The sequence below is a fragment of the Parabacteroides sp. AF39-10AC genome (genome assembly GCF_003635405.1).
Classification (GTDB): domain Bacteria; phylum Bacteroidota; class Bacteroidia; order Bacteroidales; family Tannerellaceae; genus Parabacteroides; species Parabacteroides distasonis.
Map to the genome: position 1 here is coordinate 1 of NZ_QTLP01000005.1, position 57,671 is coordinate 57,671.

General features: G+C 42.7%; 43 protein-coding genes and 1 pseudogene (1 of these 44 running past the window's edge). 16 read left to right on the plus strand and 28 right to left on the minus strand.

What is annotated here, in order from left to right:
• Positions 1 to 653 precede the first annotated feature (653 nt).
• The 12 genes from DW033_RS05790 to DW033_RS05845 all read left to right on the plus strand — a co-directional run bounded on the left by DW033_RS05790 (position 654) and on the right by DW033_RS05845 (position 15,531).
• Entirely contained in the window at positions 654 to 1,190 is a 537-nt protein-coding gene (locus tag DW033_RS05790; RefSeq protein ID WP_022191828.1) for a DUF4255 domain-containing protein, read from the plus strand.
• 90 nt (positions 1,191 to 1,280) lie between these two features.
• The gene (locus tag DW033_RS05795; RefSeq protein WP_005867037.1) at positions 1,281 to 2,036 is read left to right on the plus strand and encodes a hypothetical protein; all 756 of its coding nucleotides are present in this window, start codon (positions 1,281 to 1,283) and stop codon (positions 2,034 to 2,036) included.
• Between the two features lie 19 nt (positions 2,037 to 2,055).
• Positions 2,056 to 3,564 carry a phage tail sheath C-terminal domain-containing protein gene (locus DW033_RS05800; RefSeq protein WP_005867035.1) on the plus strand — a complete coding sequence of 503 codons (1,509 nt, stop codon included), beginning with the start codon at positions 2,056 to 2,058 and terminating at the stop codon, positions 3,562 to 3,564.
• A gap of 37 nt (positions 3,565 to 3,601) precedes the next feature.
• Positions 3,602 to 4,054: a phage tail protein gene (locus DW033_RS05805; RefSeq protein ID WP_005861441.1), complete on the plus strand. Its 453-nt coding sequence runs from the start codon at positions 3,602 to 3,604 to the stop codon at positions 4,052 to 4,054.
• A complete protein-coding gene (locus DW033_RS05810) occupies positions 4,054 to 4,557 on the plus strand; it encodes a phage tail protein (protein ID WP_005861439.1) in 504 nt (167 codons plus the stop codon). The genes DW033_RS05805 and DW033_RS05810 overlap by 1 nt, the downstream gene beginning before the upstream one ends.
• A gap of 161 nt (positions 4,558 to 4,718) precedes the next feature.
• Positions 4,719 to 5,375: a hypothetical protein gene (locus DW033_RS05815; protein ID WP_005867031.1), complete on the plus strand. Its 657-nt coding sequence runs from the start codon at positions 4,719 to 4,721 to the stop codon at positions 5,373 to 5,375.
• Positions 5,376 to 5,380: 5 nt separating this feature from the next.
• Positions 5,381 to 7,138 (plus strand): type VI secretion system tip protein VgrG, encoded by a 1,758-nt coding sequence (gene vgrG, locus DW033_RS05820; RefSeq protein ID WP_005867030.1) that lies wholly within the window; start codon positions 5,381 to 5,383, stop codon positions 7,136 to 7,138.
• Positions 7,139 to 7,228: 90 nt separating this feature from the next.
• Positions 7,229 to 7,555 carry a GPW/gp25 family protein gene (locus tag DW033_RS05825; RefSeq protein ID WP_228002619.1) on the plus strand — a complete coding sequence of 109 codons (327 nt, stop codon included), beginning with the start codon at positions 7,229 to 7,231 and terminating at the stop codon, positions 7,553 to 7,555.
• A complete protein-coding gene (locus tag DW033_RS05830) occupies positions 7,552 to 10,923 on the plus strand; it encodes a hypothetical protein (protein ID WP_048927986.1) in 3,372 nt (1,123 codons plus the stop codon). Before DW033_RS05825 ends, DW033_RS05830 begins: the two co-directional genes overlap by 4 nt.
• A gap of 63 nt (positions 10,924 to 10,986) precedes the next feature.
• Positions 10,987 to 11,676 (plus strand): hypothetical protein, encoded by a 690-nt coding sequence (locus tag DW033_RS05835; RefSeq protein WP_226766670.1) that lies wholly within the window; start codon positions 10,987 to 10,989, stop codon positions 11,674 to 11,676.
• A gap of 2 nt (positions 11,677 to 11,678) precedes the next feature.
• Positions 11,679 to 13,397 carry a hypothetical protein gene (locus DW033_RS05840; RefSeq protein ID WP_048927985.1) on the plus strand — a complete coding sequence of 573 codons (1,719 nt, stop codon included), beginning with the start codon at positions 11,679 to 11,681 and terminating at the stop codon, positions 13,395 to 13,397.
• A gap of 10 nt (positions 13,398 to 13,407) precedes the next feature.
• Positions 13,408 to 15,531, plus strand: a complete 2,124-nt coding sequence (locus DW033_RS05845; protein WP_121961342.1) for a hypothetical protein — start codon at positions 13,408 to 13,410, stop codon at positions 15,529 to 15,531.
• A gap of 1 nt (position 15,532) precedes the next feature.
• Here DW033_RS05845 and DW033_RS05850 read toward each other — a convergent pair whose 3' ends face one another.
• From DW033_RS05850 to DW033_RS05885, 8 genes and pseudogenes are all read right to left on the minus strand, one after another.
• The gene (locus DW033_RS05850; RefSeq protein ID WP_048927984.1) at positions 15,533 to 16,840 is read right to left on the minus strand and encodes an ATP-binding protein; all 1,308 of its coding nucleotides are present in this window, start codon (positions 16,838 to 16,840) and stop codon (positions 15,533 to 15,535) included.
• Positions 16,837 to 17,424 (minus strand): DUF4157 domain-containing protein, encoded by a 588-nt coding sequence (locus DW033_RS05855; protein WP_005867018.1) that lies wholly within the window; start codon positions 17,422 to 17,424, stop codon positions 16,837 to 16,839. Before DW033_RS05855 ends, DW033_RS05850 begins: the two co-directional genes overlap by 4 nt.
• A 21-nt stretch (positions 17,425 to 17,445) precedes the next feature.
• Positions 17,446 to 20,574, minus strand: coding sequence for a contractile injection system tape measure protein (locus DW033_RS05860; RefSeq protein ID WP_048927983.1), 3,129 nt, complete (start codon positions 20,572 to 20,574; stop codon positions 17,446 to 17,448).
• 620 nt (positions 20,575 to 21,194) lie between these two features.
• Positions 21,195 to 22,517, minus strand: coding sequence for a sigma-54 dependent transcriptional regulator (locus tag DW033_RS05865; RefSeq protein ID WP_117682155.1), 1,323 nt, complete (start codon positions 22,515 to 22,517; stop codon positions 21,195 to 21,197).
• Positions 22,510 to 23,871: pseudogene (locus tag DW033_RS05870) on the minus strand (hybrid sensor histidine kinase/response regulator); the annotation flags it as partial. The gene DW033_RS05865 and the pseudogene DW033_RS05870, both read right to left, overlap by 8 nt.
• Positions 23,872 to 24,747: a radical SAM mobile pair protein B gene (locus tag DW033_RS05875; RefSeq protein WP_004329298.1), complete on the minus strand. Its 876-nt coding sequence runs from the start codon at positions 24,745 to 24,747 to the stop codon at positions 23,872 to 23,874.
• Positions 24,744 to 25,412, minus strand: coding sequence for a radical SAM mobile pair protein A (locus DW033_RS05880; protein WP_004329299.1), 669 nt, complete (start codon positions 25,410 to 25,412; stop codon positions 24,744 to 24,746). Before DW033_RS05880 ends, DW033_RS05875 begins: the two co-directional genes overlap by 4 nt.
• A complete protein-coding gene (locus DW033_RS05885) occupies positions 25,409 to 26,185 on the minus strand; it encodes an MBL fold metallo-hydrolase (RefSeq protein ID WP_004329300.1) in 777 nt (258 codons plus the stop codon). The genes DW033_RS05880 and DW033_RS05885 overlap by 4 nt, the downstream gene beginning before the upstream one ends.
• Positions 26,186 to 26,315: 130 nt before the next feature.
• On the opposite strand from DW033_RS05885, the gene DW033_RS05890 reads away from it, so the two are divergent.
• A complete protein-coding gene (locus tag DW033_RS05890; protein ID WP_004329302.1) occupies positions 26,316 to 27,215 on the plus strand; it encodes an AraC family transcriptional regulator in 900 nt (299 codons plus the stop codon).
• A gap of 47 nt (positions 27,216 to 27,262) precedes the next feature.
• On the opposite strand, the gene DW033_RS24360 is transcribed toward DW033_RS05890, so the two are convergent.
• Entirely contained in the window at positions 27,263 to 27,451 is a 189-nt protein-coding gene (locus DW033_RS24360; protein ID WP_005775886.1) for a hypothetical protein, read from the minus strand.
• Between the two features lie 23 nt (positions 27,452 to 27,474).
• Between DW033_RS24360 and DW033_RS05895 the strand changes: the two genes are divergently transcribed.
• Positions 27,475 to 28,134, plus strand: coding sequence for an AraC family transcriptional regulator (locus tag DW033_RS05895; RefSeq protein ID WP_004329304.1), 660 nt, complete (start codon positions 27,475 to 27,477; stop codon positions 28,132 to 28,134).
• A gap of 21 nt (positions 28,135 to 28,155) precedes the next feature.
• Here DW033_RS05895 and DW033_RS05900 read toward each other — a convergent pair whose 3' ends face one another.
• The 6 genes from DW033_RS05900 to DW033_RS05925 all read right to left on the minus strand — a co-directional run bounded on the left by DW033_RS05900 (position 28,156) and on the right by DW033_RS05925 (position 33,930).
• Positions 28,156 to 29,103, minus strand: a complete 948-nt coding sequence (locus DW033_RS05900; RefSeq protein ID WP_117817625.1) for a relaxase/mobilization nuclease domain-containing protein — start codon at positions 29,101 to 29,103, stop codon at positions 28,156 to 28,158.
• Complete coding sequence (locus DW033_RS05905) at positions 29,100 to 29,465, minus strand: MobC family plasmid mobilization relaxosome protein (protein ID WP_004329306.1); 366 nt, start codon at positions 29,463 to 29,465, stop codon at positions 29,100 to 29,102. Before DW033_RS05905 ends, DW033_RS05900 begins: the two co-directional genes overlap by 4 nt.
• A gap of 176 nt (positions 29,466 to 29,641) precedes the next feature.
• Entirely contained in the window at positions 29,642 to 30,580 is a 939-nt protein-coding gene (locus tag DW033_RS05910; protein ID WP_005775883.1) for a toprim domain-containing protein, read from the minus strand.
• Between the two features lie 257 nt (positions 30,581 to 30,837).
• On the minus strand, positions 30,838 to 32,043 hold the full coding sequence (locus DW033_RS05915) for a primase-helicase family protein (RefSeq protein ID WP_004328112.1): 1,206 nt from the start codon (positions 32,041 to 32,043) through the stop codon (positions 30,838 to 30,840).
• A 277-nt stretch (positions 32,044 to 32,320) separates the two neighbouring features.
• Entirely contained in the window at positions 32,321 to 32,710 is a 390-nt protein-coding gene (locus tag DW033_RS05920) for a hypothetical protein (RefSeq protein WP_004328110.1), read from the minus strand.
• A complete protein-coding gene (locus DW033_RS05925) occupies positions 32,707 to 33,930 on the minus strand; it encodes a site-specific integrase (RefSeq protein ID WP_117682351.1) in 1,224 nt (407 codons plus the stop codon). The genes DW033_RS05920 and DW033_RS05925 overlap by 4 nt, the downstream gene beginning before the upstream one ends.
• Before the next feature lie 313 nt (positions 33,931 to 34,243).
• Between DW033_RS05925 and DW033_RS05930 the strand changes: the two genes are divergently transcribed.
• Both DW033_RS05930 and DW033_RS05935 read left to right on the plus strand, forming a co-directional pair.
• On the plus strand, positions 34,244 to 35,536 hold the full coding sequence (locus DW033_RS05930) for a DUF1080 domain-containing protein (protein WP_048927982.1): 1,293 nt from the start codon (positions 34,244 to 34,246) through the stop codon (positions 35,534 to 35,536).
• 104 nt (positions 35,537 to 35,640) lie between these two features.
• Positions 35,641 to 38,457: an NPCBM/NEW2 domain-containing protein gene (locus DW033_RS05935; RefSeq protein ID WP_048927981.1), complete on the plus strand. Its 2,817-nt coding sequence runs from the start codon at positions 35,641 to 35,643 to the stop codon at positions 38,455 to 38,457.
• 57 nt (positions 38,458 to 38,514) lie between these two features.
• Here the strand turns inward: DW033_RS05935 and DW033_RS05940 are convergent, their stop codons facing one another.
• From DW033_RS05940 to DW033_RS06000, 13 genes are all read right to left on the minus strand, one after another.
• A complete protein-coding gene (locus DW033_RS05940) occupies positions 38,515 to 38,898 on the minus strand; it encodes a hypothetical protein (RefSeq protein WP_005861419.1) in 384 nt (127 codons plus the stop codon).
• A gap of 121 nt (positions 38,899 to 39,019) precedes the next feature.
• Complete coding sequence (locus tag DW033_RS05945; RefSeq protein WP_048927980.1) at positions 39,020 to 40,198, minus strand: glycoside hydrolase family 172 protein; 1,179 nt, start codon at positions 40,196 to 40,198, stop codon at positions 39,020 to 39,022.
• Between the two features lie 33 nt (positions 40,199 to 40,231).
• Positions 40,232 to 41,647 (minus strand): glycoside hydrolase family 140 protein, encoded by a 1,416-nt coding sequence (locus tag DW033_RS05950; protein WP_048927979.1) that lies wholly within the window; start codon positions 41,645 to 41,647, stop codon positions 40,232 to 40,234.
• Positions 41,648 to 41,664: 17 nt separating this feature from the next.
• Positions 41,665 to 43,005, minus strand: a complete 1,341-nt coding sequence (locus DW033_RS05955; RefSeq protein ID WP_005861413.1) for a glycoside hydrolase family 28 protein — start codon at positions 43,003 to 43,005, stop codon at positions 41,665 to 41,667.
• A gap of 111 nt (positions 43,006 to 43,116) precedes the next feature.
• Complete coding sequence (locus tag DW033_RS05960; RefSeq protein WP_044546750.1) at positions 43,117 to 44,706, minus strand: RagB/SusD family nutrient uptake outer membrane protein; 1,590 nt, start codon at positions 44,704 to 44,706, stop codon at positions 43,117 to 43,119.
• Between the two features lie 12 nt (positions 44,707 to 44,718).
• Positions 44,719 to 47,895, minus strand: a complete 3,177-nt coding sequence (locus DW033_RS05965; RefSeq protein ID WP_233554135.1) for a TonB-dependent receptor — start codon at positions 47,893 to 47,895, stop codon at positions 44,719 to 44,721.
• Between the two features lie 281 nt (positions 47,896 to 48,176).
• A complete protein-coding gene (locus DW033_RS05970) occupies positions 48,177 to 49,187 on the minus strand; it encodes a FecR family protein (protein WP_009018300.1) in 1,011 nt (336 codons plus the stop codon).
• Between the two features lie 68 nt (positions 49,188 to 49,255).
• Positions 49,256 to 49,828, minus strand: coding sequence for an RNA polymerase sigma factor (locus DW033_RS05975; RefSeq protein WP_008773822.1), 573 nt, complete (start codon positions 49,826 to 49,828; stop codon positions 49,256 to 49,258).
• Positions 49,829 to 49,973: 145 nt separating this feature from the next.
• Positions 49,974 to 51,485 (minus strand): Gfo/Idh/MocA family oxidoreductase, encoded by a 1,512-nt coding sequence (locus tag DW033_RS05980; RefSeq protein WP_009018301.1) that lies wholly within the window; start codon positions 51,483 to 51,485, stop codon positions 49,974 to 49,976.
• A gap of 13 nt (positions 51,486 to 51,498) precedes the next feature.
• Positions 51,499 to 52,170 (minus strand): DUF1080 domain-containing protein, encoded by a 672-nt coding sequence (locus DW033_RS05985; RefSeq protein ID WP_009018302.1) that lies wholly within the window; start codon positions 52,168 to 52,170, stop codon positions 51,499 to 51,501.
• 16 nt (positions 52,171 to 52,186) lie between these two features.
• The gene (locus DW033_RS05990; protein WP_009018303.1) at positions 52,187 to 53,875 is read right to left on the minus strand and encodes a RagB/SusD family nutrient uptake outer membrane protein; all 1,689 of its coding nucleotides are present in this window, start codon (positions 53,873 to 53,875) and stop codon (positions 52,187 to 52,189) included.
• 17 nt (positions 53,876 to 53,892) lie between these two features.
• Positions 53,893 to 57,153, minus strand: a complete 3,261-nt coding sequence (locus tag DW033_RS05995) for a SusC/RagA family TonB-linked outer membrane protein (RefSeq protein WP_122382530.1) — start codon at positions 57,151 to 57,153, stop codon at positions 53,893 to 53,895.
• Positions 57,154 to 57,337: 184 nt separating this feature from the next.
• A protein-coding gene (locus DW033_RS06000) for a FecR family protein (protein WP_036613589.1) crosses the window boundary here: on the minus strand, positions 57,338 to 57,671 show its 3' portion. Its footprint extends 725 nt past the window's final position; the window shows 334 of its 1,059 coding nt (coding positions 726-1,059); its start codon lies off the right edge, out of view — the gene reads right to left on this strand; its stop codon occupies positions 57,338 to 57,340.

A 57,671-nucleotide genomic window follows, 5' to 3' on the forward strand; every position in this document is an offset into this window, starting at 1 on the left:
GTTTCATCATTTTGGACCGGCGTTCTCTCTCGAATGCGGGTGCAAAAGTAGTGCTATAAAACATAACTACCAAACATTTTCAGTATTATTTTTCAAGTTTTTTTTCAAGACTTAACAAGTTATATAATGTACGTGTGATAAAGCCATACTACTCGATTCTCACCCTATTGGAGACATCCTGTTATAGAGACATAGCATGCCGCACTTCTACATGGAGGTATATTATGATTTATTGAGTGGCGATGTGATAATTTTCCATACAATAAGTGCGTGAATGATACAAAAATATAAATCACTGAACATTAACAGTTTAAAAATACGATTATGTTTTACCGGAAAGTCGTACATGTTTATGAGAAAAGTCGTACGTGTTTTCGAAAAAAGTCGTACGTGTTTTTCCGAAGTCACATAATAGAAAATAAGAGTAGATAAAAAATACACAATAAGCATAGCCCAATCTCAGGATCAACATTTCTTTCAATCTTTTTCAGGAAACCGCCAAGACGTAATTATCTATGATAATCAAAAAACGATTTTAATTCTTATCACGAATCGAAACGAAGGTAATTTGCTAGAAAGAATTCAGACAATGAAATTATAAAGCTGAAAAACAAATTTATTCCTTACCTTTAGCACAAATAAAGCAAAAGACCATGATACACGTATTAATAAACACACTCGCAGAGAAAATGAACGAATTTCTTTCCAGCTATTATGAACGGGCAGAAATTATAGTGGAAGCCGGAAGTATTGATGCGACTCCAAATGAGGATCAATCGGATAAAATCATACTTTCTATCGTGAATATAGAGCGAGAGACAGCAATGGGAATCTCTGCCCCCTATAGGAACACAAAAAATAACACATTCCAACAAACATCTCCACCATGGTACTTGAATATATATATTATGGTTGCCGCTGTTTTTTCATCTAAAAGATACTTAGAATCTATACAAATATTATCGGATTCAATCTCCTTCTTACAACAAAATTCCATTCTTAAATTACCAGACCAAGGTACCATAACGCTCGAACCCGTAACAATTAGTATGCAAGAGCTCAGCAATATATGGAGTATATTAGGAGGGCATTATTATCCATCAATCCTATGTAAAGCACGAATCATATCTTTTGACGGAACAGAAATCAAGGATATAAAACAACGAATATCAAGTCAAAAAATAAATTAGAAATAATGTTATCAAACATATAGCATTTAATATCATGCCATATTCTTTTTATCTACTTTTGGAATATTATAACTATAAAACAAACCAATGATGAAATTTGACTTTTTAATTAACATTATATTTAGCCATGAATATTATAATGAATGTATTCCTTCTGAAATCTTCGAGATAGAACCCAGGAGAACGAATAGAGTCGTATTAGGAGGACCTAAATATCCTTTTAGGCAAACGGGTCGAAATCAATATGCACTAATTGGAGATCGAGAAGAGCTTCTTGATCACCTTTCAACCTCCCCGGATGGTCTCAACCTTGAGTTTCAAGCACATTCAAAAGATCCGAATTTTTTACTGTATACACAATCCCTGCTACCGGAAGAGCTAAATGATTCAGATATACAATTAAGTGTTATCGATAACCGACTGAATCGGCTCAATGTGATCATTCATGTTACCAAAGAATTATTAAAAACGAAATGCCCAATACAGAAAGAAATCCATTATCACACAAAAGAAGCCTATTGGGATTTTATCTTGATACCTCGTAATCCAGAAAATGCGTCAATGGATATTTTTATGGAGGATAATGGACCGGAAAATATTAGCTTCAAGAATCCCGAGCAAATCCGTTTCATGGATAAGGACGTTTTTCGTATCAGCACAGAATATCCGATAAAGATTAAGGAAGAGTCTTATTACCAAAGAAGATCAGATATCACGATTTACGAGAAAAGAGAATATGCTAAAAGAATGCTATTAAGGCATGTTCCTGTTCCCTCTTTGGGACGTTTTCTTATAAAGGAATTACAATCTACCGAGAATTCTATTATACAAATTCTTTATATCTAAATCCTTAAAAAAATAACGTATGGCACAAATGAAAACCCCTGGCGTTTATATCATAGAGAAAAACGCTTTTCCTAATTCAGTCGTAGAAGTCGCTACCGCCATCCCTGCCTTTATCGGGCATACCCAATTCGCACGGGACGGTAACAAGGATTTGACCGGTATCCCTTTCCGTATATCTTCTATGGCTGAGTTCCATTCGTTCTTCGGTTTCGCTCCCACCTTGCGATTCGGAATTCGTCCGGAAGATTCCGAGAGTGAGGACACCACCAATGACATAAACGTATTATTCCCCGACGGAAGTTGCCAGCTTACTTTGCCAAAAACGTTCTATGCTTTATATTATAATATGTTGTTGTTCTACGCTAACGGTGGAGGACCGTGCTATATCGTCTCCGTAGGAGATTATGAGCATGACTTTAAAAGCATAGACTTTACAAATGCGCTCTTAGCCTTAAAAAAAGAACAGGAGCCCACGTTGGTCGTCGTTCCGGAAGCCGTATATATGGAGGAAGGCGATTGTTACAAAGTTCAAACTGCCGCTTTGATGCACTGTGGTAACGATATGAAAAATCGCTTTGCCATATTAGATGTTTTCAACGGATACAAAGATGAAAACGGTGCGGTTATCAAAAGTTTCCGAGAAAATATAGGTAGCAATTTCCTTGCGTACTGTGCCTCCTATTATCCATGGATAAATACATCTATCGTCACCGAGAAAGATATCACTTTTTATAATATAGAAAAGGATAGTTTAGAGAAATTGGAGGAACTGATCTTGAACGAATTCTCAAAGAAGTCCGGTGTAACGAATGAGGCTGTCAATGAACTTATGGACAAGTTCAAGCTTTTGCTTACCATGAAAGAGGACGAGGCGGAACGTTTCCATACCTTATTATACCAAGTCAGTTCCGTATACCGCTCCATTTTGAGAGAGATTCGCTTGAGGATCAATTTACTTCCGCCTTCAGCTTCGATGGCCGGTCTTTATACTATGGTAGATAACACCCGGGGAGTATGGAAAGCCCCTGCGAATATTTCCATCAATAACGTAGTCACACCCGCACTCTCGATCACAAATGCCGAGCAAGAAGATCTGAACGTACCGATGAACGGAAAAGCCGTAAACGCAATCCGTAGCTTCCCCGGTGAAGGAATCAAGGTTTGGGGTGCCCGCACGATGGATGGTAACTCGTTAGACTGGCGTTATATTAACGTAAGGCGTACGATGATCTTCCTAGAGGAATCGATCAAGAACGCCGCCCGTGCCTATGTATTCGAACCGAATGTAGCAAATACATGGGTAAATATGCGTAGTATGATAGACGGATTCTTACGGGGCGTATGGAAACGAGGTGGATTAGCAGGAACTTCCCCCGAAGACGCATATAGCATTCATATCGGATTGGGAGACACGATGACTCCCGAGGATATTCTGGAAGGTATCCTCAGGATATCCGTATTCGTGGCTATTACCAGACCTGCGGAATTTATCGAGATCACATTCCAACAACAAATGCAAAAAAGCTGATAATTTAAGAATTAAAACCTATTAAAGAAATACGAATATGGCAGGAGAAGCACAAGATAATGTATGGCCGTTACCCAGTTTTTATTTTAAGGTAGAATTAGGTAGCCTCGGGGAAATCGCTTTTAAAGAGGTATCTGGTCTGGATATGGAAGCCCAAGTAATTGAGTACCGACATGGTAATAGCCCGGTTTTCTCAAATATCAAGATGCCGGGACTGAAGAAGACGAGCAATGTCAGTCTAAAGAAAGGGGTTTTCAAAGCGGATAACAAATTATTTGATTGGTTTAACAAGATAAAAATGAACACAATACAGCGAGAAGATGTAACAATCAGCTTACTGGATGAAGCAGGAAGCCCTACAATGGTTTGGAAATTATCGAACGCATGGCCGACTAAGGTTACCGGTGTCAGCTTAAAATCCGATGGAAACGAGGCTGCCATCGAAACCTTAGATTTAGCGCATGAAGGATTGACCATAGAAAACGCTTAATGCTAAGGTTTGATCATATTGTCCCTCCTCCGGTAGCGTTTTATTTCAACGTGACTTTCGAAGGATTGATCGAGACCTCTTTCCAAGAGGTCTCGGGACTACAACTTGAAATGGAGACGGAAACGATTAAAGAAGGGGGAGAAAACAGTTTCAGCTATCAGGTGCCTACCCGACGAAAGCACGGTAACCTTGTGTTGAAACGTTCTTTAATGCCTTTGCCTCATGTGCTAGAGACATATGTGGTTAAAGTATTGGAAAATAATGGAAGTGCCCAGATCGTTCCCGTCAATTTAACTATATCATTGCTGGATGCCGGGCATTTTCCCCTAAATAATTGGTCTGTGCTCAATGCTTACCCTGTAAAATGGGACATTAGCGCATTGAATTCCCAAAAGAATGAGTTGGTGATTGAAACATTGGAGATGGCTTATACTAATTTGATCCGTATGTCGATAAGAGATACAGAAGATACGAAAAAAGAACAATTTAAGCAATGGCTATAACTATAAAAGAAATCCAAGTGTCCGCAAAAGTGACACAACAGAAAAAGGAACCCGACCTCCCTCTCTCCCGTGATTTGATACAACAAATCAAAGAGGAGATAATTCGTGAGGCCAAGAAAGATTTGTCTAACCTTTTTTCTTGTAGAAAGGAGCGGTAAAACATGAACCAAAAGTTGATCATCGAGGCATATAAATCAATTGAATACAAAGGTGGCGAGAAATTGGGTAATATCACCGTCCAAATCAATCCGGATAGCTATAAGTTAAGCAAATCTACCTCCTATAAGAAAGACGAAAGCATAAAAGAGGATAAGCAACTACCGGAGTATAAACACACCAACCCCTCCACTCTCTCTTTTGATATACACTTCGATGGTACCGGTATTATCCCGACGGGGAAAAAAACCGTGACAGAAAGGATCAAGGATTTGGAGAATATCATTTTTCTACCTAGCGCAGAGATCGATCCACCCAGCCCTTGCTTCCTTAAAGTAATTTGGGGGAGTCTCATTTTCAAGGGGAGATTAACCAGCCTAAATTGGGATTACACCTTATTCTCGCCCAATGGCAATCCTTTACGAGCTAAAGGCTCCTTGTCACTAACAGAGGCGATTAGTAGTAGAGAGACACAAGCAAAAAAGAAAAATCAAAAAGCTGAGGGTAAATTCGTTACTTTTAAACAAGGAGACAGTCTAATCGGGTTATGCGCAAAAGAATATAAAAATTCTGGTTACGCTCCAATGATTGCCTCCATTAATAACCTAATCAGCTTTAGAGATATAAAACCCGGAACTCAATTATGGTTCCCTAAAATATAATGAATATGGATAATTCATTTATAATCAAACTATTCCTAAATGGTAAAGATGTAACGGAGCAATACTCCGTAATCAATGCAAAAATATACAGAGCATGTAATAAGATCGATAAAGCAACGATCTCCATCAGCGCTGATATTATCGACAACAGCCAATTTGAAATACCAGACAACAAAATATTCAATCCGGGTACGGAGCTTAAGTTTCAAGCGGGTCCAACAGATAAGGTCAGCACCTTATTTGAGGGATGCGTTACAACCCATCAGTTAAAAATCAATAGCGAACAACAAACTCTATTTGTTTTAGAATGTAGGGGGTTCGCATATCCTGCAACCTTTGGACGTAAAAATAATGTATATGAAAATAGTAAAGATGATGCCGTTATCAAGAAGATTCTGGGACAATACGGGCTTTCTGCCAAAGTAGATAGTACCGGTATAGAAATTCCACAACTGGTACAATATTATTGTACAGATTGGGATTTTGTACTCACACGAGCACAAAATAACGGATTAGTCGTTATCACTGACGGTAAACAAGTCAAGGTATGTAAACCGAATGTATCTGCCTCCCCGGTCTTAACCATCACCTATGGAGATAATTTAATCGCTTTCGATGGTTCTATATCCGCTTCCGAGCAATACACAGATACAAAAGCCTGCGCTTGGGACGTGAGCCGTCAACAAATTATCAAAGCCACCGCCAGCAAACCTTCTCTCAATGCCCAAGGCGATATCGCCGCAAAGGATCTATCCGGTCTGGCAAATGAAGTGATGCTTTATCAAACCAACGCTCCCATCGGCGACGCTTCTTTACATGCTTGGGCCGATGCGCAAGCTTTATGGAGCGGTCTGGCACGTTTTCAAGGCTCCATCACAATTTACGGGAATGCGTCTATTATTCCGGGCTGTATTATCAAATTAGAAGGATTAAGCAAACATTATAGTGGAAACGCATTTGTTCAATCAGTAGAACATACACTACAAGGAGGCGAATGGAAGACACAAGTCTATATGGGTTTCAATCCGGTAGTCATTACCGAAGAGCCCGATGTAGTGGCTCCCGCAGCTAGTGGTTTCTTGCCCGGCATACGAGGATTACAAATAGGGATCGTTAAAAAGATCGGAGATAATAAAGATTTCGAGAATTTTATATTAGTCGATATACCCTTGTTACAATGTGAGAAGACGGAGATATGGGCTCGGCCGGTCAGTCCGTACGCAAGCAATGGGGTCGGCATGTTATTTCTACCGGAAGTCGATGATGAGGTAGTCCTGCAATTCATCAATGAGGACCCCTGCCACCCTGTGATTATCGGAAGTTTGTACAGTCGCAAACGAAAAACGCCGGTTTCTTTAGATCCAAAAAATAATTTAAAGACAATTGTTACAAAAAACCAGTTGAAAATTACTTTGGACGATGATAAAAAGATTATCACAATAGGGACTCCCGGAGAGAACACGCTCATATTGGATGATGACAAAAAGCAAATTCTGTTATCCGATGCTAATAAGAACAAGGTCTGTATGGATAAAAACGGAATTATGGTAGAATCCGGCAAAGATCTCATATTTAAGGCAAGAGGGAATGTCAAGACAGAAGGAATGGGTATCGAATCCAAGTCTAAGCAAGATACCAAGATAAATGGCTTGAATATCGAGGTTTCCGCACAAATGGGAGTTAAAGTAAAAGGGTCTGCCACCGCCGAAATATCCGCATCCGGCCAAACCGTTGTAAAAGGAGGCGTTGTAATGATTAATTAAATCGAATGATTTATGCAGAACAAAAATAGTTTTTTAGGTAAAGGATGGGCATTCCCCCCAGAATTCAGCCATAATGATAATCCCACCCGCATGTCTAATTATGAAGAAGACATCCGGCAAAGCTTGATCATCCTTCTCTCCACTCGCACAGGGGAGCGAATACATCGTCCGGATTACGGTACGGAACTATATCGTTATCAGTTTGAACAATTAGATCTTACCATGGAGACCATGATTAAAAGCGCTATCGAGAAAGCTGTTCTCTTATACGAGCCTAGAGTCTCGCTTGATCGCATAGAAATTAATAAGGCTTCGATTCAAGATGGCATTCTGATTATCGAACTTTATTATACGATACGTATGAATAATGTCCAACAAGAATTGACCTATCCTATCTATTTTGATTCTAACCGATGAATAAACAATGGAATAAAGATGGATTGACAAGAAAAAAATTGGAGAATGATTTCCGGATACATGAGCCTTTTCAAGTACTCGAGAAAAATCTCTCCAATTTATTGGCTCGTGCCTTTTCGAAATCATCCTTTTTATATCATTACCAATCCTTAGCCATACTCAATGAGATCAAGCAAACAGATACAATCGGGATCGAACAGAGTTTCATTTTGTGGCAAAATGAGAACTCACCGGAAAGTAACAGAGAAATCACCTATCTAAGAAACGCTCTATACCATAAGTTCTCTGATTGGTATCAAAGATTGAATCATCGGATCTTTAGAGATTCCATGTCCGATTTATTTCTGGATATGGAGAAATATAACCAGAGACTTCAGCTAATAACCCTATCCAATCCTAAAACGGTTCGTAGAAGTCTCTACCTATTATTACGTATCCTCCGTAATTTACAAAACAAACGAGAGATTTACATCCAAGAAATCGCTAAAAGCGGAGAGACCGATCCCTCATTAGCTGTTTTAATCGCTTTCTTGAAAAACTATCAATATCTGGTAGATCAGTTCAATAAACGCTGGGAAGCTTATCCGTTATTTTATGTCAACCAAATATTGAAGGAATCTCCCCAAAAAGCGATTATTCCTTCCGCTTGGTTTATCGCCGTGAAGAATAATACCGCACAGCAAGCCCAGTTACCCAAAGGTACAGGTATTATAACACAGGTACCATTTCCTGCGCAAGATATCCAATTTTGTTATCGTACGGACGAAGATTATTCGGTCAATGACATGAAAATAACGAGTATACATTCGTTACTATTGGAAAAAGATCCGAAAAAATATCCAGCGAGCCGATTAGGCTTCGTTACGTCCATCTGGCAAAAACAGTTGAATGACAGGATCGGAAACGTTCCTTCTAAGAAGCCCAATCTGGACTCAGAGCTAATCTTTGAGAACCAATCCTCTATACAAGCTGGACTGATGATCGAATCTCCCATGTTATTACTTCGGGAAGGACATCGGGATATACATATCACATTCGGATTAGAAGAAGACTCCATATCATATTTCAAAGAATTAATCGCTACCACGGAACAATCTTCCCACGAAACCGGGCGTGTATTAAACGACGCTTTCCTATTGGAGTTAAGCACAGAGAAAGGTTGGGCCCCGATATACGCCTACACCTTGACATTCATCAACGAAAACTCCTTTTATCTGAAATTCGTCCTTAATGAGAAATTCGACCCTACAACACCTTGCTCTGAAGCTCATGGTTGCCAAACACGGAACCCAGCGCTCCGTATATTGATGAACACGGATGCTTGGTTATTCCCCTACTCTTGGGTACACCGTATTTTTATTACTAGCTTAAAGATAAAGGTACATGTATCCGGCATGTCATCCTTGAAAATCTATAATCCTCTGGGAGAAGTAGACGCAAGCGTACATTTCCCTTTATTCGGGTTAGAAGCTCAAAAAGGCTCATGGTTCGCATTCGGTAATTATGAGATAGCGATCAAGCCTATCCAATCCATGGGTATTACTTTGCAATGGGCGGATCTACCTTATTCGGAAGGAGGTTTCTATGATTTGTATCAAGCATATAAGACACCTATCGATAATACCACCTTCAAAATTGAATGGGAAAAACTAACAGACCAGAAATGGGTAAAATTACCGGGAAGTACATCTTGTCTTTTCAATACGAAAAACAAGCATACTTCCCCTAGGGGAAAGCTCTCGGAGTACAGCGAGATCGTTTACGACAAACCGTTCAAAAACATTACGGTCTCCACGGAAGAAGAGCAATATCAATATACGAAAACCCAGCAAGGCTTCTTCAGGATTAGACTCACAGATCCGAACGGCGGATTTGGGCAGACGGAGTACCGGATGCTCTTTGCGGATATCATGATAAGAAACAGCCATACCCGTAAACAGACCCCGGTGCCCAAACCTCCTTACAACCCTATGATTGAAAGTATAGGTATCGGTTATAGCGCCGAGGAAGAATACTTTTTCAATGGCGATACCCCAAGAGATAGATGCCGTATCTATCATATCCATCCATTGAGGCAAAAGGAATTACATGAAATCGATCTACGTCATCCGTTCCCAATGGTGGAAGTTCCCACAGAAGATGGGATTATTCTATTCGGTATTGGTAACTCGATCGGTAACGACCAGATCCGTTTATTCTTCGAGATGGCTGCCTTGAAACGGGAAATCGGAAAAGAATATCTTCCTTGCGTACAATGGTCTTTCTTCAACGGCAAGCAATGGGAGTTTATCAAACCGGGTAATTTACTTTCCGATACAACCGGGAATCTGTTGAATACAGGTTTGGTAGACGTCCTGCTTCCCTCACCTATTAGCGAGGAAATGCTAGACATAAATGGAGATTTCTGGCTTTCGGCAAAAGTATCTTGCCACACGCAAAATTGTTCATCCATACGAAATGTCTATCTAAACCCAGTGAAAGCCCGGTTAGAAATCCCCGAAGAAATGGAAGCCCTGATCAGTGAGGAACTCGAAAGCTTCACGGGACTCGTTTCTTTCGAGAAAAGTATGCCGGGACTTACGGATATTTACCAAATCATACCCGCTAAAGGAGGACGTTCGCCGGAAACGCCAGAGGATATGCGGCTCCGGATCACCCAAGAGATGTCCCATCGGAACCGGGCTGTATTGCCTAGGGATTACGAGCAAATAACATTGGCTCAGTTCCCCGAAGTTGAAAAAGTACTTTGCTTGCCCGGAATAGACAGTAAAGCTCAAAACAGGAGCCCGATCGTAACATTGGTCGTGATGCAAAAGGAGAAAGATAAAAAGATCTTGCCTTTATGCGAACATAGGCTACTCATGCGAATCGAAGATTATATAGGTGACAAGACAAGTCCGTTCATTACCGTTGACGCTATCACTCCGGTCTACGAGGAAGTAACCGTTTGCTGTAACCTCCGGATAAAGCCCGGATATCCCGTAGGAGATATACTCCGCCAGACAGAGGCACGCATTAATAATTGTATCGCGCCTTGGCGAGATAAGGAAGAGATCCCGGTATTTGGGCTTTCGTTCTCATCGACAGATCTTTATAACTCCATACGAGAGTGTGAAGCCATCGTGGACATTGATATATTAAGCGTAGCGCATGTCGTATATACGGCAAAAGACCAACAAAAGAGCTATTATCTAAACCGCTACCCGGAAGAGGCAAGGCAAAATTTCAACGTTAGCCCTTCCCAACCTTGGTGCATATTAGTTCCTTCTGATAGGCATTTGCTATATATTGACCAAAAAGACGAACTACTGGAACAACTCGGACTCGGATATTTAGGAGTTGGAAGTAATTTTATTATTAACAAATAAAACAAACCGGATATGCCTCGTACAAACAGAAATACACTAAAAGAATACTTTAAGCGCGGAAGTATGCCCAACCAAAAGCATTTCTACGAATTAATCGATTCCATGGTCAATATTTCCGACGACGGGATCGATAAAAATCCGGATGATGGCTTACGGTTAGCTCCTTCCAAGGAAAACAGTCCCGTCATCAGCTTATTCACGAACATACAAGACAATATTCCAGAGTGGAAAATATACCTAGGTAACAATAGCCAACTCCATATCATACGTCAAGGGCAAGATGAACCGATACTATCGCTTCATCCAAACGGTCGCATCGAGATGAACCAACCCGGTATGGATATACGTATCAACGGCAGTCTTTCCGCAACCCGCTTCGACGGTGCGATACGGGGTAAATTTCCCGCAGATGGCGAATGGCATACCCTGCAAATACCAACGGAAGGATGTCGTGCCTACCGCATCATGGCTGGATGCGGTAAGTTAAAAAGCGGACAATACGCATTAGTGGAAGCCACGGCTATCCATTGTTACGGAAAACATCGAAAAATCCGTACGAATCAATCCTGGTTCGGTTCCTTTTTTAACAAGATCAAATTCCGTTGGTACGGCCCCGGACAAAAATGCAAGTTGCAAATACGTAGCGGACGGGATTATGGAGACAACATCTTTGTTTGTTTCCAGATAACCGATTTATGGAAAGATTACCGGATGGACGCCTCCGACCGGAGAAACACCTTTAATCAAGAATAGCCATGGATGATCTGCCCAACCTGCAAGAGCTAAAAAAGGAGGAATCCATATTCGATAGCCTCCAAAAGAATGCCTTGGAAACAATCCGGGAGCTTTCAGGGCAACTGTGGACAGACCATGCCCCACACGACCCGGGAATCACGACTCTGGACATCTTAAATTACGCCTTAAGCGAATTGGATTACCAAATGAGTTTCCCATTAGAACAATATCTCACCGGATCGGATAATCGTTTCAATCCGGAGGATTACGGCTTGTTCAGTCCTGAACGGGTTTCCGGGATGGCCCCTGTGACACCCAAAGATTACCGAGACCATTTTTTAGATCAATTAGATAACACTGACTTCTTAGTTAACTTATCGGACATACAAATCCATCCCTATAGATCCAATGATCAGATCTGTCACGGATGGTTCGACATATTTATAGAACTCTCGTCCTTTATCTCAGAAGATCAACACAAACAGGAAGAAAAGAAAATCAAGGAAAAGATTAAGAAACTATATCACGCAAACCGGAATTTAGGTGAACACCTACACGCAATCCATTTCGTAAGAAGGAAACCTTTATTACTCATTGGAAATATCGATATAGACGGTAGCATCTCTCCGGAAAAAACCTTGATCGCCATTTATACGGAGGCGATTCAATTATTCGCACCGGGAAGTCATTATACAGGTAGCGCACTTCCCATATACAAGCTTTTCAAAGGGATCAAGCAGATACAAGGGGTTCTATCGATACACTCTTTGGAATTTCAAGGTTTTGAAGAGGGTGAATACGCCTATACATTGGCATTATCTTCCCCTGAGCAAATCAAGATACGACTTTACCAAAACCAACAAGCGGTAGAGATTAATGCCACAAAAGTATTGAATCGTTTGCATTCGCGGAATAATATCAACCATGCAATACGAGAACAGAAAAAACAAGCCAAATCGATCCTCATGGACAGTCGCCATATCCATCTGAATGATTATAGCGTCACAAATGATTTCCCGATTTGCTACAAGGACTCGTTTACCGATTCATTCAAGGCATATCTTTCTATATTCGACCATCTCTTTTCGGAGGGACATGAAGAAATGAATCACCTAAAAGATTGGATGGCCTTAAATATGGAAACACCCGGTTCCGCTTCTATGGAACAAAACAAAGATCTGCTATTGGATACGTTGGATAAAATCTACGGAGAAAATAGCAACCTGCCTTTTCTCCGCTACTCCCATAAAGAGATAAACCGTCAACGAAGAGTCCGGTTCCTGCGACAACTACCGGAACTTATCCGGGACCGGTATCTGGGCTGTAATCTATTCGACGCAGACTCCCTTTCCGGATTGGAAAGATATCTCTATTCCATACTCGGATGGGAAGATGCGGAAGAGCAAATTTTCATTCTGGAAAACATACTCCTGCATTCACCGGAGGCGACTGATCATCCAGTCCCCTCCCGGGAATTTACCTTAACGGCAATCCTCTCGCAAACAGAACGTACGCAGCAACGGCCGGATTTTCAGCTTCGTCTTGAAGAATTCTTGCGAGAGAAGATACCGGCACATCTACGATTCACGGTTCATTGGCTTCCTCCGAAAGAGCTAGCCCTATTTGTCAAGGACTATAAGGCATGGAGAAAAGCTTGGGCCGATAATGACGACAAAGAGATTGGCCGCACTGGAGAAGTCTTAAAGAATAATCTGATACGAATAAATATCGAACTTTAAATTTACCCTTATGTCAACCAGATATCGAACTACCTACCACGGCATTTTATTGGGCTTATTGCTTCATGTAATCATGGCACAAGCCGTTAACGCCCAAAGAAGTCTCTCGGAGCGATTGGATTATTTCCGGAGTTTAGGAGAGCGGAACGAGTTAGAACTGGAAGAGATTCGTACCCCGATCGTCTCTTACCAGACTCTTATGGACTCGATCACCCAGCGTATCTTAACGGAACAATGCGGTTATATCGTTTATCCCGCTGAATTGGGGAATGCTTTCACTTTCGTAACAAACCCGGACGCAAACCAAGCGATCTCACGTTTGGGTTATTTACAGTCCCCAAGTTCTTTATTACCCGATCATGTAGAGCAATGCGCATATACACCTTGGCTGTTCGGAAACGAGTTATTAACCGCATCCAAGAATAAAGCCAATGCGGATCCTCTCTGCCGCTTCTTCGATGAAAAGCTTGGCCCAGTCAAAGTAACGCAAGCTTTGTGGTATTATTTCAATAAAAGAGAACCGGAAAAGATCTTGCCTCCCCCTACCGTCGAGAATATGTATTTCTTCAAAGGTAAAACCGGAGATCTGGATAATATGCAATCGTTGCTCAACTCCGATAAACAAGGCTATATCATTTGTCCCGTATGGACAGAAGATGTTACAGGTGTTCTGGACAACCCGGACGAGAATCCTTCTATCAGAGGAAGCGGAACGATTGAGTTTTTCATCAAGGAAGCTCCCCTTTCCATCGCCCTCAACATCACGCCTTGGGAAGAAGACGCCATTGGATACCGAGAAACCGATTTCATCCCATTCGTTTACGACACCACTTACACGCAAGCCGTAAAGAACTGGTTGCTATCCGTGCGTGAGCTGCGTCCCTCCACGATTCGTACGTTCTTCTGTTATTTCGATAAACGTAGCAAAGAAGAGATCGCCGCACAAAAGAAAAAGGGAAATTGCAGTATTCCCGTATTCAAGGTAGATGGCGCATCATCAGAAACCAAACGCCTATCCGAACGCCTAAGTCAATACAACCAACGAGCTTTTCCCATCGTGCCGTATTGGTTGCAATCCGTATACGAGCAATTACCGGCAGACCTTATCCGGAAATTCAGCCGGATGGAATATCTAGGGTATGTAGTGGATACAGAAAGCGGGCAACCTAGCCAAGTAAGCGACTGGCAACAACAGGAGTGCTTGATAGATATGCCCGTTTATTCGGATACACCCGTCGATTTACTAGTCCTATTCCGAAACTCAAAAGCGACGAATGATTTCTTAAGATCGAAAGAATCCCAGATGGCTCTTTTAAATAACTTATTCACAAAGGGTACCGGTACGATCAACCGAAACCCGTCTCTCCGGAAACTCAACGGATTGACTCTTTACTTCCCTGATTTCGATTTTAAACTGGAGAACCGGAGAGAACTTGTACAATTCGTGAAGTCCACTAGTTTCGTAATCGATTCCTTTTGCGTGGATGGTAATAAAATATATAAAAACTACGATCTAAATGTCATATTCCCTATCAAGGAGAAAAAGCATATCGGTTATCTATCCATTCTATTGAAATACCAATTGGTAGACCGCCTTTGTTTCGTCGATTACGATGAAATGGGCGTTCCCGTAACTACTTGCGAAAATCGAGAGAATAAGCAAGAACCAGTACTCAAGATGGTCATGTATGAGGAAGAATGCGAGGTATCCTTACTAGATAATCTTTTCAACTCTTTATTCTATTTGCTAAATCCTTTTCCGCAAGGCGAGCAACTCACCTGTTGCTCCGATGATCTGGCGCAACTGGCAAATACGGAATTCTCCAACCCGATGCTTATTTATTTCGTATTGGGTGATATATTCCTATTTCTCATACTATTAATCCTAATCACCCTGTATATGACATCCAGTAAGTTCTACATGTTGGCACAACATTATAAGCGATATGTCTTGCCTCTATTACTGGTATTCATATCCGAGATCGTATTGGTATTATACCTAATCACCAATATCGTATCCTCGCGGGAAACTTTCGACATATGGACCCAAATGATACTGTTGGCGCTCCCACTCTTCTTTTTTCTCTTAATCATCGTACCGATCGGGCACCGGGAAAGAGAGCCGTTGCCTTAAATCACCACCGGCCCTCTTTATTCAATTCCCGGCGGATCGCCATAGATAAGATATCGGAATCTAGCCGGGGAGTGTCTTGCTTTAGCAACCGAAGGGCACAACGCCGGATCACATTCGAGATGGAGCCACCCGATAACTCATAAGTAGCTGCCATACGGATCATTTTGTCCGCATCCGCAGGTAGCCAAGAAGAGGGAAGCATTCTACGCCATAATTCCTCACGTAAGTCTTGATCCGGCATCGGGAAATAGATAATAGACTGGAAACGACGGGAGAAAGCTTCATCAATATTACTCTTTAAGTTTGTGGCTAAAACAACGGTTCCCGGGAAATCCTCGATCCGTTGCAGCAAATAAGCGATCTCTTGATTCGAATGGCGATCATTAGAAGTGTTCGTCGAGGTTCGTTTACCGAATAAGGCATCCGCCTCATCGAAAAAGAGAATCCAATTTCGGTTTTCCGCTTGGTCGAATACATTCGCAAGGTTCTTTTCAGTCTCGCCGATATATTTGGAGACAATCATGGAAAGATCGATACGATATACATCCATCCCGTTCTTCTTGCCGATCAAGGTTGCGCAAAGCGTCTTACCCGTTCCCGGCGGGCCATAAAACAAAGTGCGGTAACCGGCCTTCAAAAAACGACTCAATCCCCAGTCCGAAAGGATGACCCGATGCCCCGTAATCCAATTATTTATCTCCTCCAACTCCTCACGCACATAATAAGGCAATACGGCATCTTCCCAATTCAAAGCCGTACTAATCCGTTTGGCCGGAAAACCCATATTATAGTCCGGCTTATATTCTCCCTCAAAAGATAAACGGTACAAGAAATCCTCCGATATACGCAGTTGTCCGCTCAAGAACGGTTCACCATTCCCGGCTCCTTCCAAGCCAACGACGTGATACATATGGAACCAATGCTCCTCACGAAATAGACGAACCACTTCCAGACGGCGTTCCACACGATCGCCCGCCAACAGGAAAACGGCCGTCTCGCCCGTTGGCAAGAATCCTCCGTGCGATAGTCCTTTCCAACCGCCAAATTCCGTATAAGGACGGTCAAAATTCTTATTATGCACAAAAAAAATATCCAACATCTGCGGAGAAAGATGAGGCATTAAGGCCAACATCAACACCATCCACTCGTCGAAAGTAGGATCGACCTGTTCCGGCAACAACGCCTTCCAAAGCGGTCCTGCCTTCGGGAGTGGGATATCATAGACGGAAGATAAATCGCACTCCTGCCGGAAATACAAACGAATGGAGACATCCAATACCCGCTGGAACCAATCGATCCACTCGTTCATAAGACAGAAGCAGCTTTAGCACCCATCACATCCGCCTCGTGTTCCAAGGATAAATCATCGTTAACGGCCATTCCACCTACCTCGGTAGTAGGCTGTACACGTCCCTCGGCTTGCTGGATGACGTGTGTCAACTCATGTCCCAATAGCTGCTGTCCGGCAGACGTATCCGGTTTGAATTGTCCCGGGGCGAAATGGATATCCGTACCTTGCGTATATGCCAAAGCCCCAACCTCCGGCGCTTTCGATGAATCCGGGTGTACACGTACCGAGGAGAAATCCGTCCCGAAGGAAGACTCCATGCCTTGGATTACATGATCCGGAATCCCTGTCTGGTTCTTAGTTTGCCGTTGGGCCACAAATTTTCCTTGAAGAAGCTCATCCTCATCTTCCACATCCCGCTGAACGGCGAACTTACCTTGCAGCAAATCATCCTCATCCATTGCGTCACGTTGCATAGTTTCCACCATTTTAGCCTGCAAGGCAGATTGTACCCGGTTATCTTCCATCAATTGTGTTGATTCACCTTTACGGTTTTGAAAGACCCGCGAAGGTCCTTCTTGAATCTGTATCCGATCCGCATTCATAATGTTATCTTTTAATGTTATTTACCGCCACTTTACTCTAAGTATTTTTTCCATCCATGGAGTTTTAATGAACCTGAAGTTCCAAGCAATCGAATCTAATAAGACGTCAAAAGCTCTCTCCTCGACCGTTAGCGTCCAATTATTCTTCTCCATCTTTAACACTCCCTTTCTCCGGATAAAAGTACTTTGAAGACCTTCCCAGCTCGTATTCCTCATCTTATCCCAATTCATAAGTACCGCTTTCTTCAATTGCTCTATCATCTCTAATTCATTCTCAGTTAAATCACACGAGCGAGGAAGCGGTTCCGGACTATCATAGCCCGTCAAGACTTTGTTTAAGAATAATTCTGGCTCCGGGATTTCCTTCTCATCCGTTACAAAACGTTGAGACGCAAAAATGGCCTTCACTTGGCATTCTCTCGATTTAAAGCCACGTCTGTCATCACTCAAGTAGCCTAACCTATGAAAAAGTATTGGCAGATAGACGGCTATGATCGTCAAGCCCGCATTGTTAATAGACACGCCATGATCTTCTAACTGGCCATTCAAAACATCCATATCCATATTATTTTTAAGTTGATATATAAAAACTGACAATTCAGATAAATTAGTTGTATGTCGACATATAAAAGTCTCTATCTTATGTAATTCCTCCTCTGACACAGACTCCCTCAAATGCTGCCAAAAGAGGAACAACAATCCATCTTTGGAGTAATTCCGGTAAACGTTGCCGGAAAGAGCCTGTAACCACCCCAACCAAACGTTCTCTTCCAACCCGAAGTTATTGAGACGAAACAAGCGGATTACCTCCTCGACAAGCAAACGCAAAGCGGGAGTCGCCCCTGTATATAATTCCTCCAATAATTCCATCTTTTGAGAATTGAACGGATAGATAGCGGGAGAAATCGTACGGATGGGAAGCTCGGGCACTTTCCCCTGTTTCATACCCAGTAAAGCTTCCATAGTACGTGCGAACGCATCCATATCCTCCAACATACACTCATGTAATAATAAGCGCAACCGAGCGGCATCCCCAAAAGTACGGTTCTCTTTTACATTCGTAAGATATTGGATCAAGGATACTTGATTCGGAAAAGCCAGACCGTATTCACGGATGACAAACAGTAATAAGGAAGCGAAGATACGAGCGGCCTCTATCGGCTCTTCAACCCTTATTCCGGATGAAGGAATATCCTTCAATTGCCGTAATTGGTTCAGTAAGATTTTCGGGTTCGTCTTCTCCAAACCACTCACGTACTCGAATAGATCGCCCAGCGGTTCATCGGAACGGCCTGTGATTATAAATTGTCCCAACCGATACGCTTTCCTCTCCTCATTCAACCAAACAGAGAATAAAAGCTCGGGAGATTCCTTATCCATATCCTCGTACAGCAGGTCTATTATCTCACGTAACTCTTCCGGAACCCACGGATATTCCCCATGTGTTCCCTCATGAAAATAGGAGATCAACTCCCGCACCGTGATATTATAATGAGCAGAGAACTGTCCCAACACCGAACGTACGAATTGTTTCCGGCTAAAAGCGGTTAATGGCCCGCTAAACAGTACCAGAAAAATAAACTCCCATTTCAACAGCCGGAACTCGCCGCCCACCCTTCCTTCCAAACGCCCTTGCTCTTTCCCCTTATCCAGCGTCTGCGCATACCGGATAATGAAATGGCTTTCCACCGGAACGATTTGCCTAACCACCGAATAGATTTGCTCCTCGCGCAAGGAACGGATAAAGCGACGGCACAAACCGGAATTAGACAACCGATCTTTCAAATCTTCCGGGTAATAAACGGATATATCGGAGGGAGAATCATCGAGAGCATTCAAGTACAAAGCAATGATCAATTCCCGAACGGCTGGATAAGCCGTTAGCAGCCCACTTGCCAAGGTACGGTAAAAATATCCCAACAACTCCATTACCGTCAGATTGTAATGCGCCGCCAATTCCTTTAACACGGAGAAGGCGAACTGATGGCGGGAAAATACGCTCCCCCCCCTACCGAGAATAACCTCGAAGATAAACACCCATTTCAGTATCCTGAAATCATTCCCGGCTTTCCCTTCGAGCATACCCAATTCCTTCTCCTTATCCAACGCTCTCGCATAGTCGATGACAAACGGACTCTCCGCAGGGATCACCTGTTCCACGATCTGGTAAATCTGTTCCTCATTATACCCGGATAAGAAAGTCAAGCTCTTCTCCCGCCGCACGAGCAAAGCCTTCAATTCTTCCAGAGAAAAAAGAGAGAGATTTTTAGTGAATTCCTTTTCCGATAATGTCTCTAGCCGGATATCCTTCAAGAGCGACAATAACTCGGGCATGAACAAGCGGGTAGAGGCGAACTTATCTAAATCATACGTCAGCATCCCCAGTAAATCCACAAAAGAAATGGAATAATAGCCGGATAATTCCCGCAGCGTGTACGTCACCATTTGTTTCCGGTTGAAATAGCCTTGATCCTGAGATAATAAATATCCCCATAGGATTATCCAGATAGCGTTTCTGTAATCATTCTTCCCTATCTCCGGACGCTTTATCTCGGGATAAGAGTCTTGCAAGAAACGGGCATAAGCGTTTATAAACGAGCTTTCCGAGGGTGCCACCACATGTACCAAACGTTCTTGATAGATATCATCCAATTGAAAGACCAGACGTTTACGAATGGTAAGCGCCTTTCCCTTCTCACGCAGGAAATGACTTAATTCTATCGGGGATATTCGTACTAATTTATCTAGAAGTTCCGGTAAGGTGAGCCTCTCCTCTTCCAGCCAAGGCCAATATCCGTGCGACATATAATAGGTAAATACTTCCAGCCAAGATTGCTTGATGGGAACAACAGCGATTCGGTCGGGATGCTCTTCCTTACTTCGCAAATAAGAAGCGAAAGTCTCGTCCAGTCTCTCCGCCAGTCTACGGGGGAATTGCTCATAGAATTCATCTTCTTCTAGCCCACCTAGATCCAAGTCTAAACTCTCGATCCGGATCAACTCATCTTCCGTATCATAACGGCTTAAAATCTCATCCACGATCCCTTCTAAAGAGGTTCGGTTAAAGGTATCCCAACGACCATATAAATCATGAACGAAAGGTTCCCGATCCGCAACTAAATCTAGTTTTAAGGTGCCTATTGTTATCATATGGTTTGCAGGGTATTTCAGTCTTTATTAGATGCATGCAATATCTATATTATTCTTCGATTAAACAAGTATTATCCAGATTCTTTTCCACAAAAACATATAAAAGTTGATTGTGCCAGAATAAAACTTATGCGTACCTATAGGTAAGCCTGATCGGTACCTATTCTATTCTTAAATTATCGCCACTGATTTTACAATCAGCGGCGGCATTTGTATATTCAGCGGCTGTGAATATAAATTCAGCGCCGCCAAATTAAGAAATAGAGCTTATTCGACAAAGAATATATAGGCTCTTGGAGAAGTATTTCCTAGGGAGAGAAGCGTTTTTCCTCCAACAGAGAGAGATATCAAAGATATTTGTGTAATTCTGGAAGATTTTTATAACCACTTTATTAGCAAGCAGTTCTGAGGATAAGGTAAAAATGAGGTAATGATTTGGCAACCCTGTCTATTTCTACGTTCTGCTGTGAGTTGCTGTCAATGTCTCTCGTCTTGGTACAAAAGTAGCAATAAAAATCGGATACACATCAAAATGTCCCATGATTTTTATCACAGGACGTTTTTTATCTTCGCTGAATAATCCGGTTTAACCGTTACTTCTATTTTCGGCAAGTTGCGGGCTATGATTGCTGAAATTTATACTTTAATCCATACTCTTCCAACTTGCTATACAGCGTTGTACGTCCGATTCCGAGCAATTCGGCGGCAACCTTGCAGTTTCCGTTTGCCTGCTTCAACGCGCGTAAGATGCGTTCCTTGTCCTCCGCATCGTTTCGCAAGGCGAAGCTGACAGGTGAGGTCGGTTTCGTTACGGCAAGTTCCAGATGCTCTTTCATGACAACTCCCGTCTGTGCCTGCAACACCGCGCCCATTATCTTCTGCCGAAGCTCACGGACATTACCCGGCCACGGATGGGTCAGCAATGTCTTACGGGCTTCCGCATCGAACCCAGTCACGCTACATTCCAATTCATTGTTGGCAATCTCACGGAAGAACTCCGCCAACGGCATGATGTCCTCCTGACAGTCACGCAAGGGCGGAACAGTTATCTCGAAGTCGTGCAAACGGTACAGCAAATCCTGTCGGAAACGTTTTTCAATGACCGCTTTCTCCAGATCCTCGTTGGTGGCGGCGATGATGCGGACATTGAAGCTCTTGTCCGTCTTGTCACCTATAGGGCGGTATCTCCGTTCCTGTATGGCACGGAGTAACATCTGCTGGGTTTCCAATGCGAGATTGCCTACCTCATCCAAGAACAATGTGCCACCCTCTGCCTCATTGAAGTATCCTTTCTTTGTGCTGTCCGCACCCGTAAACGCGCCTTTGACATGTCCGAAGAATGCCGAGGGCGCAAGGTCTTTGGAGAGTGAACCGCAGTCCACAGGCACAAACGGTTTCCCTGCCCTTTTGCTCTTATCATGCAGATGGTGGGCGATATGCTCCTTGCCCGTGCCGTTCTCTCCGAATATCAGCACGCTCATATCAGTAGGGGCAACTAATCTTATCTGTTGCATGATTTTCTGAAAGGCGGAACTGTCACGGGCAAAAACGGGCATACGATTTCGTCCGATACTCCGTTCTTTCAGGATGGTATGAAGCAGAGGCATAAGTTTATCCTCCACAAGCTGCTTGGGGATATAGTCCAGCGAGCCGAGTTTCATACTTTCGACTGCCGTATGCACTTCGGCATAGTTGGTCATGATGATTAACGGTTGTGTCATGCCTTCCTTGCGCATCCATCGTAATAGGTCGATGCCGTCACCGTCGGGTAGTCGTAGGTCAGAAACCACGATGTCCCCGTCTGAGGCTTGTTGCAGAAGTTTCTTCGCGGTCGAGAGGTGGTAAGCCTGCACGGTACGGAATCCTTCCCGTGCCAGCAGGTTGCAGACAAACTCGCAATACACGATATTGTCCTCCACCACGATGATTCTTGTTTTATCCATTTTCGTATTTTTCCTTTCTTCTTTTGCCTGCCGGATAATTTCAGCACCTTTATCCAGCACAGCCGGTCACCGCTTTGCATATCGCTTCGTCATCTGGAGTGGCACTTCCATGAAGTTGGGCGTAAAGTTCCCTCAATGGCTGGTCGGCACGGAGAATCTGCCATGAACTTCGCAGATGGTGTGTAAGTGTGTCCAGTTCTTGGAGGTCTTTACGCTGTTCTGCATCCTTGACCGCCTGCATTTCCTTTTCGGTTTCCGCTATCAGTTTGTCCAGCATGACGGATTCATTGCCATAAGATAGCAGAGTGGAAAAATCCGGCTTTTCATCCAATATGCTGCTTAATGCGCATTTATCCGTAATCTCCATCAGTTCGGATATGGAGAACGGCTTGAACAGGCATCCGGCAAATCCACGCCCTATAAGTTCCTCCTTGCTGCAACTGCCCGAAGCGGTTGTCACGACTATGGGAATACTCTTCGAGTTGCCTACATTGGATGAGCGCAACAGTTCCAGCAGTTCAAAACCGCTTATCTCAGGCATATTCAGATCCGTCAGAAGCAGGCTGTATTCCTTTTTTCGTATCAGCTCCATCAGTACCGAAACATTGGTACAGGTATCGCAGTGCATCCCTTCATGGGCATACATTTCTTTCAACATAAGGAGAAGTACCTCGTCATTGTCGATGGCAATCACATCATGGCAGATATGATTATGGCGCATTTGCGCTTGAATTGTCTGTTCCGGCAGTTCCTCGGCTGTCTGCATGGGAATTTCCACCGTGAAGCGGCTCCCTTTGCCTTTCTCGCTTTCCAAGCGTATAGTTCCACCGAGCATCGCCACAATACGCTGCACGATGGACAATCCTAATCCGAAGCCGTCTTTTGCGGCGGCATTTGAAAGACGTTCAAATGCACCGAATACTCGTTGTTGCTCATCTTCGGTCATGCCCGTACCGGTATCTTCAACGATAAGTTTCAGCAAACCGTTATCATAATCCGCTGCCAATGATACACTACCGTTATCCGTGAACTTGATGGCGTTTGACAACAAGTTGTTGCCGATTTGCAGGATACGTTCCTTGTCGGTCAAAACCACCGCATCGGTGTGGCTCTCCACTATCAAAGTCAGCCCCTTGTTCATGGCAATGGGCATGAACTCCGTTTCAAGAATATGCGTGATTGCGGAAATCCTGCAAGGGGAAAGGTTGGGTTGCTCCTTGCCGTTGTCCAGACGGAAGAAATCCAGCAGCGTGTTGAGCATCTCCCGCATACGCTCGGAAGATTGCCGGATATTATCCACATACATGGTGCTTTTATCCGCGCTACAACTTTTCTGCATCAGTCCGGCATAGCCTCATTTTGTCAATCGTATTTTTTCGTGGTAGAAGTAGTTTACGATGACAGGTTTGCCTTTTTCCGAGCGTCCGTATGGCAGATCGTTTATACGATACGGGAAGCCCTGCTCCTTGGCGTAATTTGAAATGTCCTGCTCCAATGCCTGCCAGTATTCAAGCCTTTTTTTATTGTAAATTTCCTCGTAAAGCGGTATGAGGTCAGGATACTTCTCACGGATATACGTCATTATCCCGCCTTTGAACTGCCCGCGTAAATTCAGGTTTTCAAGCCAGATTAAATCAGCATAATCTTTTACCTCCTCTATTATTGCCTTTACGTCTGTTATTCTGGGGAATATGGGCGAGACGAAGCATACGGTGCGGATACCTGCCTCGTATGTCTGACGCATCGCTTTCAGACGGCGTTCAATGCTTACGGCGTTGTCCATATCTGCGCAGAACTGCTCGTCGAGCGTATTGACAGACCATGACACAGTCACTTTGGGAAAACTCTTCAACAGGTCGAGATCGCGAAGGACAAGATCGGACTTTGTGCATATCATAATCTCGGCATCGCTTCCTCGCAGCTCTTCGAGCAGCCTTCGGGTACGGTGGAATTCTTCTTCATACGGATTGTAACCGTCCGTCACAGACCCTATTACAACACGTTCACCGTCGTATTTATGAGGATTCGTTATCGGCTTCCAGTTTTTTACATCTAAAAACGTACCCCACGGCTCGGTGTGCCCGGTGAACCGTTTCATGAACGATGCGTAGCAATACCTGCAGGCGTGGGGACACCCTACATAAGGGTTGACCGAATATCCTCCCACCGGCAGAGAGGATTTGGTCATTACACTCTTTACATCTATTTCCTTTATTGTATCCATATTCATTGTATTCGTCTGGTAAATTGTTCCGGCAATTCCTGAATCATTCTTTCGTCGCCCATAATCGGCAGCAAATCCTCTTTCATGAACACCGGTATGCCATGAGCCTTTGCCTGTTCTGCAATGCTAAGCACCCATTCGGGGCGCGAATATGACTTTCCTTTTCGGTTTCCGGTCTCTGTGCCTATGACAATCCAGTCAATTCCCTCGAAATCAATCTCGCCGATATCATCGAAGAGAGGTTCAAACGTGACATGGTAGTGTCGTGCTTTGATATTCTTTTTCAAATCATCAATCCTCCTTTTCTCGGAACTGCGCGTAACGGTCACGCCCATCCATACGTTCTCGTCGTCAGAGGAGAAACTGATTTTGTCAGGGCGCTTCGTCAGAAAGATATAGGCGTGCTGGGGATTGCTGCTGATCCGCTCGAAAATTTCTGCGTTCCATTCAGGCTTCCAATCGGAGAAATCGCTCATTCCTGTCATGAGCCACACATGAGGACGGGACGTATCGATGATGCGCAGTTTTCGTTCCATGTATTCAGGCACGGAAAAGTCGTCGGTAATGTGGAAACGGCGGCAGTTGTTACGGGCATAGCAGTAAGGGCATCCTATAGTGCACCCTACCACTATGTTCATGTTTTTTATCAGGGATTTAATGCAGACACTCATAACACAACTGTTTCTCCGTCCTCCGGGATAATCAGCCGGCTCATGTCGGCTTCGTGATGCGTTGCCTCATTGCGCAGAATTGCACGGGTGGTCTGGCAATGGTCGATGGCATCCATGTGTACGGCTATCAGCTTGATATGCGAAGGCAATTCGTCAAGTATCTGCATCACTTCGTTCTCGTCGGGGATGATAGGACCGTCCGTTTTGGAAAATTCGGGAAAGATTGCACCTCCGGAGTTTACCACGATATAGTCAGGATTGAACCGTTCCACGGTGTCTCGGATACATGCTTCCCATCGGCAGTCACCCATTATATAAACGGTCGGGAAGCCCTCGGCTTTTAGCACATAACCTGATACAGGTCCCATCATCTGCCCGATCTGCCCGAAACCATGATGTCCGGTCGTGCGGTAAATGGATATGCCGTCTATTGTTTTTATTTCTTCGATGGGTATCACATTTGTAAATCCGTCGTTTCTGATGGCGTCCGCGTCCTGGGGCTGAACGTAGAAAGGAATTTCTTTGGGCAAATGTGTGGGGACACTCGGCTCGTAATGGTCGATGTGATTGTGGGTCAGGAGCACCATGTCCACGCCTCCGATAATATCCTGAATAGGAATGGTGAGGTGTACCCTCGGTGTTTTATTCACACCGAGGGCCGATATCAAAGTGCCTTTGTCGGCTAAAACGGGGTCAATTAGCATGGTGTGTCCCGCATACCTGATTTTCAAGGTGGCATTGCGCACCAATTGTACTGTAGATGTCTTTTTCATGACTATATGTCTTGTTATTGATTACGGGTGCAAAGTTCGGAAGAATCCGGCGAAACATCTATGCCTGAAAAAACGGTAATTATGCCATTTTGATAAATGAAATTATTATCTTTGCAAAAACGACAAGGATATGGACGAGATAATCAACCCTGATCGACTGGTCAGCGTACCGTTCAACAAGACACGCTGCGGCGTGGATTTTTACATCAATACTGCCATAAACAAGGACATCGGACTTGTGCTGACAGAAAACAAGCGGTTTAAGACAGACTTCTTCAGCTTCTACTTTTTCCGTAAGGCAAACGGATATTTGCTACTGAACTTCCGCAAGATTGAACTGCGCGACGGCATGGTTCTCCTGCTTTCACCCCATCAGCAACAAGAGTGGCATGTAGATGAGACGGCGTTGGATTACACGTTCCTTATATTCCGCGAAGATTTCATGCGTACTTTTATCGCCGACAAGTTCTTCGTTTTTCGCCTTTTGTATTGTTACCAGACAGATACGCCGCCTTACATCAATGCCACACATGACGAAATGAAGGAATATATGCGGCTGCTCGGAAAGATTAAGTATGAGCTGATGAATCCAGTGTCCGATACGTACAATATCATTGTTTCCTTACTATATTATCTTTTGCTGATTATCAATCGTACATACGCTGCCGCCTATTGCTTGCCCGCTGAAATTGCTAAAAACAATTTCGCTTTTCGGTTCAAGGACTTGTTGGAACAGAATATCCGCACCCACCAGCGGGTGCAGGAATATGCAGACATGCTTCATGTCAGTCGCATCACACTCAATAACTCAGTAAAAGCCCAATTCGGAGTATCAGCTACCCATTTGATAAAACAACGTCTGCTTGAGGAACTGAAGAACGAATTGCTATTCTCCAACCGCACTGTCAGTGAAATGGCGGATGATTTCAATTTCTCTGATCCGAGCCATCTCATGCGCTTCTTCAAACAGCAAACAGGCAAAACATTTACTCAGTACATGACGGATTACAATAAAGGCATATACGAATAACTTCTTAATATAGTCGATAGCGGCTATCGAAATATGGTTGTTGATGTTCAGGCGTTTTTGTACTGCATGAACCATTTTACGATTTCTGGATCTTCGTGCGAGCCGAGTAAGAAAGGCTTGTCGGTATCCAGCGTCTTTATCCGTGCCATGTCGTCGGCCGACAGGGTGAAGTCTAATATGTCGAGATTCTGCTTCATGCGTTCCGGTTTCACAGACTTAGGAATAATTATGCACACTGATATTTATCGCGCCCGGACAGGTGTTCGGTGCGGAAGATGACGGCATGCAGTTCCAACCAGATGGCTACCTGCTTATGTTCCATCCCGACCTGCTGCGGAATACACCTCTCGGGCGGATAATGCGTGAATATTCGTTCTTTTCCTACGAGACAAACGAGGCATTGCACCTTAGTGTGGAAGAACGGCAAATCATCATGGATTGCTTCCACAAGATTCAATATGAATTGAACCATCCGATACACCGTCACAGCAAGAACCTCATCACAGACAGCATCAAGACGTTCCTTGATTACTGCACACGTTTCTATGACCGTCAGTTCATCACACGCGACAACCAAAACCGAGACATCCTCGCAAGATTTGAGCGGTTGCTTGACGAATACTTCCATGATGGGGCTGCTAAACGGATAGGCTTGCCCACTGTACAGTATTGTGCAGACAAGCTCTGCCTCTCGCCCAACTATTTCAGTGATTTATTGAAAAAAGAAACAGGTTCAACCGCCCTGCATTTCATTCATGACAAGTCTATTGAAATAGCCAAGACGGAACTTGCATCTACAGACGACACCGTTAATGAAATCGCCTATAATCTCGGTTTTCAGTACCCGCAACATTTTACCCGACTGTTCAAGAAAGAGGTAGGTTACACTCCGAATGAATATAGAGCGCAAGTGTCGTGAGAATTGGATTAGTACAGAATATTAGAACCCAACACCTCTCTTGCGCTTAACTTTCTTCCTTCTGCGAAGTATATCCACCATTTCCTGATTGGCTTCCGCATCAGCAGCGTTATAAGATGAGCCACTGCTTTTTAGCAATCCCCAAGAGCCGTTGAACAACTCGCTTTGTGCCGTGCCGGACGGTGCGCTTGGTGTAGCCGTTTCATATATTCCGGCTGTTATTCCCATACGTTCCCTGCATCTGTTGTGCTGCAAAGCCGCGTCAATCTTGGAATAACTGAAACGCCTGTCCACTTTGGAGCCGTTGAAATGGTAGCCATTCATGGAGAATACAACACCCTGCACCTCGCTGGTCTGCCCCTTATGCTTGAAATGTACTTCCACTCCCTGCCGTTTCAGGTTGGCGATAAGCACGTTCCAGTTGCCGCATCTGCCGACTTCCATTTTGATGATGTCGTAAAGCGCATATTTCGTCCTGTCTGGCTCTTTCAGGCGGTTGCGTTTGACATTGTCCTTTCCGCCAGCCATATGCAAGCCGTATTTCAAGGTCAATTCCTTGCAGATGCGGGTACTGCGCAGACGCTCGTGCCTGTCCGATATGGTATTGCCGTTGTTGTCTATGCGGTTGAAAGCAATATGCACGTGCGGATGCTCCTTGTCGAAATGCTGGGCGATGAAGAACTGCGTATTCTTGATTCCCATCCGTTTCATATATTCAAGCGCGATGCCTGCCATGATACGGTTCGTCAGCCGTAACTCATCCTCTTTGGAAAAACTCAACGCGATATGTCCGACAGGTTTTGTCACCTTATCGTTCATCCGTGACTGGGCATTGAAACTCATGGCGATAGTTTCCAGATTTTCCATAAACAAGCCTTCGCTTGCTACTATCTGCGTATCCTTCTTCTTGTCGATGATGTAATCCACCGCACCCTTGAAGTCGCTTCCTTTTACGATTTTCGCCATCATATCCCTATCTTGGTTATAAGTTCATGAATCCTTGCCACTGCCACCTTGCAGTCCCACCGTTCATCGTGGAAGCCTCCGGCGTTTGCCTTACGCGCAAGCTGGTTGAGATTGTTAGCCATGCCGCAGAGTTGGCGGATGTATCCGGCATGTTCCTCCGACAGCCGTTCTTTCACATGACCGTTACGGAAACATTCCCTCATGTACTCGCTTGGTGATACGCCCGCCTCATGCGATCGTGTCAGCAGGCGGAAGTAGTCGGCTGCCGTCATTTTCACTGCGATACGGTATTTCAGTTTCTCGGTTGCTTCCTTCTTGGGGCGACCTCCCTTGTTGCGTTCCTTGTGTTCCTTTGTCTGTTCCATATTTTATTCCTTTTAATTCGGTTACTGATTCAACTGTATAGACCGACGGGATGCCACCTCCTGCAATTTGGATGGTGGGTGGCAAGCGGTTTCGGTACACCCGAAACACAAACTTGCTACCTCCCAATCCTTAAGGAATGAGTTTCGGGCATCTCCCGTTTTTCTCATTCGGGATGTCATAATCCCAACCCTTTCTTCTTGGGTTTTACGATAGTTCTTGGCGGTGGACTAACGGCTAATTTCTGCCGGATTCCACGCAGGTAATCGTTCAGGTCTTTATGCCCTTTGTAGTTGTCGGAGAAGTCGCGGATGCGTCCGGCGAACTTCCTTTCCAATTCCCGATACGCCTTTCTTCCCGCCTCGTCATTGTCGAGCATGCAGTGGATACGTCCATACCCGTGCAGCACATCTATAGCTTTGGAAACATTGGCGGTCGAATTGAGGATGACGTAATCCTGCCTGTCAAGGTCGGGCAAGTTCGAGCAGTTCCTCTTCCGCAACGTGAGGAATGAAAGATAGTCCATCATGCCCTCGAATACAAGGCATTTCTCTCTCGCTTCTCCCTGTTGCCGAATATGGCTGATGTCTTTGGGTGCGACACAGCCTTTGAAAAAACGGTTACGCACTTCAAATCCTCCCGCCACATTCGGAAAACCGATGGCGAAATAGGGCTTGCCGTTATGGGTGAAGTGGAGCTCTTTACATTGCGCCTTTGCCAAAGCGATGTTTATGCCCCGTTCCTGCAAGTATCGGAGCAATGCCGGATGGGTGAGTTCGCCCACCTCCAAATGTTGGAAACTCGGTTCGGATGCCTGCTGGCGAAAAGAGAAAGATATGGGACGGATGTGTGGTGCCTGTTCCGCTATCTTGCCAAGCAGATAAGGCACATGGTCGGATGCGTACAGTACCCCTGCAAGTGCGATGATGTTACCACCTCTTCCCAGTCCATAATCGAACCACAGGTTGCGGTCGGTGTTCACCTTGAACGAGGCTTCCGTTTCCTGACGGAACGGGGATTTATACCACAGGCAGTTTCCCTGTTGCTTTACGGGCGAATAACCCAAACTTTGCAGATAGTCCGCAATTTTGATTTGTTTTGCTTCTTGGATGTTCATGATATAATTTCTATGGATTTGATGATGACTGTAAAAACGTTGATTTGATGAATGAGATATGTATTGTCCTATACGTTAATGCTTTATATTCTCAACATCTTCTCAACAAACCACTCACAAATAGAGAATCCAACAAACTGATGCTGTTTCCCTCTCAACTTTTCTTTTCGATTGTTGAGAATTTGTTGAGAGTGTATGCTGTTTATTATCAGTATGGTTATATCATTATTCATCAATTCAACAAAAAAAGAATAGTATTACAGGGATTCAAGTTGTTCCCTTGTGACGGTGTAGAAACGACCGACTCTTTTTATCGGCTCATATCGGCACTCCCGATTGTAATTGAATTGGTAAGTGGTATATGTAAGCCCGTTAGAGGCAGGAGTAAGTTTCCAACATTCCTGCAATACCTTTCTGACTTGGTGCTTCTCCACCTTTACCTGCGAATGTACCAGCAAAAGAAGAATGTCGTTGTGGCAGAACGAGAATGTGTCCGTGCCGACACTTTCCATAATGTCAAGGATAAGTTCGCACATCTCTATCTCCAATCGGTTGCGGTTGCTGCGGATAATCTTCTGCAAGGCTTCGGTATGCAGCAAAGAGGGCGCAAACCACATACGGCTTTCCTTTTCGGTGGAAAGTTGTCTGTATTGCAGGTAATACAGAAAGGCAGGTATCTCAGCTTTCAGCTTTTGCAGGAAGTCTGTGTCATCGGATTGCAGACGGTCTATCTTGCGCACCCAATAGCGTGTTTCACCTGCATCAATGATAACAGGCAGATACTCGTTGTTGGAGCATAGCACGAACTTGGCAAAGAACGCTATCTCGTCACGGTCTTTGCCTTTGGCTTCCACCTTGTAGGAAAGTGTGGTGCTGAGGTTCTTCAACCGCTCGCTGTCCTCCCTGCGGTTGAGCAATACCTCGTCCACCACGATGAGCAGTTTTCCTGCCCAGTCGGAATTGAACTGGCTGCGGAAGTCCTCGTTGGTATTGAAAGTGACATTGTTTTGAAACACAGCTTTCAGGAAGTTCAGGAATGTACTCTTGCCCGTGTTGCGTTCTTCTGATACCAACAGCAGGATAGGCAGTTTCTGCACGGGTTGCAGGTAGAGCAATTGAAGATAGTCCATGCCCAATTCATACTGTTCACCGAAGATATGGCGCACCAATGACCGGATACAGGGAAACTCGCCTTGTTGCGGACGGTGTCCTATCGGCTCGTAGAGGTTCAGGAACTTGTCCACCACGGGACGGTAGTCCACATGGTCGGGGACGGTGCAGAAGCCGTCGTACTTCGGCACGGTGGCGAGATAGTCCTTGCCGTAGTCCTGCCGCAGTGTTTCGTTGTTCCACACGATGCGCTTCTTCACATAGCCTCCGTTCAGACGGGGCTGGTTCACTAACTTGTAGAGGGTAGTACCCACACGGATAAACTCCTCATTTTCAAAGTTGCCTTGTTTCATTAGCACTTCATTTTTTTGTTTAATCAGTGCAAAACTCGGCAATTAGCGCAGAACGGATTAACAACTCACGCATACCTCACGTAAGATTTTCTTGGATTTGGCTTTATGACATACAACAAAAGCCCGAAGAAATGCCATTCTAATGGATTTTTCTTCGGGTTTGTCGTAATCGTACGTATGAATGGCAATACACCTATTCACATACTCGTATAAATACATTGTTGGCAATGGGAATACGCATAGGTCTCACTACTTCATGTCGTCATATCATTAGAACTTATGCCTGATAATTAGACATATCCCAACCATTTATACCCAGCGAAAAGAAGATATTTGTTTTCTCTTTTCGCAAGTACAGCCTTTTAAATATGGCATTGCGCACCTGTTCCGCACCGAAGCTGTCAATGCGGAAAGCAAGTGCGACTATCATCGGAAAGCTGAACACATCGGCATGATACCCGTTCTCCTGCCGAACATACTTCTGTACCTCGTATTCTTTTAATGCTCCACTGTTATAGATGTTTCTGATGGCAGAACGAAGTGTCGGAGCAATTACTCCGAACAGTTCCACCAATTCCGGCTCGCTCATCCAAATGTTTGAGACATTCTCCGGCATGATGATATTGCCGGATTCATTCACTGTTATGCTGTTTCTTCTCATACTCATGACATCGTTATTCCGTTAAACGTCTTACTCAGTTTGTCGCCGAACATGGTCAGGTCGTTGTCGAGCTTCTGCGTGGTTATCTTTGCGTAGAGTTGGGTCGTGACTATATTCGTATGTCCCAACACACGGCTTACGCTTTCAATGGGCATCCCCTTGCTCAAAGCTAATGTTGCGAAGCCATGACGACTGCAATGAAATGATATTGACTTGGTTATGCCACATTCCCTTATCATCCGTTTCAACGGTTTGCAGATAGACCAATAGTTCAAGCCGGGGAATATACGATTGTCTTTCAGCATCGGTCGGTAGCGTTCGACTATCTGCAAGGGTATATCCAGCAGCTTCACTTGGAAGGCGACTTTTGTCTTGTGGCGTTTGGACAATATCCACTTCTCGCCGTTCACCTCCACGATGTTGTCATTCGTCAGTTCCTGAATGTCCACGAATGACAAGGCGGTGAAACTGGCAAAGATGAAAATGTCACGGATGTATGCGAGCTTGCTGTCTGCAAACTCATGTGTCATGACCGCTTTCAGTTCATCCTCCGTCAGATATTCCCGTTCTTTCACATTGGGGCTGATATGAAACTGGATGAAAGGATTGCGCGGTATCAACCCGTTATAATGCGCTTTCATGACCACGCCTTTCAGCCACATACAGTTTGCCCATATCGAACCGTTCCGCAATCCGGCTTCAGTCGAGAGGTATGCGGCGAACTCCTTGATGAAATCGGGAGTAAGTTCCAACATGGACATATCGCTGCGTCTGTAAAACGACTTGATAAAGGCGGCTACATGGTTTCTTGCCCGTACACGTGCCCGATAGGTAGCCATTACCCTGTCTTTGCCTACCCGTTTCTTGAACACTTCGTTCTCACGGTCGAATGCTTTTAGCAGCGTCTCATACTCGCTGCCGATTCCCTGATAGGCGTTGCGCACCATCTCAGCCGTAACAAATGCCTCGCGGTCTGAAATGCGCTGGTAATGTTTGATGATTTGCGCCTTGATGTTGTCAAGGGCAAGGTTGATGTCTCGTGCCTCGCGGCTCTTGCCTTTCGCCTTGTTTCCTTTCACGTCCCAAAGCGTTTTCGGGATGTTCTGCTTACAACTGAACTGCGCCACAGTCCCGTTGATTGTCACTCGTCCCATGATGGGGACAATACCGTTTTTCTCCTTGCTGCCGTTCACGTAGAACAGAACCTTGAATGTGCTTCTTGCCATACTCGTTTTTTGTTTGCAAAGTTATTACTCAACGAGTTAGACCTTGATATGCCAACCTGTGCCACAAGCTGCCAAATACAACACGGTGTGTTAAAAATCACCATTCGGCGGGTAATGATTTGGAGACCGTTCTTCTTCATAAATCCGCTTTCCTTTACGTTACCTCGATTTTTCGCCTGTCCTCATTTGTCTTCGCAAACGCCTTATTGACAGGCATTACGAAGACATTTGTCCCTTTTTATTCGTCTTTTCCAGAGATTTTGTGTAAATTTGCCATTCAGTTACAATTTATCAACCTAAATTCTTTATTTACATGGAATCTGTAATGAAAAAAACAGCCGCCACAAGCTTGTTAGCCTCTTGTGCGGTATCGCTGGCCTTGTTTTCCTCTTGTGCCAGTCAAGAACAAAACACACTTACTCCCGAGGAAATCGCCGACGGATGGGTTCTGCTTTTTGATGGAAAGACATTGGATGGTTGGAAAGATTACAACGGGACTACATTGACACAGCCTTGGCATGTAGTGGATGGTTGTATACAAGCCAAAGGAGATGGCAGCGACGCTAGTGGCTACATCGTAACCGATAAAGAGTATGAGAACTTCGAGCTTTCTTGGGACTGGAAATTGTCCAAGGGTGGCAATAGCGGTATGTTGTACCATGTGGTAGAGCGTCCCCAATTCGCTGTTCCTTACGTAACGGGGCCGGAGTATCAATTGATCGACGAGCCGAACTTCCCGGACCCATTGGAAGAGTGGCAGAAATTAGGTGTGGATTACGCGATGCATTTGCCGGATAAATCCAAGATGAAGGTGAATCCGCAAGGCGAATGGAACAACTCCAAGATCATATTCGATAATGGACATGTGGAACATTGGTTGAACGGACAAAAGATCCTAGAGTTCGAGGCATGGACAGACGATTGGCACGCTAAGAAAAATAGCGGCAAATGGGCCAATGCACCGGAATACGGATTGGCGAAAAAAGGTGTGCTTTGCTTGCAAGATCATGGTTATCCCGCATCTTTCCGTAACTTGAAGATCAAAGAACTTCCTCGTAAGGCCGGTAAGGAAGTGAACTTGTTCAACGGCGTGGATTTGACGGGATGGGAACCATACGGTACGGAGAAATGGTACGTAAAAGACGGTTTATTGGTTTGCGAAAGTGGTCCCGATAAGCAATACGGTTATCTCGCTACCCGTGATTATTATGATGATTTTGATCTGACCGTAGAGTTTAAGCAAGAGGCTGACGGAAACTCCGGCGTATTCATCCGCTCTTTCGTTGAGGAAGGCGTGAAAGTAAACGGCTGGCAGGTAGAAGTAGCTCCGAAGGGTCACGATACAGGTGGTATCTATGAGTCGTACGGACGTGGCTGGTTGGTTCAGATTCCGGATGAGAAAGAGAATATCTTGAAAGAAGGCGATTGGAACACGATGCGTATCAAAGTACAAGGCGATAACGTACAGACTTGGCTGAACGGACAGGAAATGGTAAACTTGAATGATGAGAAGATCGGAGCGGGTAAAGGCCGCATCGCCCTTCAGATTCACGACGGTGGAGGCATCAAGGTTCTTTGGCGAAATTTAAAACTTACGACATTATAATAGAACGAAGCTAGATTATAAACCAAATAAGGTGTTTCAAAAGAAGTCTTTTTGAAGCACCTTATTTTTATCATTGATAACACCCTCTTTTATCACTGCATTTTATGAATAAACTTATCTTTACAGCTATCCTTTCGGGATTTGCCGGCCTCTACGCCATGGGCCAGAACGAGATCCGGCTTATGGACATGGACCTAAATAAATCCTACCAAACTTACGGTGGCGCCGTCAAAGGGAAATCAGTTACCAACGAGCCCGCCTCTATACAAGGAAAAACGTATGATGACGTGATCGGGGTACAAGCCAAAAGTCATATCAAGATCGATTTACACAAGAATGCGTCACGCTTTCAAGCGCAGGTCGGGATCGCCGACTCACATATCGATTATACGGATAAAAGCCTCACGGTTATCCCTTTTGTTGACGGAACGAAAATGTATTTCGATACCCGAAAAAACGCCAAGACATTTGTTGGTCTAGAAGGTAAAGACGGAAAAGTACATCCGGGCTCGGCCTTATTTATCTTGAAAGGAGATGACAAGGAGCTTTATAACAGCGGTATCATCAAACTTGGCGATGCCCCGAAAACAATCGATATCCCCCTAAATGGCATAAAGATATTGGATCTTATCGTAGAGCCTACCGACGATGGACCTAGCGGAGATCATGCCTTATGGATCACGCCCCAAATAGAGTATATGGAGATCATCCCCTCGATCGTCTCCACGAGCTATCAAGGGAAAGGACCGGAAGTATCATCCGGTACGGAGAAGAAATTACTTGATAAAATCAAGCAATTACCCCAACAAGGGCTTCCTTTGGAAAACACCTCTTTCGACTGGCTTTTACAACCCTCACGATCAAAAGCCGGCATATATGCGACTCCAGATGGCAAAAGCATCTTATTGTCAAACGGAATGGTAGCACGTATGTTCCGTGTCTTGCCCAATCTTTCCACTCTCGATATCTTTAACCGGATGACCGGAGAAAGTATGCTTCGTGCCGTAAGTAGCGAAGGTAGTTTGACGATTGACGGGAAACGTTGGGAACTTGGCGGGCTGGCCGGCCAGCCCGAGCGCGGATACTTCCAAATGGAATGGGTCGACCAGATGACTACTCGCCCCGGTTCTTTTCTCATTGAGGATTTCCGCATAGAAGAGCTGCAGGAAGATATCAAATGGGCCAGAAGCCGCTGGGCACTGAATAAGAACGTACCCACAGGGAAAAGACTGACTTTCGTATTGAAAGGAGAGAAAGAAACAGAAGGTGTCACCGTAGAACTCCATTACGACTTATACGATCACATCCCGGTTATCCGGAAAAGTATGGAGGTTACCAACAATACCCCGCAGTCCATAGATATCGATGCCTTTCAATTGGAATATCTGGCATTCGCCGAACCGGAGTCGCCCGGCGGTGGAGATCCCTCTAAATTCAGGCTCCCGAACATACATGTAGAAAGCGATTATGCTTGTGGCGGAGAGTTTACCGAGCGGGAAACCGATATCACGGAGAAATGGGTGGCCGATCCGGAATATACCTCCCAACGCAATTATCCTTTGCTAACACCTTGTATATTAGATATATCGCCCAAGATAGGTCCTGATTATACCCTAGCGGCGGGCCAGAAATTCAAATCTTTTAGCGTATACGAGATGCCGTTCGACAGCGGTGATCGGGAACGAAAGGGTTTGTTTAAACGACGCTTACATTATACGGTAGCTCCATGGGCTACGGAGAATCCGATCTTCATGCACCTTACCTCTTCCGATCCGGATGTTATTCGTACCGCTATCGATCAATGCGCTACCGTTGGATACGAGATGGTTATCATCAGCTTTGGATCCGGATTGAACGCCGAGGATATCTCAGAAGAAAATATCGCCAAATATAAATCTTTGGTGGATTACGCCCGCAACAAAGGTGTAGAGTTAGGGTGTTACTCCCTCTTATCAAGCCGTTGGATCAGCGACGAGGTAGATGTTATCAATCCCAAGACAGGTAAACGAGGGGGGATGCGTTTCGGTAGCGCTCCCTGCCTTTGCAGCGATTGGGGATATGAGTATTTTCATCATATACGAACCTTCTTCGAGCGTACGGGCATGCGTTGCTTCGAGCACGACGGCTCCTATCCCGGCGACGTATGCGCATCTACCCACCATACCTATCATAAAGGGCTGGAAGATTCCCAATGGAATCAGTTCCATAAGATAACCGATCTCTATCGTTGGATGTGCGAGAATGGCATTTATATCAATGTTCCCGATTTCTATTTCTTGAACGGGTCTACCAAGACAGGCATTGGTTACCGTGAAGCCAACTGGTCGCTTCCCCGGGATCGACAGATCATCCATGCCCGCCAATTGAATTATGATGGTACATGGGATCGGATGGCTTCGGCATGCTGGAGCTTTGTTCCTCTCGTGGAGTATCAAGGAGGAGGAGAGGCCGCTACCTTGGAGCCCCTCCACGAACACTTGTTCGAATACAAAACACATATGATGCAAAATTACGGAGCTGGTGTCCAAGCTTGCTATCGAGGCCCACGTCTGTATGATACCCCGGAGACCCAAGCGGCCGTAACCGAGGTTATTCAATGGTATAAGAAATACCGCGATATACTCAACAGCGATATGATCCATTTACGCCGACCGGACGCACGAGACTGGGACGGGTTCATACACGTCAATCCTCACAAGAAGGAGAAAGGTCTAGCCATGTTCTTCAATCCGACCCATCAAGAGATCACCCGTACGATCCATATCCCACTCTATTATACCGGCCTGACACAAACAGCCCGCATCCGGGAAAAAGAGCAAAAGCCTGTCACCTACAAACTGAACCGGGACTATACAGTGGAGCTTACGGTTAAAATCCCTGCCAACGGATATACTTGGTATGTGGTTGAAGCAGCCGATTAGAACTAAAATGGCCGGGATAATCGCTACCCCGGCCATTTTATCTATCTATAGACTTCTTTATCTACGTCCGTTACCTAGATGTTTTCTGCCATGTTTATTCCCTTTAGGCTGCTGTTTCTCCAGATATTGTTTGTATTGTTCCTCCGTCAATATCTTTTTCATCTGGGCGTTCTTATCCTCACGCATGGCCAACATCTTTTCCCGTTGCTTCTCACGCTCAGCCTTCATCGCCTCACGTTCTTTCTGAGCCTTTTCCATATACTCTTTTTGAAGTTTACGGAACTCCACCGCTTGTTTCTCATCTAACTTCAAGTCGGCGATCATCTTCTCGCAACGTGCGGACGGATCCATCTTACGCTTGTCCATACGCCTGTTCTCACGAGCGAACACAGAAGTTGAACTCAACAATACAACCAAACACAATCCTATTACCTTTTTCATAAACTACTACTTATTACTTTTATTATAAATTACCTGTTTATGAAGCGCTTCGAAAAAATAGACATCGATAAAAAGGAAAGGTTTAATCAGAAATAACATTTAACATTTTACCACAGGCCATTTACCATCTCGGAATTTCCAAATCATCCTTACTGGGCAATGCCGGGAATTTAGCGTGTGGTTCCGCCTGATACCAGAAAGTAGTCGATGAGATATCCGACTTTTGATTATTATACCTACCATCGTGCCGCCAACCCAAATCTTGAATCGTAACCTTCAGATCCTTTTCAAAACGAACCGGGTCCAAGATATGCCAGCGATACAAGCCGAACGCCGTAACAGCCCGATATAGGCCATCCGGACGGATCACTTGGTGCATTCCCGCATAAGGAGTGGTGAATTCTTGGTATTGATGTGTTTTCTGATTCTCGAAGTTATACGAACCGCAGAAATAATCCTCCGTACCTGTTCCACAGATTGTCGGGTATTCCTTGTCGCCATCCATATAGAACTTGATCTCTCCTTCACCCCACCAACAGTTATCATTGACACGCCAAGCTAAATAAGTTCCGACATATTGTCCCTTTCCCTTGATTCCATCCACCAACGTATGGATAGAGCCTTGTGTCGGGTTGGAACGGCGGAACTGCGCATGGAAATATCCCTCATCCTCCGGCACTTCCGTCAAGGTATAATTAATCTGGTAATACAAACGCATCTCTTCCGCATTATTAATATTCTCCAACGTTATGCGTGCTTTCTTACGGAACGGCATCTTCCAGTAGCAATTGAAAGCGCTCCCGGGATTTACACAGACCGCCAACGAGGAAAGTTGGGCATACTCATTAAAAGCACTGGCGAAGAAATCCCCGACCGGACATTCAACCGAAGGCTCTTTCTCGTCGTCCCAATACATACGGAGTATCGAGAATCGCCAGTTGCCAGTGGGAGTCATCCATATCTGCTGGATAGCCCCCGGGCCATCAATCTCCGCGATAGTAACTGTCTCCCCCGGTTTCACGATAATAAAAGGATTTACTTTCCAGCCTTTCCCCAAATCTTTCGCTGGGCCAGCTGCATTCGCCTTATTCCGGACATCCTTATCTCTCACGGGATCAGCCATCGCTCCTTTCCCTTTCTCCCCCGTAAAATTCTCCGGACTGATCGAACGACTCTGCGCATTCGACAAACGAGAAAGGTTTCCCATATTCATATCCAACCCGTTAAAAGGATACTGCTGGGCATTCGCCCAAAAACTTAACAGCAAAAAGGCTAACAGCAAAACATTGATCTTCTTCATAATGACTTTTATTATTTAAAATTTATACATCGTCTACCTATCATCCGCCTCCAAAATTAAGATCCAATCATTTCCCCTCTCTCCCGCTTCTCCGGGCGCATTGAATGTACGAATTCCCTTATTCTCGACCGCTCCGATCAAAGTTCTCGCCCCATTCCTCGGATTGAACCAATAAGCTTTACCAAAAGATCGCAATTTACTCATTTGTATTCTTACATCCTGCCCTTGACTCAAATAAACTAAAATAAAAGTCTTATCTTTTGCTAAAACGGGAGTGATATAGCTTGCGTCATTGTAATTAATTCCGAACAGGACGGATAGATCCGGACGGAAACGATCTAACGGATACATCGTAAACAAAGACTTTACATAGCGCATACATTCGGCTCCCGGCCTATCCAACGCACCATCCCAAAACGTAAGGCATGGTACATGATATTTACCACCCGGCTTATACATTTGCCAAATAGCGTTATTCCCATATGTATATCCGGCAGCTCCAGAGAAATAAGTCCAATAAGCCTGCATACGAATATCATAGTCATCGTAAATTCCATCCGTAAAATAAGTCGTATCCTTAATCAATCCGTTATCACCTATTATGTCCTCCTTTTTCTTCCCGAACTTAGCATAATCAAAATATTCCCAGAAACGAACCGGTATGTCCTCGTATGAAGGTTCCGCGTTTACAAACGGTTTAATCGGGTTCAATTGAGCATACATACCCGAAAAACGATATACCGGATCCATCCGGCGGTAATGCCCGCTTTGGAGAATATTGAATGATAGCCAAGACTCATTGTGGAACCAATAATGCGAGGAAATCTCTCCCGTCGGATGATAGGACATTAGTTGTGTTCCTCCATTTCCCTCCTGAATTCCTTTCGCCATAGATTGCCAGATCTCGAACTCCTTATCCGTAACCACATTTCTATCACCACCAAGAATCCATATTACAGCTTCATTTTTATATCGGGTTCCCAGTATTTTCCCGTATGTATACGCATTATCTGGATTAAACAATGCTGGATTTCCGTCTTTCTCTACCACATTGTTTGCCCAAGTAGGTAGAAGCCCTATATACATTCCTCGTTTGCCGGCCTCTCGAATCACAAAATCCACCAACTCAAAGTACCCTTCCGTGATTTGGGTAGGGTCTTTATCAACCAAGGGCAAATATCCATACGCATTCGGTTTATCCAAACCATCCAGTTCAGATAAGATAACAGCCTGTATTACCGTAAAGCCCTTTTCTTGCCGGTTATCCAGATAATGAACGATCTCCTCCTTATCCAATACATGAAATAACTCCCAAGCCGTATCCCCCAGCCATAAAAAGGCACCGCCCTCTTTCTTATAAATAATAGGATCGTTCGGACGGACAATCAAATCTTGAGCCAAACAACCCAATACACAAAAAGCTAGACAAAACAAAAGATATTTTCGCATACTAATTCTTTTTAAGATTAAAAACTTACATTATAAATCTCCACGGACCCCACATTATCGAAACAAGAGGCTGGGCCAACTTTCCCATTCTCACAATCTAACCGAACATTCCGTAAAATCACTCGATCTAAATTATGAAGGTAAAGCCCCCAGCAAGGGAGCGCACGATAATCGGTCAATGGCTTCGAGGGAGTACGTCCTACTATTTCTTGATCTTTGTTTCCAACATACGATAAGGAAACATCCGAAAGCCGGACATCTTTCAAACTACTATCTCCCCAACTCTCTACCGAGGCGGCCGCTTTCATTAAACGTGTACCTCTTATATGCTCCAGACAGATCCGCTCTCCCCGGTTCCCCTCATTCAATGTGACTAGAAACGGATTATCCAATTGATCAAAAGAACAGCTAGATATCAATATATCCTTTACTTCCCCAAACGCAGGGAACCATGCGCCCGGTTGGAGCAATATCCCAGAAAGCATATTCCTACGTTTTTGTTCACCGGAAGTCCGATGTGGATATTTTCCCGGACCTCTAAATTCACAATCAACGATCTTTAAACCAGTAGCCGGCATTATCAACCTTATCCCATTGCACGATGAGTTCATATAGCAATTCTCTATTACCATATTCTTCCATAGCCCACCCGCAACAGCATCATCACCCGTATAAAAACGGCAATTTCGGATACGGATATCTTTTCCGCCACGAATATGAATCCCATCCCATCCTTCCTCCACTAAAAGATTATCGAAAGAAGCCCTTTCAATATCATAACTCATAAAAGCATAGTTCGACGCTCTTCGTAGTTTAACTCCCGATATCTTAATCCCTTTCGATCTCGACAAAAAGAGAATATGAGGGCCTCTCATCCCTTCTTCACCTTTTTTATCTTGAATATGGGCACCATCGATTACCCCCTCTCCTGTAATTGACACACCTTCAACTTGATCTCCTAAAAGCAATGCCTTGTTCCAATTCCGGGGTTTTACTTTATAATAAGCCTCATCTTGATTAAGATCGGATATAGAACGGTACTTTTCCAGATTATTTATGCCTTTCACTACGGCATTACTTTCTAAAAATAAGTTTACTTTACTTTTCAGCAGAATACTTCCTGTCAAAAACGTTCCCTCCGGAATGATAACCGTTCCTCCCCCTCTCAAGGAACAAGCTTCTATTGTCCTGTTGATGAACTGGGTATTGTCTGTTATTCCATCTCCTTTAGCTCCAAAATCCACGATATTATAGGTGCTATCATCATTTGAGGCCCAACCTATCCGCATAAAGAGCATAAGCAATACAAAGAGACTCCCCCGAAAGACTCTTACTTTCGATACATCTATCATCTTCATTATTCAATAAGATTTAATATGATCATAAAGGAATAAAAAAAGAATAGGATTAGCGATCCCAAGAGAACCATCCTATTCCTTTTCTTTGATGAACTTTTCAACAAGTTATATCTACTCGTTCTCGTAACCTATGCTTTGTGTCATATTCGGATTATTCTCCATTTCAACCTTGGGTATCGGGAAATACAAATCTTTCGCATCATAATGCGGATTACCAACACGTGTCTTTCCATACCAACGGCTAATCTCCTCATCCAAGACCTTCCAGCGGCAAACATCTTGCCAATGTTGTACGCCCTCACCGCAGAACTCCATGAAACGTTCCTCCCGAATCGCATCTCTCAAATCTTCTCCACTAGCCGTTATATCATGGGAACTATCTCCATTATAAGCTCTTCTTCTTACCAGATTCATATAGTTCCGGGCATTTACCTCATCTCCCGTAGCCTGACAAGCTTCCGCATACATCAAATATACATCCGCCAAACGCATCAAATACATATTAATACCAACCCCTAAATTCAACTCATTCACCGTACTTTTCAACGGATTGTATTTTCGCATGCTCCAACCTTGAATGTCAGCCTCCGTATCCTTATATTTCAGAACCTGCGTCTGCTGTCCATTCATAATAACAGGAGTTCCCGGACGCAAAGCGGCGATATCCAAACGAGGATCTCCATTAAAACGTTTAATATTCGCATCATGAAAGAAAATATTACCCCAACCGGCCGCCTCAACATCTCCACTTGCGTTCTGGAAACATAAGGCAGCGATCAATCCATATTGAGAACCTTCTCCATACCAAAAATATCCGGAAGTGTCCCCATTACGGAAATTAATCTCTAAGATCGATTCTCTATTAAATTTCTCCTGATCCTCATTAAACATCTTCGCATATTCATTGAAAGGGAGCAATTCTTTTCCGGAAGAATCAATAACCTCTTTCAACGCTTTCTTTGCCGCATCATAATTACCCATATACAAATTCGCTTGCCCGATGTAACTAGTAACGGCAACAGAGGTTGGACGTGGATAGTCCGCCCGCTCTTCCCATACGGCAGGTAGCAAAAGTTTGGCTGCCTCATAATCTTTCAAGATCTGATCGTAAACCTCGGCCACCGTGCTACGTTCTATATTTAGCATATCCGGAGTCGATGCTACCTGTAAACGAACTGGTACACCTTTTCTATCGCCCTCCCCGTTGCAAGGATATCCCTCTCCAAAAAACGCTACTAACTGTTGGTGTGCCCAACCTCTCCAAAACAAAGCTTCTCCCTTCATCTGCGAAAGCCTTACTAAATCCGCATCTGTAAACTTCTCCTTGTCGATTCTTTCCAATTGCTCCAATACGGTATTCGCACAAGAAATCATTTTATAATAACCAATCCATAACGTCCCAATGTAAGCATTATCAGAAGTCACTTGATTGGTCGCCAACTGGTTCCAGTTGGCGTCACCAGTCCAAGCCATATCTACCGTATGATCCACACAGAATGTCCCTTTCGCCATAACCCTTTTTCCATACAAAGGCACAGCGACCATATTCGCATAAACTGAAGTTACGATAGTCTCCATATCCGCCATAGATTTAGGGTAGACACTTGGAGATAACGCACTGGGATTTGATAAATCCAGAAAACTATCCGAACAACTATTAAAAGTTAACGCAGCAGCTAATAATATAACTAATTTCTTCATCTTCCTATTAATTTAGAGGGTTAAACTTAAACCGCCCATAATGGTGCGGGTGGAGGGAGCCCGTTTCACAGAATACATATTTCGTTCCAAATATCCACCACCCAATTCAGGATCTCCTTGAAACTTTGTGATAATAAATAAATTATCGCAATTAATATAAAACTTCAAACCTTCTATCTTCAAATGAGAAAGTATTGATTTCGGTAAATTATAGCCGAAATGTAAATTCTTCAATTTAAAGAAAGAACCATCCTCCACAAAATAAGAGGAGACATTCTTGAAGTTTCCATTCGGGTCCTCTTTCGTTACTCGAGGATGTGAAGTTGCCCGGTTCGTCGGACTCCACGCCTCATATACCTTATAAGTCGTATTATAGTCGCCATAGAAACTTCTTTCATAAAGCTTAGCGCTATTAAAGACATCAACACCTGCGTTTCCTAACCAGCCCATACTTAAATCAAAGCCTTTCCATGACAAATTTATATTCAATCCATACATCAAATCCGGCCAAGGATTACCGATATATGTCTTATCCTCATTCGTCACCTTTCCGTCTCCATTTAAATCCTTATATTTCAAATCACCCGGAGCCGTACCTGCTTGTTGGTACAATCCATCCGGAGATTGAGCGTTTAAGGCATCGATTTCCGCTTGGTCTTGAATAATACCATCCACGACATATCCATACATCTGTCCCATCGGTTGTCCATTTTCCGTACGATAAATAGAACTATTCAAAGCCGCATCGCTTCCAGCCCAAATGATCGGATTCACTTGGTCACTTAACTTTACCACTTTGTTCTTGTTGGTAGACAACGTAAAAGCCACGTCATACCTAAAATCTTTATAGGAATCCCTCCATTGAACCATCCATTCGAAACCTCTATTGCTTATCTTTCCGATATTAGCCCGATAAGAAGAAGTCTCGCTAAATGGTTCCGAAGAAGGTCCGGCAGAAGGTGGCACACCTACTGAATATAACATATCGGAAGTTTTCTTATCATAATACTCGATTGTCGTATTCAAGCGATTATCCAGAAAACTTGCGTCAACACCTATATTCCATTGGGCCACGTCTTCCCATTTAATCGTAGCATTCGCAACATTTGAATACCAGAATCCTCTCTGCGTATTTTGCCCATCATATGAATAATATAGATAATTATTCGTAAAAGAAGGTTCATACAAGAATTGAGGAATTGTATTGTTACCAATTTTACCATAACTTCCTCTCAATTTCAATTGAGACATCCATGTTATATTATCCTTTACGAAGCTCTCTTTTCCCACATTCCAACCGACAGAAGCAGAAGGAAACACACCAAACCGATTCTCTGGACCAAAGTTATCATAACCATCCCGACGAATACTAGCCTCTAGCAAATACCTGTCATCATAAGCATAGTTTACACGAGCGAACTGGGATAAACTACGACCTTCCGTTTTCGTTCCGGATACATCTTTATCTCCCGTACCTAAACTAATATCATCCGAAGGCTGAACCAAAAAGCCGTTTTTCCAACCACCTGCCGAAGAAGCCGTCGCCCGATAAGCCTCGTAGCCAACCATACCTTTTACATAGTGTTTCTCCCCAAAAGTATGGTCATAGGTCAATGTATATAACATACGTAAATCATAACCGGAGCCATAATCTTTCGAGTAATAATCCTGTTGAGATAAAGATCCCAAATTCCATGACTCTAAAAACAAATTATTCGCATGGGAGTCAAAATTGGCAGAGAAATTCGCTTGGAATTTTAAATCATTGATAATCTCCCAATCCAAAATCGCATTTGCCCGGGCCCAAAACCTACGTTCATTCTCATGATGAGACATTAGTGTAGCCACATGATTAGGTCCCTCGTAGTAACCACCTGCCGGATGTTTTCCCCAACCTCCACCAGCTTCGTTGGTATTATCATAAGGCACCATCGTAGGAACTTGGCGGTAATAAACATAATCATTATTCGTCTGCCCATACAAATGGGGATCCGTATTATTAAAACCAACAGTCAGGATCTCGGAAAATTTCACGCGTTTACTTATATTTGTCTGGCTAGCCACACGGAAATTACCCGCATCCTCAAATGAATAACGTTCGATAAACTGATTCTTGTAGAACTCCGCAGACATATTAAATGTAGTTTTCTCATTACCACCCGTCATCTGTAAAAAATAGTTTTGCCTAAAAGCATTACGCCAAACCAGATCTTCCCAGTCTGTATCTGGTAGCGAAGCGGGATTATCCCAGCCGGAATTGGGATTATTAGGGAAGCCTGCCGCCAATTTCCGGTCAATAAAGTCCGCGGTATGCAGCATATCCGGCAAATCGATCGGAGTCTCTATTCCAAAGTTTACTCTCGCATTAATAGAAAGTTTCCCTATCTTTCCCTTTTTAGTGGTAACAAGGATCACACCTCCTGCTCCCCGAGCACCGTAAATAGCAGTCGAAGCCGCATCCTTCAAGATCTCGATAGATTCTATATCATTAAAATTAGGAGCGCTACCCGGCACTCCATCCACGATCCACAACGGATCTGCGCCATTGATAGAAGCCGCTCCACGAATGATAATATTCCCATTGGAAACATTGACACCTGCCACACGGCCTTGAATAACATGCGACACATCCATATTTAAATCATTAAAATCATCCGTCTTAATAGAAGCCACAGATCCCGTTACATTCGACTTCTTCTGCACGCCATAACCAACAACGACTACCTCATCCAGTTTTTGAGTATCTTCCTTCAAGTTTATCATTAAACTTGATTTTCCGTTCACAGCTACATCTTGAGTATTAAACCCAATATACGAGATCTGTAAAATACCGCTATCATTTATATTTAATGAGAAATTTCCCGAAATATCCGTTACCGTTCCATTCGTAGTTCCTTTCTCAACAACATTCGCTCCGATAATCGGTTCACCGTTACTATCCACGACAGTACCAGATACCAGCTTTACATTACCGGCAGTCTTTAAAGTTACGACAATTGAATGCCCTGTCATCGTATATTGCAAGTCTCTTTGATGCAGTACATCATCTAACAAACGCCGAATCGGCTGATTCGTCACGTTTAAAGTTACCTCTTTCTTTCCTTCCACTATAGCATCCCGATAAGAGAATATATATGTGGTTTGTTTCTCTACAGCCTCAAAAAATTGCTTTAATGTAGCATTCTTCATGGAAAGAGTGACACTTCCTGTCTGAGCTAATACCAAAATAGGATTAAAAAACAGAAATAGAGCCAAAAAAATTATATAGCTACATTGATTTTTTCTACTTTTGAACATATATTATTTTTTAAAATTGATACAATCCGTTTTATGGCTTGATCGCCATTCTCGTAAATGGAGTATTAATTGGGGAACCGGAAAATCTCGACCATTTTTCGGTTCCGTTTTTATTATGAAGAATCTTGTCGCATAAGAACTGATTTAAGGTTATACATTTTATTTTCACTCGCTCAAGGATGTATAAAGATATCATCTCCTCGTATATCATATGTAAAGTCATAATGCCTCTCTAAAAGGTCCATTACATCTACGATATATTCACTATCAAAATTTCCGGTAAATAAGTCATTCGCTAAAGAAAAATCATTCAAATGGATATTCACGCCATATCTACGCTCTAGTTTGGCCAAGACATCACTTAATTTCGTTGATCGAAAAACGAGGTCTCCTCTTAACCACGCCGTTTCAAATCGATTATCTGTTTTCTCCACGGTTATAATACCCGATTCTTTATTGAACAATGCTTTTTCATTTGGTTTTAGATAAACGACACGAGAAGGGTCTGAACAAGTCTGTATCTTGATCCGTCCCGATATCAAGGCCATTTCCATGACATTCTCCCGCTCATACGAATACACATTAAAACTTGTGCCCAACACTTCTATATCCAGATATTCAGTATGTACCACGAAAGGTTTATCCTCATTCCGAGTCACCTCAAAATAGGCCTCTCCCTCTAAATTGACCTGTCGAAGCTCTCGACCGAAATCGTGAGTGTAACTTAAGCTCGATTCCGCATTTAGTTTTACTTGTGTTCCATCCGGTAAAGTCACCCCCGATCTTTCCCCTCTATCGGCATGAACCACTAAATTGCCAATGCTACCCTTCTGATCGACTGGATTGAAATATAAATAACCAGACAATATACTTAATAAAGGTATTAATAGTATTGCGGCGATACGAGCCAGTTTCCTAAACACCATAACGAATCGTTCTTTTCTCGTTCGATTTTGAATCTCACTGAACATATCTCGTATGATTCTCTCATCAACCTCTTCAAAGGGTCGCCCATTTTCCCATAAATGAGACAATGACAGCGATAATTCATCATCATCAGACAAATTAACCAAAAGCCGTAGTGTTTTCAACTCTTCCGTAGAGATCGTATGATCCATGTACTTTGAGAGCAAATAATATGTATGTGATTCCTGCATAATATCCTTTTTATAAGGTATACACATGAGCCGTTAATTTATAACATGCCTTTTTAGATGTTATAAAACATAAGAATATTATTTTTCAATTTTATTTATCCGATAAAGAAAAGAGAGAACAGCAAAGCATACTTACCGAGCTCCTTTCTTAAAACATGTAAGGCTTGCGATAACTGGTTACGCACAGATTGTTCTGAAATTAAGGCTTTAGCCGCTATTTCTGTTATAGTTATACCTTGTTCCTTATTTAACTCAAACAGTTCTCGTTGGCGAGGTGTCAACTTTTGTTTCGCTATTTCCAGTCTATGGTTAAATTCCTCAAAAGATAATTTACGTTCAATCGCTGTTTCCTCTCCATCTCCAGACTCATTCAGTACAACATCTTCCAAAAAAAGCGGACTATTTGCCTGCCTACGAAACTCATTCAATAATTGGTTCTTGGCCATCGTAAATAGGAAAGCACTGAAAGACATATCTAAATCAATTTGTTCTCTCCGCACCCACACTTTGATAAATGTCTCTTGTACAATATCTTTTGCAAGAGCATCAGAATGAGTCAAGTGCAATGCGAACGCATATAGACGTGAAGCGTATGATTCATACAGTTTCGTAAAGTCTCTGTATGAACCGCTTCGTAATCGTTCTAGGTATATCCGTTCTACATCCATCTCCTCTAGCACATATTGACCGAACAAATATAAAATAAAAAAATAAGAAGAGGTTATTTCCTCTTGAAAAGAAATAACCTCTATCTACTACAGATACTCTTTAACTAAATGACATCCAACAGAAGTTCACGACCTTTCTATGTTCTCAGAATGGCATACTGGGTAAACTAAACCCATTATTATAAGTATGCTTAATCCACTCATTCGCAACATCAAGAGCATTAAAGTCCGCAAAACGACGATCAAAACGAGGATCACCATCAACAACTTTAAAATCATCAACTGTTACAATCTTAATTGTGTCAGTAGGAGATATATTGGTAAATTTCATATTCTCTCCATCCCATAACAATTCTCTATGTAGCCCATGAAGACCAGAAAGACGTACCGCAAGAACTCCCATTACTACCATTTCATTAAAAGGTCCGGAGAATTGGAAATTTGAAGATGATTCTACTCGGTTTTCTGGAGATTCTTTACAAGCACGAATCCAATCTTGCTCATGGGCATTCGTAGACCAAATATTGCCATTACCTCCTTTAACTCTTGGTATTGAAGGCTTAGGCTGGTTAAAATGTTCCATATCAGATACGGGCAATAAAGTTGGATTCATTCCATAACAGCCAGTCATGATTTTCCCTTTTGTCCCAATAAAAATAATACCACCATTTTCATCTCCCATCATTTGTCCATCTTTTAATTCCTCCGGACGAGGAGGCATTAAACCTCCATCATACCAATATACCTTAACCTCTGGCATTTTTGTGTTTCCTTTTGGGGGACGAGCCGGGAACGTATAAGTTACAATTTGTGCATGAGGTGGCGAATATAAATTACTCAAGGTTGAACTACCTATCACACTTATCGGATACTTCAAATCAAGTGCCCAATAAAGTGGGTCCATAATATGGCAAGCCATATCTCCTAAAGCACCCGTTCCAAAGTCCCACCATCCCCGCCAATTCCAAGGTGTATAAACTGGATTATATGGTCTTTTTTGCGCCGGTCCAATAAACAAATCCCAATCAAGAGTCTTCGGGCATTTCGGATTATCGCTAGGCCGCATTAATCCTTGAGGCCAAATCGGACGATCTGTCCAACAATGAACTTCATATACTTCCCCAATAACACCGGATTGAATCCACTCTGCTATTTGACGACACCAATCAAAAGAATTTCCTTGATTACCCATTTGCGTCGCTACTTTATATTTTTTAGCGAGTTTTGCTAGTAAACGAGATTCATAAACAGAATGAGTTAAAGGTTTTTGAGTATAACAATGCTTCCCTAATGTAATAGCATGAGCAGTAACTCCTGCATGTGTATGGTCTGGAGTAGCAACCAATATCGCATCAATTGATTTTCCGAACTCATCGAACATAACACGCCAATCTTTAAATTTTTTTGCTTTTGGATAATCATTGAAAGTCTTCTCTGCATATCTCCAATCTACATCACATAAAGCCACAATATTCTCTGTACTCATATTCCGTAAATTACCACGGCCCATTCCACCGACACCAACTCCAGCAATATTCAATTTATCACTTGGTGAAGTAAACCCATGCGTTTTACCTAAAACAGAATTTGGTACGATCGTTAAACCTGCTGCTAAAGCTCCTGTCTTCAAAAAATCTCTTCTTGATATATGTCTCATAATAATGATGATTTTAAAGTTGTTTCAGTTGAATATTCCTAAACCAAATATTAGATTCTCCATGTTTCCCTTGCAAACCAATATAACCTTTTGTTGGCATATTCGCATACGGGATTGGTAGCCATTCCGGAATCTCTGTTCCATCTGGATTTGTTGTTCCAGAAGTCCAATCTGCTAAATTAGCCGAAACAATATGTTTTCCATTCAATTCGATATCTATCTGCTGACCTTTAGCAGTGATAATCATTCGGTTCCATTCTCCCGGTTTCTTCACGACCAATTGTTCATTTGCTCCTTTATGTCCATAAATAGAACCACAACGCCAATATTCTGGATATGATTGCCATTCAGGATGATGATCATCCGCTATTTGAATCTCAATGGAAGATGGGATCCAATTACCCTTATCCGTACAATAAATCACAACCCCACTATTTGTATTCACATCTGTCTTGAATTCTAAATCCAAGATAAAATTTTCATACTGCACCTTTGTCCAAATAGATTGATCGGCTGTGGCAGTAAGTATGCCATTTTTAAAGGTCCAAACCGAACTATCATAATCAGCATTTGATAAATCTTTGTCAAATAATGGTCTATAATCAGTTTCGACCCTACACGATATTAATAACAAAAGTATAATCAATACGGTAAATACTCTTTTTACATTTATAAACTGTTTCATATATCGATTCTATTTATTAAAAGCCAGCTGTTGTTTGTTTTAACAAAGGATTCGCATTCAATGCACGATAAGGAATCGGAAATACGTCTTGATTCGTCGCATCCGGAGTTTTATCCCACCACGCACCTTCACTAAAACGATTCCATCGTATTAAATCAATACGACGATGACGTTCTCCTATGAACTCACGACCTAATTCATCGACAAATTCATCATCGGTTAATTTCGAGATATTAGATTCGTAACTAAATTTAGACCAATCTTCCGCTTTATAATAACGTTTCCTAACCACATCCAGCAACCGAGCAGCCCCTATCTTATCCCCTGATCTATATTTACATTCAGCTAACGAATAATAAATCTCTGCCAATCTGATCTCTGGAATAGAGTTCATTTGGAACAAATCTTTCGATTGAGGTAACCAAGGGAATTTTATCAAACGATATCCTGTATTCTCTTCTCCGTAAATTACATGAGATCCTTTGGCTAAACCAGTCTCTCCCTCCGAAAAACGTCCAACTTGATCCACATAAACTAGAGGTTTACCATTATATTCTTCCGTACCAGTTATTACTTCATCTGTAAATCCATACCCTTTTTCATAATCAAATTTATATTGAGTTCCCATCAAGAAAAAGCCCTCATAATCTCCATCATTTGAAATAACTCTAAAAGCTTTCTTTCGGATATCTCCATCCGGGAATTTTTCAAACGGCATACCTAATTTATCTTGGTATAAATTTCCATATAAGTCCCGAGACGGTGCTAAATTACCTCCATTCCAACCTTGCCAGTCATTATCCAAGGAATAACGATCTTGATAGTGCATCCACATATTATATAGCCAAGATGCCTCAAAATAATTTTTCTTAATCGCAAATTCCATAATATTCTCTTTAGATCTATAACCGTTTATCCCCGAGCGGAACGGGCCTCTATAATCAGGGTCAATACTATATTCTCCATATTTTCCATCTAATATAGCCTGAGCCATTTGCTCACATTCATCATATTTTGAGATTCCTATCCATTTTTCCGCATTCAAGTATAAACGGACAAGTATAGAAGCTACTCCTGCTTGATCAAACCTAGATACCCCCCTATTTTTAGGTAAGTCCGGTAATATAGCTAAAAGCTCTGACTCCATAAAGTTAAATACTTCTAGGGGTGTAGATTGAGCCTTCACTTCTTCTATATCTGTAACAATTGGTACATGCCTAAAGAAATCTATTAAAAACATATAATTCCAAACCCGAAGAGCTCTTAATTCGGCTATATATTCATTTTTCGTTTCTTCCGTCAATTTAAACGTAGAGAAATCTAGATTTTCAAAATCAGACAATGTATTATTACATAATGCTATACCTTGAAAAGGAGCAGCCCAACCATTATATACGAAATTCTCCTCCACAGTCCATTTATGCTCATGCAAACGAACATACTCCCCACCATTATAACCATGTTTTCCTCTTGTCGGAATCATTAACTGGTCGGCAGTAACTTCCTGTAAAAAGTATCGAGCATCAGACCAACCCGTACTAAAAGCCTTAGCATAGTTATTCACCAACGCCGCATAAATATTATTGCTATTTTGATAATAGTTATCCGTTGTAATCTCACTAAAAATCTCTTCATCTAAATCTGTACAAGAAAATGAGATTAATCCCATTACGAAAAGAACTATTATATATTTAAACTTCTTCATAATAAATGAAATTAAGATTAATATGAAATTTGAATTCCAAATGTGAATGATCTGGCAATAGGATACACATTTAGACCGCTAATACCTGGTTCTAGACCATTTATATCCACAGATGTCGGGTCCATTACTGAATATTTCGTAATAGTAAACGCATTTTTAACTGTCGCATATACCCGTAAATTGCTAATCCACTTTGTATCTAATTTTGGAGTCCATCCTAAAGTTATGTTATCCAACCTAAAATAATCTCCATCCTCCAAAAAATAATCACACATCACTTTTCCTGACTTAATATGCCCATTCTTTCCATAAGCATCTTCTAATAAATTCATACCCGGTTCAGCAACTAATCCATAATACATTTGATACATATTCAATATTTGATAGTCAAAGCGCCCTTGGAAATATAGACTTAAATCAAATCCTTTATATCGAAATGTATTCCCCCAAGACAAAGAATATCTAGGTGTTCCATGGCCAATATAATCTTTGTCTGTATCACTAGCTTCACCATTAGCGAGTATTTTTTCTCCTCCAATTTTAGCGTCTTTCCAAACCAACATATTGCCATTATCATCAACTCCCGCATATCTTAAGCCATAAAAAGAACCAATTTCCACTCCGTCTTGTAAGCGTTGGGCATAGCCGGGATTTCCGGGAGCTGGCAGTAAATATCGATCCATATATCCTTTCTGATATGTACCATTCGAGAATTTATCCAGTTTAGATTTCGTAAAAGAAGCAACTAGATTAGTCGAATAACTAAAATCTTTCATGTTTACAACATCCCAATTTAAAGTCAGTTCCAAACCTTTTGAACTAGTAGAAGCTACATTTGTAAATATCTGATCAAACATAAAAGGGGGTAGTGGAGCGTCATAATTAGAAATTACTTCTTTACCTTGTTTTACATAGGCATCCAAACTACCTGATAACTTATTCTTTAAAAGAGAAAAATCCACACCCAAGTTATAAGATATCTGCTTTTCCCAATGTAAATCAGGATTAGGATTATTCGTAGGTCCCCACGCTTGGGTCCATTGTCCATTATCGTCTAGCCAATACCCACCTTGCTCATAACGAGCCAACGCTGAATACTTTGGGAAACCAGAGCGCCCTGTAACTCCATATGAAAAACGGAGTTTTAAATCATTGATGGCCTCTATATTTTTAATAGCAGGCAAACTTGACATTCGCCATGCCGCAGAGGCTGCAGGGAACCATCCCCATTTATGATTTGCCCCAAATTTACTATTTCCTTCATATCTAACAGAAGCCGTCAAATAGTAAGTATCATCATAGTTATAAATCAATCGCGCAGGAAAACCTATTGTCTTTTCTTTTTCTTTCAACGAAGATACCCCTAAACGACCTGCTGCCATATTCCAATCTCCAGCTTCCAGATTGTTATAGGACATCGCATCCGAAGGAAAATTTGCATTCTCTGAAGAAAAACTACGATGATTAAACTCTTGATACGAATATCCAGCCATTAATTTAATTGTATGCTTGTCAATTGTCGTAAAATAATTACCGATCCATTCCAATGTATAATCCGTATAATTTTCTTCCTGCAGAGTTCCTCGTCCGGAACGCATATTATCTATAGATTCCTTATGATTTGAATTAACATATATACGTTTAAAATACTCTTGACTCTGTCTAGCTAGAGATAATTCAGTATTTAGCGTCGGTAAAATATTTAGTTTCACTTTAAAATCAGCAAGGGAAAACTGTCTATCACCTCCATCCTCCTTATCTTTCAACCATCCTACAGGATTATAGGTATCAAACCCATACAGAGTACTATATTTAGAAGGATCTTTTTCATCCATCAATGGATGAGTCGGATTCAATTTTATCGCTTGCTGAAATACGCCATAATCCACATATTCCTCATTGATAACTCGTGTGGACAAGTTTCCTTGAATCTCTAGCAGACCTTCTAATGTCTTTGCGGTGAATCCCATTCTAACTCCATACTCTTTTCTAGAAGACACTATATCCAAGCCATCTTTCTTCTTATAATTGGCTGAAGCTCTAAAGGTCAAATTTTCACCTCCTCCTGAAACAGCTAAATAATGACTTTGACCCAGATTACTCTTATTCAACAATTTGTCATACCAATCCACCCGATGACCAAAATCTACATCTCTTTCATGCGCAAGAAACTCATCCACAGAAAGTACTTCTGGTTGATTAGCTACCATATCATGATCGATATAGCCATCATAAGATATAGAAACTTTTCCAGCCTTTCCTTTTTTTGTTTGCACCAAAATAACTCCATTCGCTGCACGTGAACCATAAATCGCTGCAGCCGAACCATCTTTCAATATTGTAATTGATTCAATATCTTGGTTAGCGACACTTCTTAAATCTGCACCCGGCATTCCGTCTATAATAACCAATGGCGAATTCCCTGCCTCTATGGAAGAAGCACCTCGCATCTGGATATTAGGAGAAGAGTTAGGATCTGCCGCCGCCGCATTCGAGACATTAACGCCTGATACTTTTCCATCGATCATTGACAGCGGACTTGTAAATGCTCCTTGTAAAAAGTCTTTACTAGAAACAGCGGTTACAGCAGAAGTCAACTCTTTTTTGTCAACTGAGCCATAACCAACAACGACTACCTCATCTAATTTTTGTGTATCCTCTTTCATAATGACCTGAAGTACATTTTTATTTTTCACGGCTTCTTCATGAAGAGAAAATCCAATATAAGAAATCTGGAGTACCGCATCGGAAGACACTACAATAGAGAAATGACCATTCAAATCAGACATAGTTCCATTTGCTTTACCCTTCTCTACAATATTTGCACCAATAATAGGCTCCCCCATCTCATCAACAACAGTACCTGTTACTGTCTTTTCATCTTGATCAGACTTACTGCCTTTTACTGATAGAATCACATCTTTTCCTACTATTTTATATCGTATATTCGAATTCTCAAATATATGATCTAATGTAGTGAACACATCTTTATCCTTTATATCAACAGATATTACTTGATTGATATCAACTAATTTACTATTATAAAAGAAGTGGAAATCAGTTTGACTTTCAATCAGTTCCAAAACTTCTTTTATAGATTGATCTGTCGCTTTAAAAGAAAGTGAGGTGCTTTGAGCATTTGTTGTCATAGCAAATGACATACTAATTGATAAACATACAAGAAATAAGGTCAACTTCATAATTCTTGATATTTTAGATACCAACCTGACAAACGCTGATTTATCTCCATCAAGTTGGAAATATAAATTATTCATCATATTTTTGTAATTGATTTAAGATTAAAAAATAAATTTCTTAGTCGGTTTAAAGACCTTCTATCAAATTGTTTCATATGGGAAGATGCTGGTAACATTTTCCCGTATGTTTTTTAGATAGACCAAGTCTACTTTCTTGTTCTTTTATTCCATAGGCCCATATTATTTAATTGTTATACATTTTTCTTTATTTTCCTTTCCAAAGTATAACTCGAGTACGGTTAGTACCTTTGCTGTCATCTGTCTTCATATCTTCTATACGATAATCAATATTTGAAGATATTCTCAAATAGTCTAGTGTCTGAGATAGCAACCTATTATCTAAAATACCGGTTAAACAATAGCTTTTAATCTCCGCATCCTGAATCACAAATTCAACATTATAGTAATATGACAATTTTTTCAAAGCCTCAGGTAAAGGCGTATCCTTGAACATCAGTTTGCCATCCATCCATGCGGTTTCATACATCGTGTTTATTTTCATCACAGAAATTTCTTCTTTATCCAAGTTGCAAATCGCT

What these genes read in the sequence shown, in the direction of transcription:
- DW033_RS05795 (WP_005867037.1), top strand. Translation starts at nt 1,281, where the DNA reads ATGAAATTTGACTTTTTAATTAACATTATATTTAGCCATGAATATTAT.
- DW033_RS05840 (WP_048927985.1), top strand. Translation starts at nt 11,679, where the DNA reads ATGGATGATCTGCCCAACCTGCAAGAGCTAAAAAAGGAGGAATCCATA.
- DW033_RS05825 (WP_228002619.1), top strand. Translation starts at nt 7,229, where the DNA reads ATGTCTAATTATGAAGAAGACATCCGGCAAAGCTTGATCATCCTTCTC.
- DW033_RS05835 (WP_226766670.1), top strand. Translation starts at nt 10,987, where the DNA reads ATGCCCAACCAAAAGCATTTCTACGAATTAATCGATTCCATGGTCAAT.
- DW033_RS05885 (WP_004329300.1), bottom strand. Translation starts at nt 26,185, where the DNA reads ATGAAAAAGACATCTACAGTACAATTGGTGCGCAATGCCACCTTGAAA.
- DW033_RS05935 (WP_048927981.1), top strand. Translation starts at nt 35,641, where the DNA reads ATGAATAAACTTATCTTTACAGCTATCCTTTCGGGATTTGCCGGCCTC.
- DW033_RS05960 (WP_044546750.1), bottom strand. Translation starts at nt 44,706, where the DNA reads ATGAAGAAATTAGTTATATTATTAGCTGCTGCGTTAACTTTTAATAGT.
- DW033_RS05890 (WP_004329302.1), top strand. Translation starts at nt 26,316, where the DNA reads ATGGACGAGATAATCAACCCTGATCGACTGGTCAGCGTACCGTTCAAC.
- DW033_RS05965 (WP_233554135.1), bottom strand. Translation starts at nt 47,895, where the DNA reads ATGAAGAATGCTACATTAAAGCAATTTTTTGAGGCTGTAGAGAAACAA.
- DW033_RS05995 (WP_122382530.1), bottom strand. Translation starts at nt 57,153, where the DNA reads ATGATGAATAATTTATATTTCCAACTTGATGGAGATAAATCAGCGTTT.
- DW033_RS05985 (WP_009018302.1), bottom strand. Translation starts at nt 52,170, where the DNA reads ATGAAACAGTTTATAAATGTAAAAAGAGTATTTACCGTATTGATTATA.
- DW033_RS05970 (WP_009018300.1), bottom strand. Translation starts at nt 49,187, where the DNA reads ATGTGTATACCTTATAAAAAGGATATTATGCAGGAATCACATACATAT.
- DW033_RS05855 (WP_005867018.1), bottom strand. Translation starts at nt 17,424, where the DNA reads ATGAATGCGGATCGGATACAGATTCAAGAAGGACCTTCGCGGGTCTTT.
- DW033_RS05860 (WP_048927983.1), bottom strand. Translation starts at nt 20,574, where the DNA reads ATGATAACAATAGGCACCTTAAAACTAGATTTAGTTGCGGATCGGGAA.
- DW033_RS05880 (WP_004329299.1), bottom strand. Translation starts at nt 25,412, where the DNA reads ATGAGTGTCTGCATTAAATCCCTGATAAAAAACATGAACATAGTGGTA.
- DW033_RS05845 (WP_121961342.1), top strand. Translation starts at nt 13,408, where the DNA reads ATGTCAACCAGATATCGAACTACCTACCACGGCATTTTATTGGGCTTA.
- DW033_RS05875 (WP_004329298.1), bottom strand. Translation starts at nt 24,747, where the DNA reads ATGAATATGGATACAATAAAGGAAATAGATGTAAAGAGTGTAATGACC.
- DW033_RS05945 (WP_048927980.1), bottom strand. Translation starts at nt 40,198, where the DNA reads ATGAAGAAGATCAATGTTTTGCTGTTAGCCTTTTTGCTGTTAAGTTTT.
- DW033_RS05850 (WP_048927984.1), bottom strand. Translation starts at nt 16,840, where the DNA reads ATGAACGAGTGGATCGATTGGTTCCAGCGGGTATTGGATGTCTCCATT.
- DW033_RS05990 (WP_009018303.1), bottom strand. Translation starts at nt 53,875, where the DNA reads ATGAAGAAGTTTAAATATATAATAGTTCTTTTCGTAATGGGATTAATC.
- DW033_RS05910 (WP_005775883.1), bottom strand. Translation starts at nt 30,580, where the DNA reads ATGAACATCCAAGAAGCAAAACAAATCAAAATTGCGGACTATCTGCAA.
- DW033_RS05900 (WP_117817625.1), bottom strand. Translation starts at nt 29,103, where the DNA reads ATGATGGCGAAAATCGTAAAAGGAAGCGACTTCAAGGGTGCGGTGGAT.
- DW033_RS05920 (WP_004328110.1), bottom strand. Translation starts at nt 32,710, where the DNA reads ATGAGTATGAGAAGAAACAGCATAACAGTGAATGAATCCGGCAATATC.
- DW033_RS05980 (WP_009018301.1), bottom strand. Translation starts at nt 51,485, where the DNA reads ATGAGACATATATCAAGAAGAGATTTTTTGAAGACAGGAGCTTTAGCA.
- DW033_RS05915 (WP_004328112.1), bottom strand. Translation starts at nt 32,043, where the DNA reads ATGAAACAAGGCAACTTTGAAAATGAGGAGTTTATCCGTGTGGGTACT.
- DW033_RS05930 (WP_048927982.1), top strand. Translation starts at nt 34,244, where the DNA reads ATGGAATCTGTAATGAAAAAAACAGCCGCCACAAGCTTGTTAGCCTCT.
- DW033_RS05865 (WP_117682155.1), bottom strand. Translation starts at nt 22,517, where the DNA reads ATGGATAAAACAAGAATCATCGTGGTGGAGGACAATATCGTGTATTGC.
- DW033_RS05800 (WP_005867035.1), top strand. Translation starts at nt 2,056, where the DNA reads ATGGCACAAATGAAAACCCCTGGCGTTTATATCATAGAGAAAAACGCT.
- DW033_RS05805 (WP_005861441.1), top strand. Translation starts at nt 3,602, where the DNA reads ATGGCAGGAGAAGCACAAGATAATGTATGGCCGTTACCCAGTTTTTAT.
- DW033_RS05955 (WP_005861413.1), bottom strand. Translation starts at nt 43,005, where the DNA reads ATGAAGATGATAGATGTATCGAAAGTAAGAGTCTTTCGGGGGAGTCTC.
- DW033_RS05925 (WP_117682351.1), bottom strand. Translation starts at nt 33,930, where the DNA reads ATGGCAAGAAGCACATTCAAGGTTCTGTTCTACGTGAACGGCAGCAAG.
- DW033_RS05975 (WP_008773822.1), bottom strand. Translation starts at nt 49,828, where the DNA reads ATGGATGTAGAACGGATATACCTAGAACGATTACGAAGCGGTTCATAC.
- DW033_RS05950 (WP_048927979.1), bottom strand. Translation starts at nt 41,647, where the DNA reads ATGCGAAAATATCTTTTGTTTTGTCTAGCTTTTTGTGTATTGGGTTGT.
- DW033_RS05905 (WP_004329306.1), bottom strand. Translation starts at nt 29,465, where the DNA reads ATGGAACAGACAAAGGAACACAAGGAACGCAACAAGGGAGGTCGCCCC.
- DW033_RS05790 (WP_022191828.1), top strand. Translation starts at nt 654, where the DNA reads ATGATACACGTATTAATAAACACACTCGCAGAGAAAATGAACGAATTT.
- DW033_RS05810 (WP_005861439.1), top strand. Translation starts at nt 4,054, where the DNA reads ATGCTAAGGTTTGATCATATTGTCCCTCCTCCGGTAGCGTTTTATTTC.
- DW033_RS05830 (WP_048927986.1), top strand. Translation starts at nt 7,552, where the DNA reads ATGAATAAACAATGGAATAAAGATGGATTGACAAGAAAAAAATTGGAG.
- DW033_RS05815 (WP_005867031.1), top strand. Translation starts at nt 4,719, where the DNA reads ATGAACCAAAAGTTGATCATCGAGGCATATAAATCAATTGAATACAAA.
- DW033_RS05940 (WP_005861419.1), bottom strand. Translation starts at nt 38,898, where the DNA reads ATGAAAAAGGTAATAGGATTGTGTTTGGTTGTATTGTTGAGTTCAACT.
- vgrG (WP_005867030.1), top strand. Translation starts at nt 5,381, where the DNA reads ATGGATAATTCATTTATAATCAAACTATTCCTAAATGGTAAAGATGTA.